Raw genomic sequence first — 57,433 nt, 5'->3', positions numbered from 1 at the left:
GTCGAACAGCGAGTCGGATTCGGCCGCGGTCGAGGTCACCTGGAAGGAGAAGGTGGCGGTGACCACCTTGCCGGTGCGGCGCAGTTGGTGCAGGTGGATCGTCAGCTTGGCGTTCGGGTCGCCGTCAACCTTTGCGGCGATGGTGGCGGAGGCGATCGGTGCGGGCAGGTTGGTCAGGTCGACGCCGGCCTGGGCTGCCGATGACGCCTCGACCGAGGACGGCGCTGTCGCTCCTGCGGACGGCGCGACCGAAGTCTGGCTCGTCGTCGGCGTGGGGTCGCCACCACCGATGGTGCAGCCGACGAGCAGCGGAATCAGAGCGACAACGCTCGTCGCGACACGGGTCGAAATCATGGGCCGACCCTAGCGGCCTTCGGTTCAGCCGGCAGGCCGGCCCGGACCCGCACGATCGCGCTGGGGCCGCCGTTGCAGGTGAACCGGCAGGATGGGTCCATGGCCACCGAATCGAGCACCTCCCCCGCGGTGGGCCGTGCCCTCGACATCCTCAGCTACCTGGCCGAGCGCACCGGCAGTGTGCCGGCGTCCACGATCGCCCGCGATCTGGATCTGCCGCGGTCGTCGATGTACCACATCCTGACCGTGCTGACCGAGCGTGGGTTCACGGTCTACGTGCCTGAGGCTCGTGGTTACGCGCTGGGTGCCTCCGCCTACCGGCTGACTTCGGCGTACACGTTGCACGACCAGTTGGAGCGGTTGTCCCGGCCGGTGCTGCGCAGCGTGGCCGCCGCGGCGGGGATCACCGTGCACCTGGGCATTCTGCGCGGCGCCAGCACGCTGTACCTGCTCAAGGAGCATCCGCCGCGGCAGAGCGAACTCGAACCTCCGCTGGTCACTGCGGTCGGCGTCCTGCTGCCGGCACATCTCACCGCGAACGGACGCGCGATCCTGGCCCAGCTGCCGCCGGCGCAGCTGCGTGCGCTGTATTCGCGTCCGGGCGACTTCGTCTCGCGCACCGGACGCGGCCCCCGGTCGGTCGACGACCTGCAGACCGCGCTCGCCCTGGAACGAGCGCAGGGCTGGTCGGAGGAAGTGGAGTTGATCGCCGCCGGCCTCCGCTCCGCCGGCGCCCCCATCTTCGACCTGCACGACCAGCCCGTCGCGGCACTGAGCTGCACCTGGCGTTCCCGGATCGCCCTGAGGGACCCGTCCGAACTGATCGGCCACCTGGTCGCAGGCGCCAAGGAGATCACCCGCCGCCTGCGGTAGCGCCGACATCGAGATCCCGGATCAAGTCCGGGATGACGGTCAGCCGGTACGGAGGGACGGTTCTTTTCGTCCCAGGCTTGGCACGAAGGGACGGTTCTTTTCGTTCCACAATCGCCCGGCTGTGGCACGAAAAGAACCGTCCCCGCGTACCGGGATCAGGCCAGGGGGCCGGTGACGGACTCGGCGGCTGCGATCAGGGAACCGTCGTGGACCAGGGCGACTACGGCTTCCAGTTCGGGGGCGAGGAAGCGGTCGGGGCCGGGGCCGTCGACGACCTGGCGGATCCGGTCACGGACGGCGGCGGTCGCGGGAGCCGGGTCGGGCTCGCGCAGGTCGAGGGCGCGGGCAGCGCTGACCAGTTCGCCGGCAAGCACTCGGGTGAGGCCGTCGAGGGCTCGGCGCAGCTTGCGGGCACCGGCCCAGCCCATCGAGACGTGGTCCTCTTGCATCGCCGAACTCGGAATGGAGTCCACCGATGCGGGCGTGGCTAGGCGCTTCAGCTCCGACACGATGCCGGCCTGGCTGTACTGCAGGATCATGTGGCCCGAGTCGACGCCGGGATCGCCGGCCAGGAACGGGGGCAGGCCGTGGCTGCGCTTCACGTCGAGCAGCCGGTCGGTGCGGCGCTCGCTCATCGACGCGACATCGGCGACCGGGATGGCCAGGAAGTCGAGCGCGTAGGCCACCGGTGCGCCGTGGAAGTTGCCGTTGGACTCGACCCGTCCGTCGAGGGTGACGACCGGATTGTCGATCGCGGAGGCGAGCTCGTTGTCGGCCACCCAGCAGCAGTGGTTCAGGGTGTCCCGGGCGGCGCCGCTCACCTGGGGCGCGCAACGCAGCGAGTAGGCGTCCTGGACGATCGGGTATTCATGATCGGCATTGTCGGCGTGACTAGCCGCGATACCCGAACCATCGAGCATTGCGGTGATCACCCGAGCACCGATCGCCTGGCCGGGTTGCGGCCGCAACGCCTGCAGGTCGGCGGCGAACACCCGGGGGGTGCCGAGCAGCGCCTCGACGCTCATCGCAGCGGCGATATCGGCGGTCAGCAGCAGCCGCGCCAGGTCATGGGCGGCCAGGATCAACTGGCCCAGCATGCCGTCGGTGCCGTTGATCAGCGCCAACCCCTCCTTCTCGGCGAAGGTGACCGGCTCGATGCCGGCCTCGGCCAACGCCTCCGCGGTCGGACGGCGCTCGCCGGCAGCGTCGCGGACGAAGCCCTCCCCCATCACGGCCAGCGCGCAATGCGCGAGCGGAGCCAGGTCACCGGAGCAACCCAGCGATCCGTACTCGTGCACGATCGGGGTGATGCCGGCGTTCAGCAGCGCGGCGTACGTCTCGGCGACGACCGGACGGACGCCGGTGCGGCCGGTGGCCAGCGTGGACAGCCGCAGCAGCATCATCGCCCGGACGACCTCACGCTCCACCTCCGGCCCGGTGCCGGCGGCGTGCGAGCGGATCAGGCTGCGCTGCAGATCGGCCCGGCGCTCCACCGGAATGTGCCGGGTGGCGAGGGCACCGAAGCCCGTCGAGACCCCGTACACCGGCTGATCGGACGCCGCCAGCGCCTCGATGCGGCTGCGGGTCGCCGCCAGCGCCGTCAACGCGTCCGGAGCAAGCTCCACCTTCGCGTCATGCCGCGCCACCGCCACCACCTCGTCGCGGCGCACCGGACCCATTCCGACCGTGATCGTCCCCTGACTCATTCAGCGCACTCCTTTCCATGGCCACCGTTTCGCGGCAGGGCCTGTCGATCCAGCGGGCAAAGCAGGCAATCTCGGATCCGAGTCATATTGTCGGCACCTGCGCCGAGGTGCGAACCGCAAGAGAAGAGATCCCGGCGTTCGCCGGGATGACGCCATCAGGCAAGCCGACCAAACACACCGTGATGACGCCATCAGCCAAGCCACCGAAGCACGCCCGGGCGACCGACGACCGGCCAGGCCGGGGACGACCCCGGCAACATCGCTCGCCGGGTTAGGCTGAAAGGACACCACCAGGAGGTACCGATGCCCGGATTCGGTCGGCGAAGCAGCCGCTCGTGGGGGGTTGCGGCGCTCGCGACAGCGACGGCGCTCACTCTGGTCGCACCGGCGGCGCCCGCGCAGGCCGCGGGATACGCCAGTGACAAGGACAAACCCGATCTGACCTCGATCCTGGTCGGCTACCGGGAGTTGTGGCGTCCGACCAACACCAAGAAGCTGACCGGCACAGTGCGCGACTCCAGTCAGCTGAGTTGGAATGACCGGGTGGCCAGCTGGGTCAACCAGCACGCCACCAAGGCGCAGCAGTTCCGCGCCCTGCAGGATTCGAGGTACCTGTCCTCCGACGGCTCCGGCTACGACCAGTCGATCACCCTCGGCGACGGCCTCGGGCAACGTCTCGGCGCGCTGTACGTGAAGGGCCGGCTCACCGGCAAGCTGCCGTTGACCTCCAAGCTGCTCAACACCACCGACGGCCTGGTCGGCGACTACGTCACGACCGGTTCGGCCAAGAACGCGTTCGGCTACCCGCGTCCGTTCCTGCGGTCGCGGACGACCTCCAAGCGGGTCAGCGGCGACTCGGCGTCCTGCGCACCCAGCAAGATCAACGCGAAGTCCCTTGCCAAGCTGCGAAAGAAGGGCAAGTCCTGGACGACGTCCAAGAGCAACCTGCGGATCACCCGGGTGCCGGCCACGGTCGACACGACGAAGACGTACGCGTCGAAGAACGTCAGCCTGGACGCCGGCTACGGCAGCAAGAGCATGTGCACCAGCGGTTCGTTCCCCAGCGGCCACACCCGGGCGGCCTACGCGGTCGGCATCACGCTGGCGACCCTGCTGCCGGAACTCGCGCCGTCCATTCTGGCCCGGACGTCGGAGGCGGCGAACAACCGCCTCGTCCTAGGTGTGCACTACCCGCTGGATGTGATCGGTGGACGGATGGCCGGCGAGGCCGCGGTCGCGGCACGCTGGTCGGACAAGGCGTTCCGCGACAAGGTGCTGACGCCGGCCCGCACTGAGCTGGTCAACTACCTGCAGTCGGCCTGCGGTGCCGCCCTGGCGACCTGCATCGCGAACGACACACCCTACGCCAACGACCCGTACAAGGGTGCGAAGATCCCCCGCGGCAGCGCCCAGATCGTGAAGAACCGGACGACGGCCCTGATCGCGTACACCGAGCGGCTCGGCTACGGCTTCAGCGCCACGCAGAAGAAGGGACGCGCGGCGTCCGTGCCCAGCGGAGCGGACAGCCTGCTGCGGACGGCGTTCCCGTCGCTCAGCACGGCGCAGCGCAACGCCGTTGTGGCCCAGACCGAGATCGGCTCCGGGCACGCCCTCGACACCACCGAACTGCACCGGAAGAAGAAGGGTCCGGGCTCCTGGCAGCGGCTGAACCTCGCCGCCGCCATGTCGGCCACCGTCGAGGTGAAGGCGAACGGCGACGTGAAGGTGATCAGCGTCGGCGGTTCGCCCACGGTGATCCGCGGCTGACCTCGTTGGTCGAGCGCTACACCTCGAGCAGCCCGCGGATGTCGTCGGCGGTGAGCGGGGCGGCCAGGTCACCGGCTTCACCGACCACCTTGGCGAACAGGTCGCGCTTGCGTTCCTGCAGTGCGACGACCTTCTCTTCGATGGTGTCGGCGCTGACCATCCGGTAGACCATGACCGGCTTGTCCTGGCCGATCCGGTGGGTGCGGTCGATCGCCTGCAGTTCGGCGGCCGGGTTCCACCACGGGTCGAGGATGAACACGTAGTCGGCCTCGGTGAGGGTGAGCCCGAAGCCGCCGGCTTTCAGGCTGATCAGGAAGACCGGGTCGTCGCCGTCGCGGAATTTCTGGATCCGTGCCGCCCGGTCACGGGTGCGGCCGTCCAGGTAGGCGTAGCCGATGCCCTCGGCGTCCAACCGATTCCGCACCAGCCCCAGGTAGCCGGTGAACTGGCTGAACACCAGCGCCCGGTGTCCCTCGGCGGCCAGCTCTGACACCAGTTCGAGCAGCGTGTCGATCTTGGCCGACACCGCGGACTGGTCCGGCATCACCAGCGCCGGTGACAGGGCAAGCTGCCGCAGGGTGGTGAGTGCGGCCAGGATGGTGATCCGGTTGCGGGTCATGTCGTCGACGAGGCCCAGCACCTTCTTGCGTTCCGCCGCCAGTTGCCGGTCGTAGAGCCGTCGATGCCCCGGCGACAGTTCGATCGACAGCACCTGCTCCTGCTTCTCGGGCAGTTCGGCGGCGACCGTCTCTTTGGTGCGCCGCAGCATCAGCGGCCGGACGCGGCGGTGCAGTCGGCCCAGCGCCTCGGGATCGGATCCGGATTCGATCGGCTTGCGGTACCGCTCGGAGAACCGGTTCGGGTCGGCGAACAGTCCGGGCGCCACGATCGACAGCAGCGACCACAGGTCCATCAGGTTGTTCTCCAGCGGCGTGCCGGTGATGGCGAATTTGGTGCGTGCCGACAGCTTGCGCACCGACTGATGCCCGCGCGCCTGCCGGTTCTTCACGAACTGCGCCTCGTCGAGCAGCACCGACGTCCAGCGTTGCGCGGTGTATTCGTCCTCGTCGAGCCGCAGCAGCGTGTAGGAGGTGACGACCAGGTCGGCACCGTCGGCCAGCTCCTCGATCGAGTTGGCCCGCTTCTTCGCCGTCTGGGTCACGACCCGCACGGTCAGTCCGGGCGCGAACCGGGCCGCTTCGGACGCCCAGGTGCCGAGCACCGAGGTCGGCGCGACCACCAGCAGCGGACGGTCCAGGTCGCCGGATTCCTTCAACGCGCAGGTCAGCGCCAGTGCCTGCATCGTCTTGCCCAGGCCCATGTCGTCGGCGAGGATTCCGCCGAGCCGGGCGGTGTGCAGGAAGTGCAGCCAGCGGAAGCCGTGCTCCTGGTAGGGCCGCAGCGTCGCCTGCAGCCCGGACGGCGCCGCGATCTCGGGCAGCTCGTCGAGGTTGAGCAGCGCCGACACCGAACGTTGCCAGTCGGCGGACTGCTGGGCCACCACGCCGAGGGTGACCAGTTCTTCCCACAACCCGGCGTGCTCGGTGCGCAGCCGCAGCTGCGGGTCACCATCGGGCGCCAACTCCTGGGCTTCGGCGATCAGCGCCCGCAGCTGCTCCAGTTCGGGCCGTTCCAGGCTGAACCAGGTGCCGGACGGCAGGATCAGGTGGGTCTGCCCGGTGGCCAGTGCGGTGAACAGCTCGCGGTATTCGACCGGTTCGCCCTCGATGCTCACCCGGACGTCGAGGTTGAACCAGTCGGCCCCGTCCTCGGGGTCGCTGACCGCCAGCTGCACCTCGGGCGCGTCGGTGGCGAGCCGGTACTCGACCGGCGTTCCGGTGACCTCGACCAGCACGCCGGCTTCGCGCAGCGCCGGCAACCCGAGTTCGGCCAGTTGGGCGGTGCCCGCACCGGTCAGCGTGGCCCGCTCCACCGGACGCCGTTCGGCACCCACAGCCAGCGTCGGCCACGGGCCGTCCGGCAACGAGGCCAGCAGCTCCTGCTCGATCTCGAGGTCCCGCTGCACCGGCTGCGCCCCGGACGCCTCCAGCTCCACATCGAAATCGGCCTCGCCGACGCGATAGCGGAACGCCCAGGCCAGGGTCGCGACGTGGCCGGGCAGGAACTCGACCGCCAGCACCAGCCGCGGCGGCATGGTTTCGGGCAGGTCGATGTCGTCGGCCACTTCGAGCTTCACCAGCCGTCCGAGCGCGGGGCGGAACTGGGCGGCGAAAGAAGGCAGATCGGTCTGCGGAATGTCGAGCCGGGCGTGCTGCAGCAGCAACGCCTGCTGGCCCTTGCTGAGCGGTTCGGCGAACGGCACCAGCAGCAACTCGTGGTCGTGCTCGATGGCGAAGCCGTGCGGCGGGTCGCCCAGCAGGTTCGCGTACGGGACGGCCCGTTCCAGGTCGCCGGTCACCGCGATGGTGTGCAACTGGACGCCGTTGTCGGTGCGGGTCAGCCGGCTGACCAGGTGCGCCGGCTCGCCCAGCCGGACCGGCGGGGTGTCGCGTCCGGGAATGAGTTCCACCCCGGAGGCCACCACTTCGCGCAGCCAGTACCAGGCCGGTGACCCGAGTTCGCTCAGGTCGAGGTCATCGGAACGCCGCGAATAGTAGTAGTTGGAGGTGGAGCGCTGATCGCGGGTGCGACCCAGGCCGGCCATCGCGACACGCTGGGCCTCCACATACGAGCCTGACCAGGGGTATTGCAGGTTGTCCCAGCTGACCCCGGTCTTCACCCAACGCCCGGAACGCCCCCACTGCAGGGGCCGCAGCTGGATCGAGCCGGACGTCCGGGTCACCTGCATGGCCAGCGGCTCGCCCCGTCCGACGGAACTGGTGCCGGCCGTCACCTCGGTCAGCGCCCGTTGCCAGGCCGGGGTGAGTGCGCGCACGTTGACCAGCCGCATGTGCCACACCAGCGCCGCCGCATGCTTGCAGTGCATGCGCACCGGGCAGCTGCACGACGTGCTGATCTCACCGGTCGCCGCGTCATGCCGCACCACGGTCTGGTACACCCGGTACGACGAACCGCGCACCCGGGCCTGCACGACGCTGCCGGTCTCACCGGAACCCACGTTGATGCTGCCGACCCGTCCCTCGTCGGCGTAGCTCTGGCCGCGACTCAGCGTGCTGGCGCCGAACAGGTCGGTCAGGTCACGCTCGCTCAGCTGATGAACCCACGCCGGATACTTCGGTGCCGTCATGCGATGCGCGTCCCTTTCGACAGCACGAGCAGGTGACGGCACAGAGATCGGATGAGGGCCAACGAATGCACGGAGCGTGGCCTCCCTTCGCAGTTGTCGGCATGGCGCCGGGTCGAGTCCAGTCAACCAGTGTGCACCGACAGCTCCTGCGAGCCCTAAACCGATGCTCCCCGGACGCCTCGCGCACCCGGCCCGTCCGGGTCACAATGATCCGATGTTGCTGCCGCCGAAGGTCGCCCAAGGGGTGCGTGAGGGCACGTTGACCCTGGCCTTCCGGCGCTGGCGGCGTCCCGACGTGCGCACCGGCTCGGAGTTCCGTACCTCTGCCGGCGTGGTCCGGGTCGAGTCCGTCGAGGTCATCGATCCGACCCAGATCACCGACGCGGACGCCGCCCGGGCCGGGCACCCGAACGCCGACTCGGTGCGCCGACGACTGGCCGGCGAACCCGGCTGGCCGACCTACCGGATTCGCCTGAGCTGGGCCGGTGAGGATCCGCGCATCGCGCTGAGAAGCGACGATGCTCTCAGCGACGCCGATATCGCCGCCCTCGACGCCAAGCTGGAACGGCTCGACCGGGCCAGCAGCCACGGACCGTGGACGCTGGACACTCTGGCGCTGATCGAGCGCCGTCCGCACACCCGCGCCCCCGACCTGGCCGCCGAGATGGGCCGGGAGCGGGACCCGTTCAAGATCGACGTTCGCAAACTGAAGAACCTGGGCCTGACCATCAGCCACCCGGTCGGCTATGAAATCAGCCCACGCGGCCTCGCCTACCTGGCCCGGACGCCGCGCGCGCGTCGCTGAGTAGGCGGTTCGCTCCAAATCTCCAGCACATCTGGAGCAATCCTTGAGCTTGTCTCAAGGGCGCGCTGAGCATCGCTGGGCAAAGTACCTGCATGCACCGGGACCACCGAGAACTAGGGGGCTCGGAGCCACGCGAGTAAGCGACCGGACGCCGCCAGCCACTTGGCAGGCCGTTCCTTGTTGGTGGGGGTGCCGCAAGGGACAGGGTCTTTCGCCGCGACGGCCAGACACCGGTGCACTGGACGCGCCGGCCGATGTCATTCGACATCGGCCGGCCGTTCGCAATTTCAGCGTTAACCGTCGCCGCTGCCGCCGGCCGGCGATGACCAGCCAGTCTTGAGCAATCTTGAGCCGATCTTGAGGTTGTCTCCAGATGGCCTGCAAACAGCTCGCGCAGCATTGGTCGCACACCCGGGGACTCGTCTGGTTACCGGGGCAGGACGCGAAGGGTCGAAGGAGGGGACTGGCATGGGGGTGACAGTCACATCCTTCGGTGGACGGGGGGCCGCCACCAAGCCCCTTCGCGCCGCCTCCGAGCCGCACGGGGGTGCGTCGTGAGTTGCTTGCCGGCCCGGGAGGACGCCGGCAAGCAACCCGTCGACGCCCCGGGTGTCTCATCTCCCAACGTCGCGTTGGACGATCTACGCGATCAGTTGGATGACGACGCTGCCGTGGAGCGGTTCCGGCAGAACTACCTGGAGCTGCTGGAGCAGCGCATCCAGGAGATCGCCCGAACGATCCGCGAAGGCCGTTCCGACGAGGCGGTCACCCGGCTGCTCACGCTGGAGACGTCCAGTCACATGGTGGGCGCCGACGAACTCAGCCTGCGAGCCGCCGCGTTGCGGCTCGCCGTGGGACATCGCCAGCCCGATGTCGGGGTGCTCTTCGCCGAGCTGGCGCGTGCGGCCAGCGTGACGCGCGAGTTGCTCTCGTAGCGCTGACCGACCCGCGCAACATCCGTTGGTCGAGCTTGTCGAGACACCTGGCAGTTGATTTCGACAAGCTCAATCAACGGTGGCGAGGTCTCGGCCAACGGCGCGCCGGCTCAGCTCAGCTCGGGAGGTTCGGTGAGCGCCGACTCGACCTGAGCGACAAGGTCGGCGACGACGTCCAGCCGTGGCTGCGCGTCGCCGACCAACAGCTCTTCCAGCTCCTCGGCGGCATCTGCCGCGGCCTCATGCCCGAAGGTTCCGGCCGATCCGCGCACGCCGTGCGCCGCGGCCCGCAGCCGCTCGGAGAGTTCGGTCGAGAGCGAGCCCATCCCGCGCCACTGCCCCACCGACTCGGTCATCTCTGCCGCGCGGGCCTGGTTCGACCGCCACGCGCGATCGGCCAGGGCGGCGTACGCGGCGGCCATCGGGTCCTGCGAATCCGTCACGACCAACCCATGATGCGCGATACCTCGGTGCCAAGCTGCATCGGATCGAACGGCTTGCGAATCAACCCCGCGACCGCGCCGCCCGGGTGTTCGCCGTCGATCCGCGCAGTCAGCAGCACAACCGGAATGCTCCTCGTCTCCGGGTAGGACTGGAGTTCCGCCAGGGTCTGCAGGCCGTCCATTCCGGGCATCATCATGTCCAGCAGGATTCCGTCCGGCAGATTCGCACGGGCGGTCATGACCGCTTCGGACCCGCTGATGGCCGTGATCACGCGAAATCCATTTACCACTTCCAATGAAGTGGCCGCCACTTCGCGGATGTCGTCATCGTCGTCAACGACGAGCAAGAGCTTGGAATCCGAATCATCCGGGCTGGGCACGATACCTCCTGGGGGTTGGGGTCATCGTAATGCTGTGTCGCACCGAGGTGAACAGGTGATCGCGACCCGTCGGGGGCGCCCTGTGGCCCCCTAACCTGGCCCCGTCGTGCCGTTGTGACAATCCTTGCCGGGCAGTCGTATACTCCGACCGAGTTCCCCCGTTCTCGAGCGTTACCCCCATTTCGTGCTGCGAGCCCCTCAATGCCTAAAAACCTGCCTTCGCGCCCCTTCGCGGTCGTCTGCATCGCCGGACCACTGCTTTGCTTGCTGTTCGCGGTCACGATCGTCACCACGTCCGACCCCGAGCTCGCCGGGCAGATCACTACGCTCTTCCTGCTCTCCTTCGGCGTGATGGCCGCCTCGACCGCCGCCTGGCGGGTCAACCACAGCAGCGGTCGTCGCCGGCGCGCCTGGCTCAGCCTGTCGATCGGGCTGTGCATCGCGGTCCTGGTCAACGCGATCGGCGTCTTCATCGGCCTCGGCCTTCTCGGCCCGGAGTGGGATCTGATCGTCAATCTGATGCTGATGACCGGCTTGTGCATCTGCATCATCGGACTGGCCCTGTTCCCACCGGTGCGACGGCGCGGCACCGACCTGGCCCGACTGATCATGGACGGCCTGATGGTCGGCGCGTCAGCACTGCTGATCGCCAGCTCAGTGATCTTCCCGACGCTGCTGGCCGGTCAGGACACCTCACTGTTCGGCCAGGCCCAGGTGCTGGCCCTGCCCGTGCTCGATCTGGTGGTCGCCACCATGGCGGTGCTGCTGATCGCCCGCAGCGGGAAGTCGAGCCGGACGCCGCTGCTGCTGGTCGGCGTGGCGTTCATGCTCTACTGCATCTCGGACATGGCCTACGCCGTCAACCTTTCCCTGGGCGGCTACGGGCTCGGCAGCCTGTGGGATCTCGGCTGGCTGGGCGGCTACCTGCTGTTCGCGCTCGCCGCGCTGCACCCCGACGCCCGCGTCCAGTCGACCGAGCCGGAGCTCGAAACATCGTCGGTGCGCAGCACGATCGTGTTCTTCGCCATCTTCCTCGCCGGCACCGGGACGAGCATCATGATGTCGGCGATGAGCGAACTCAATGTGGCCAGCCGGGTCATCTGGGGCGTCCTCATCCTGACCGTCGTGATCCGCCAGATCGTCCTGGTGATGGACAACGAACAACTCCGACGGTCGTTGGAGATCCGGGTATTGGAACGCACCAAAGAACTCCGCGAAATCACCAATCAGCGCGAACTGTTGCTCAGTTCGGTCGCCGACGGCATCTACGGCGTCGACCGCGACGGGCGGATCACCATGGTCAACGGCGCCACCACCAGGCTGCTGAAGCGGTCGGAGAGCGACCTCATCGGCGCCAACGCGCACGACCTGTTCCACGCCCCGCAAAGCGACGGCACCCCTTACCCGATCGAAGGCTGCTACATCACCGAGGCGACCTCCTCGGGCCTGACCGCCGCAGGCGAGGACGACCTCTACGTGCGAGGCGACGGTAAAACGATCGTGATCGAAGCCACCGCCAGCCCGCTGCGGGACGACATCGGCGTGATCAGCGGCGCCGTGGTGGTGTTCCGTGACGTCAGCCAGCGCCGCGAGATGGACCGGATGAAGCAGGAGTTCATCTCGGTCGTCAGCCATGAGCTGCGGACGCCGCTGACCTCGATCCGCGGGGCGCTCGGGTTGATCGCCGGCGGCGCCTTCGGTGAACTCCCGCCGCGCGCCGCGAAGATGATCGACATCGCCACCACCGGCAGCGTCCGACTGGGCCGGCTGGTCAACGACATTCTTGAGATCGAGCGCCTCGACACCGGCATGCTGCCGATGTCCATCAGGACCCATGAGGTGGTGGCCGCCTGCCAGGAGGCGGTCAACGCGACCTCCGGGCTGGCTCAGGCCGCCGGTATAGGCCTACGGCTGGGCCCCGCGGAGGGCCGGGTGATCGCCGACCGGGACCGGCTGGTCCAAGTGCTGATCAACCTGATCGGCAACGCCGTCCGGTTCAGCGACCCGGGCGATTCCGTGCTGGTCGAGGCGCGTGCGGCCGGCGAGCTGATCGAGTTCGCCGTCAGTGACACCGGACGCGGCATCCCCGACGACAAGCTCGAAGAGATCTTCGGCCGGTTCAGCCAGGTCGATGCCAGCGATACCCGCGAGAAGGGCGGCAGCGGCCTCGGCCTGGCGATCTGCCGCGGCCTGATCGAACGGATGGGCGGCCGGATCTGGGTGGAAAGTGTTCTCGGCGCCGGTTCGACCTTCCGGTTCGAACTGCCCGCGAGCACCGCGCCCGCCACCGCGGCCGAGAACGACGAAATGCCCGTAGGCGTGGGCGCAAGCGCGCTCGAGCCGCGCACACAGGAAGGATGAAATCGAGTTGACCGAGCAAGGTTCTCAAGATCTCGCAACGCCAGGAGGTGGCCTGACGATCAGGATCACCGCAGGCAGCGGGAAGGGCCGCACCACGATGGCCGCATTCGATGCGGCGCTCCGATCTGCGGGCGTGGCGGACCACAACCTGATCCGGCTGAGTTCGATCATCCCTCCCGGTTCCGATGTCGTGGTGTGCTCACCCGAGGAGCAGTTGCGCGGCACGTTCGGTGACGCCCTGTACTGCGTGTACGCCGTGGCCTTCGCCACCGAGCGCGGCGACGACGCCTGCTCGGGCATCGGCTGGGCGCTGGCCACGGACGGCTCCGGCCGGGGCCTGTTCGTCGAGCACAACGGTCATGCAGAGGAGCAGGTCAGGACCATGATCACCTCGAGCCTCACCGACATGGCCAACGGGCGCGACGAGACCTTCGCCATCGAGCATCTCGTGCTCAGCTCTGCGCACTGCTCGGGTCAGCCCGCCTGCTCGGTCGTGGTGGCCACCTACAGCACGGCGGGTTGGGCTGCCGAGTGAGCGACGTCACCGAGCGCAACGTCGACGGCCCGTGGGACTTCGGTGACTTCACCATCATCTGCGGCCGGCAGCCACGTCCCGAACTGAAGGACAGCTTCTGGCCGGTCTACGAGGAGTCGTTCGGGCCGCTGCGCGTGCTGGCTGCGGCGCGTCAGGTGCTCACCGAGGACGAGTTCTCGGCCGAACTGGAGGACCCGCGGGTCTGGAAGTACGTGGCGCTCGACACCGACGGCCATGTGGCAGGACTCACCACCGTCGCCGACGACATTTCGACGATGCCCTGGATCAGCCCCGAGTACTACCAGCATCGTTATCCGGACGAATGGGCCCGCGGCGCTTTGTTCTACAGCGGGGTCTCATTGGTCCGGCCCGATATGCGCCGCTACCCGGTGTTCTCACGAATGGTGACTTGTCTGGCGCAACGAGTCGCCGCCGCGCGCGGAATCCTCGCCTACGACATGTGTGGGTATAACGTAGAGAACCGTTCGATGGCTCGGGCGTCCGAGCAGATTCTCAACCGCGTCGCTGATTTCGAGGTGCAGGCCGTCGACGTCCAGACCTACTATGTGGCCCGGACCGTCGGGAATGGGAGTGTGAAAGTACGTGAGTGACACCACGCCTGGCGAACGACATGCAGTGATCATTGAGGACGATCCCGAGATCGCCGACCTGTTGGCGGTCGTCCTCACCCAGGCCGGCTTCCGCACCTACACCGCAGAGGACGGCCTCACCGGCCTGGAGCTGATCCGCGAACACGAGCCGACGCTGACCACCTTGGACGTCAACCTTCCCGGCATCGACGGCTTCGAGGTGGTCCGCCGCATTCGCGAGTTCTCGACCACCTACGTGATCATGCTGTCCGCCCGCCGCGACGAGATCGACACCCTGACCGGCCTCAACTCCGGCGCCGACGACTACCTGGCCAAGCCGTTCCGGCCGCGTGAACTGCGGGCCCGCGTGGAGGCGATGATCCGCCGCCGCGAGCTCGAACAGCACATTCCCGGGGTGACGACGCCGTCCGTCGACGACGAGGCCGGTGACGGTGACTGGCTGGAGCACAACGGGTTGCGGATGCATCCCGAGATGCGGCTGGTCGAGCTGGACGGCCATCCGGTGGAGTTGACCCGGACGGAGTTCGACCTGCTGTCGGCGGTCATGCAACGCAGCCGGCGGGTGATCAGCAAGGACGAGCTGGCCGCTTTCGTCCGCAACGACGTCAACAGCTATGTCGTCGAGGCCGATCGCCGCTCGATCGAGAGCCACATCGCGAACCTGCGTCGCAAGCTCTCCGATTCGGTGACCAACCCGCGCTTCATCGAAACGGTCCGCGGAGTGGGTTACCGGCTCGCCAAAGCCCAGCGCTGACGCCTCATCGCTCCCCGCTGGTCGAGCTTGTCGAGACCCCTCACCGCTCACCGTTGGTCGAGCTTGTCGAGACCCTCACCGCCGGCCGAAAACGCTACTCGTCCTCGGGATTCAACGCGGCAAGCTTGTTCGACAGCACGGTCGCGAACGCGCACCAGGCGGCGTAAGCGCCGAGCCCCAGCGCCGCCCCGGAACTGACGGACGCGGCGCGACTGGCCAGCTTGGCCGACGACGCCGCGAGCGCCGCCGCGCCGGCGGTCGCCACGGGCAGGTTGTGGGCCCGGAAGAACAACCCGGACCAGCCGGCGTTGAGCAGCAGGTTCGACGCCAGCGCACGCCTGAAGCTGGACGCTTCGGCCTCGCGCCCCTGGGCCTCCAGCTGGGTGACGGTCCTCGCAGCGGAGAGCGCGACGATCGCGTAGAGGGACGTCCAGACGATCGGGAAGGCGGCGGCCGGCGGTTGCCAGGACGGCTTCTTCAGCTTCTCGTACCAGCTGCTGCTGGCGTCGGTCAGCAGCGATCCGACGGTTGCGCAGGCGGCCACAGCGGCACCGATCACCGCCAGGTTCCGGCGTCCGCGGGAGCGGCGGGTCGGCTGATGATCGGGCATGGGTTCCTCCTCCATCGGGGTTCACGGGGTTGCTCCCGACGCTACCCGCGGCGACCCAACGCCGTAAGGCTCCCTTGGGGTGCGCCCCACCCCGTTCTCGACTAAGGAAGTGCTGATCATTTACGTCATCCCGGGCTCCGACCCGGGATCTCAGTCGGGAGATCCCGGATCAAGTCCGGGACGACGATGGAGGGCTTTGATCAGCGCATCCTTAAGTCGCGGCGAACAGGCAGAGCAACCCGACAGCGAGCAGAGTCGCTCCGCCGAGCAGGCCGCACCAGAAGCTTCGCGCCGCCCACCGGTCGGGTACGCGGGCGGCGACCACGGCGATCGCCGTGGTGATCACCCCGGTCACCGCGTAGATCGGTTGGGCGAAGACCCAGGCCAGCGGAATGAAGTGAATGCCGACTACTGCGAGGGCCAGCGGGGCGATCAGGTCCGTCCGCTTCCGGCGGGCCGCCCAGATCGCCAGCACGACGATGGCCACGACCTCGACGGCGAAGGTGATCATGTAGGCGACGAAGGGCGGTCCGCCGACGACGATCGCGGTCGGACCGCGCCAGTTGCGGACGGCGAGGGTGACTCCGAAGCCGCCGGCCACGACACCTCCGAGTTGGACGATGACCAGCAGAACCCGCCACAGCCAGTGCTTCGGCGGACGTTCCTGGCCCCAGCCGGCCCAGACGAACGCGGCGATGCCGAAGATCGCGGCGGTCATGAACAGGTCCCTGGGGAATTCGGTGCTGATCATCGTCCTAACCCATCATGCTCGGGGGTCGCCCACCGATACTGGCCGCGTCGACGGACGCTCCCCTGCCTCATCACCCGGATGTCGCCTCGTCGTCGACGACCGTGATCACGCCGCTGGGCGCATCGAGGGCGGCGACGGTGAGTCGGGCGGCGGTGTCGACGTGGACACGCGGTTCGTCGGGCAGGACGTCCGGGTAGAAGGTGCCGGGACCGTAGAACTGCCCGTAGCGCAGCACGACGCCGCCGAACGCCAGCGTGGCGTTCTCCAGGTGTGCGACGGCGTCCGCACCCTTGCCGGGTAGCACGGCCCAGGCGACACTCTGCGCGACGAACCGCCGGCAGCCGCTGGACCCCGCGGCCTCGATCAGGTTGTCGGTGCCCGCGAGGCGCATCCGGGCATTGGCGTCCCGGTTGGCCGGCAGTTCCTCGACGGTGTCGGGCAGGTCGGTGAGTTCGTGCAGCACCAGGTCGGGCGCGAAGGCGGTGACCGCCTGGACGACGCCGTCCCGGTCGTAGGCGTCGCAGACCACGGGTTCGGCACCCAGGGAGCGCAACAGGTCCGACTTGCTGGCCGATCGGGTCATTCCGGCGACAGTGTGACCGGCCGCGACGAGCAGCGGCACGATCCGGGAGCCCAGCACGCCGGTTGCGCCGGCAACGAAAACACGCATGATGCGATTCTCCTTTACGCCGAGTGCGTCCGTCGCCGCATCCGCACCAGCGCGATCGCGCCGAACAGGCCAGGGATCAGCAGCAGCCAGCCGAAGACGGGCGCGAGCCCGATCATGCCGGAGGTGTCCGGTGTGGTCAGCCCGATCAGTGCGATGACAAGGATGAATGCCGAGACGACGGCGTCCAGCCAACGGGCGGCGCCGCGTCCACGGCGGGCGAGCCGGATCGTCACGAACCAGCCGATCAGACCGATCACACCCACGGTGGCCAGGATCACCACATACGCGTGGCTTCGACGCCGTCACGATCGAGGCGGTCGCGGCCGCGGCGGGGGTGTCCCCGTCATCGGTCTACCGGTATTTCGGCACCAAGGAGGGCCTGGTCGTCTTCGACGAGTTCGAAGACATGACTGCCGACGAGGTGCGCGCTATCTTCCTGACCGGCGACCCCATCGACCGACTGGTGAGCAGCGTGCACCGATACGAGGCCCCTCAGGAGAGCGCGACGACCGACTCCGACGCCCCGGACGCGTGGCGCCGGATCCCGTTCTTCTTCGCCGTGCCCTCCGTGCACGCCGCCCTGCTGTCCGCCATGGACCGGGCCAGCAAACGGATAGCGCCAGTGCTCGCCGAAAGCCTCGAACTCACCCCCGCGCACGCTCGCATCGTCAGCCACGCCCTCTGCTACGGCTACGTCGCAGCGCTCGAGCTCTGGTTCGAGGAGGGCCGGACCAAGCCGATCGCCGACCACGTGGAGGACGGCATGCGCCCGCTGCACGCGATCTGGAAGCACCCGGAGAAACGCTGACCAGCTTGCCACCGGGCCGAGATCCTGGCCGTTCAGGTGCAGGCTTCCGTCGTAGGCCAGCGATGCCCATGTTCGCGCTGCGTCAGCCAGCCGAGTCCGCCCGCCCACCACGAGCCGCCTGGATCGCGAGCCTGGTCAGGTCGTTGGTCCGGCAGCCAGGCCAACCATGCAGCACTCGCTGCCAGCTCAGCGGCACCTGCGCGGCACCCCAGATCGCACCGGCGAGCGAGCCGGCGATCGCCGCCACCGTGTCCGTGTCGCCACCACCCCGGACGGCCCGGATCAGCGCATCACGAACTCCAGAGGCGCCCGCCACGGCCGCAAGCGCACCCTGGAACGCCGCCACCACCCAGCCGTTCTTGTCCTTGAAGTCCCGCGGGTGAGCACCAGGCCCCATGGCCTCGTCGATCAACCGCTCCCACCGATCGCGACCACCGCCGGTCGAGCTTGTCGAGACCCCACCACCGCTGGTCGAGCTTGTCGAGACCCCTCCGCCACCCGAGCGCACATGCCCGACCCACTCCAACCCCACCTTCGGATCGAACTCCCCGGTCAGGATCGCGTGCCGAATCGCCAGCGACCACAGCACAACCGCATCCACGTTGTCCTGTTCGTAGTGTGTGAGCTGCGCGATCCGTCCAGCCGCCTCGGCCAGCACCGCCTCAGACCCCTCAGCCAGGAACCCCAGAGCCACCGGACCGGTGCGCATCAGCGACCCATTACCCGCACTGCGCCCGGACCGCTCATGCACCGCCCACGCCGCCTCGCGCACGACCGCCTCCGAGCAGTCGTCGCCCAGCTGTCCGAGCACCGACCGAGTCTGCACCCCAACATCCTTCGCGGTCGCCGACCATTCCCGCCAGCGCGCCACGATCGTTGCCAGGGTTGCCGGATCGAGCAGCGAGTGGCCGTCGGCGAGCGCGTCCAGAATCGGCATCGCCATTGCCGTGTCATCGGTCCACTCCCCCGGCGCATGCCCGAAGACCCCACGCCCGAACTCCGGCGTTTCGGTATCAGAGAGCCCTGGCCCGAACTCGTACGCCGAACCCAGCGCATCACCTGCCGCCGAGGCGACGATCGCGCCGACCGCCCGGTCCAACTGCATGGACGTCAGCGAGGCCATCCGCCTTCCGTAGTCACTCAGTCCCATCTCCGTCGCCCCATTTAGCTCACTATCAGTTCAACTCGTTCAGAGTACGGCGTCGCCTGACTTTTGCGCAACTCTCGCCTAATCTTTGTCCGTGGCCACCACGAACACCTACCGCGACAGCTCCGGCAAGACCCTCGAGGACTACCCGCGCCCGTCCGTGGCCGTGGACACCGCCGCCCTGACCGTGCACGACGGGCGCCTGTGCGTCCTTCTCATTCGCGACGAATCGGGCGACGAGAGGCTGCCCGGAACATTCCTCCACCCTGATGAGACGCTGCGGGAAGCCGCGCTCCGCGCACTCCGTGAGAAGGCCGGCATCCAGGGCCTCAACCCGCGCCAGCTGCAGGTCTTCGACGACCCGAAGCGGGACGACCGCGGCTGGGTGCTCTCGGTTGCTCACCTGGACGCCGTGCGCGCCGACCAGATCCCGCTCACCGAGCGAACCCGCCTCATGCCTGTCGACCAGCTGCCTCCCCTGGCCTACGACCACGCCGCGATCGTGGGGCACGCCGCCACCCAACTCCGGGCGGAGTATCGGCAGGCACCCGACCCTCGGCACCTCCTGCCACCAGACCCTGACGGCTTGGCTATTCGCGATCTGCGCCTTCTACACGAGGCTGTGCTTGGTGAACACTTGATCGCCGACACCTTCCGCCGAGCGATGTTGCCGGGCCTCGAACCAACCGGACAGATCCGTCGGGGAATGCGGGGCAAACCGGCCGAACTCTTTCGGCGGCGGGCAGATTGAGGCGTCCGTGCACGGTCATTCTCCGTGGCAATCACGACGTCAGCAGACAGTTCTCGCGCTGGCTCGACCCTGCATCCTTACCGGCTGAACTCTGCCCATGCCGGAGCTGCTGTGATAGGAACCAGCTGTGGACACCAGCGAGCATCTACGCGACGAGATCATCGCGGCTGTTCTCGATCGCGCCAGCCGCAATGGTGGTTTCGTTACTCGTGACGAGTTGACATCTATGCCGCTGGCCAATGGCTCGCAGCGAGTGATCGACCGAACCCGAGGCATCTGGAATCCAAGAGACATGGACGCCACGCTGAGCGTGCTCAGCTCGCCCGACGGCCCCTATGCGGACCGCGAGGTGGCCGGAGGTCTTTTCCACTACGCCTACCAGGACGGGCCAACCAACGGGGTTAACGCGAAGCTCCGCAAGGCATACGAACTACAGAAGCCGATCATCCTGCTGCGGAAGGTGCGTGACGGAGTCTTCGTACCGATCGCTCCGGTGTACGTCGTGGGCGACCTGATCGAGAAGCGAGAGTTCCTCCTTGCACTCGACGAAAGCGTGCGCTTCCTGGCTGGTGACCCAAGTCCGCTCGAGCGTCGCTACGTAGAGCGCGTAGTGAAACAGCGTCTGCATCAGGCGGAATTCCGAGGGCGCGTCATCGCGGCGTATTCGACACGTTGCGCCGTCTGTCGACTCCGGCACGGCGAGCTTCTGGACGCCGCTCACATCATCGCCGATCGGGACGAGCAGGGCCTGCCCGAGGTGTCGAACGGTCTGTCGCTGTGCAAGATCCATCACGCGGCCTTCGATGGGTACCTGATCGGCATCTCGCCCGACTACCAGGTCAGAGTTGACCGTCAACTACTCGAAGAGACTGACGGCCCGATGCTGCGGTACGGGCTGCAAGGAATGCATGGCATTCGGCTCACGTTGCCTGAACAACGCAAGGATCGGCCTGACGCCGACCGCCTGAACCAGCGGTACGCGGAGTTCCTGCGCCGGACCTCATAGATTTTGCGGCGAGTCAGATCGATCCGCATCTCATGCAGATCGCCACGGTTCGTAGCTGATTCATGACGTCAAGCACATCTTGCTGCCGGAATGGTCGATCGTGAGCTCCCGCCAAGCACTCGATACGCCTGCACCCATCGGCCAGCCTCTCGTCTGAACAATCAGGTTAGCGCGAGAAGCATGAATTCTTGTTGTCGACCGCGCTCGTCGACCCATGACAGGCCGACCTGCAATCGACCTACGCTGGCTGCGACTTCCACAAAGTGAACGCGAATCTCATGCCCTGGTTGAAGGTCGCAAGGAAACATCGAGAGATCGAAATGCGGCATCGACCCGCTGTCCCCGATCCGTATATCGGGTACAAAATTCACGCTCCGAGCCACCGACTGTCCAATGTTCTGCAGTTTGATCGAACCACGATCGACTCCGATCGTCACGCGGGCCGACTGAGCTTCGATCGCCTGTCGCTCCACACGACCACGTTCAATGTCGACCATTTCAGCTGAAGCAATAGCCTGTCGTCTCGACTGCCACCAGGCCAAACCGGCGAAGAAAGCTGACAGTACCGACACCACGATTGCAAGTCCACTGGCCCACTCCACGTCGATAGCTTAGGACAATATCGCCGCCTGTCAGACAAGGACGTCGCAAGCGGGCCTGAGAGCTCGTGCTGCGCTTAAATCCAATACCCGGCCCGCGGCCGACGGGCGCCAACCTGCAATGACGCCGTCAAGGCCATAGCATGCGGACGTCAGCGAACCACTGGGAGCACGTAAGGACGGCCCACCACATGGCAGCACGAGGCACAAGAACCACCGCGCTCGGACTGGAGGACGCCCTCTGGGAGGCCGCGAACCGGCTGCGGTCATCCATGGACGCCGCCGAATATAAGCATGTCGTCCTCGGCCTGCTGTTCCTGAAGTACGTCTCAGACAAGTTCGAGGCCCGGCACGCTCGGCTGGCCGACCTGGTCAAGGACGAGGGCAGCGACTACTACATGCCCACCGACGAGGCGCGGCAGGCGGTGCTGGAAGACCGCGACGAGTACACCGCCGAGGGCGTGTTCTGGGTTCCGGCTGGGCACCGCTGGACTGACCTGCGCAAGGCGGCGAAGCAGACCGACATCGGCCAGCGCATCGACGCGGCCATGGAGGCCATCGAGCGGGAGAACCCCTCCCTGAAGGGTGTGCTTCCGAAGACCTACGCACGCCGGGAATTGACCCCCGCGACGCTCGGCGGACTAATCGACACCTTCTCCCGCGACGATCTCGCCGCAGCCGAACGCGAGGGGATGGACGTACTGGGGCGCGTGTACGAGTACTTCCTCGCGCAGTTCGCCTCTAACGAGGGCAAGAACGGCGGCGAGTTCTACACCCCACGCTCCGTCGTCTCGCTTCTGGTGGAGATGCTGCAGCCATACAACGGTCGGGTTTTCGACCCGTGCTGCGGCTCCGGCGGCATGTTCGTGCAGGCCGAGCACTTCGTGGAGTCGCACGGCGGCTCCCGCAACGACCTCTCCGTGTTCGGGCAGGAGCGGAACCCCACGACCTGGCGGCTAGCGAAGATGAACCTCGCCATTCGGGGTATCGAGGCGCACCTCGGGCCGGAGTGGGGCGACTCCTTTCACAACGACCTGCACCCGGACCTGCGGGCCGACTTCATCATGGCCAACCCCCCGTTCAACATCTCCGACTGGGGCGGAGAGCGCCTGGCCGACGATCCACGATGGAGGTTCGGGACCCCGCCGCCAGGCAACGCGAACTATGCCTGGCTCCAGCACATGCTCTACCACCTGTCCCCCACCGGGACGATGGGCGTGGTCCTGGCCAACGGATCGCTCACCGTGAACTCCTCCGGCCAAGGGGACATTCGACAGCGGATGGTCGATGACGACGTGGTGGAGTGCATCGTCGCTCTGCCCTCCCAGTTGTTCTACTCGGTGCAGATTCCCGTGTCCCTCTGGTTCTGCACGAAGGACAAGACCGCGCACAAGGTGAAGTCCGAGCGGTCCCAACGCGACCGCAGAGGCGAGGTACTGTTCATCGACGCCCGCGAGAGCGGCTACATGGAGAACCGCACACACCGCAACCTCTCGCCCGAGGACGTGACCAGGATCGCGGACACCTACAATGCCTGGCGCGGCGACGCTGACCTTCCACCGTACGAGGATGTGCTCGGCTTCTGCGCATCGGTCGCCCTCAGCCAGGTCGCGGACGCGGGCTACGCGCTCAGCCCCGGACGCTACGTCGGCACCGAGGCGGCCGAAGACGACGGCGAACCAGTGGACGAGAAGATCACACGGCTCGCCGACGAGATTCGTGAGGGGTTTGTGAGGCGCTCCCGCCTTCAAGTCGAGATAGAGGCTGCACTCGACACTTTGCAGGTGTCGCCGTGACCAATCTTGGTGATGTCGCAGTGATCACGGACTGCGAACACAAGACAGCAACGGCATGTGCGCCGAACGAGCGTTATGCATGGTCGGTTGGCACGAAGGCAATCCGCAGTGGTCGCATCGTGTATGACCAGAGCCGTGCGGTTGACGTCTCGACCTACGAGCAGTTCACCGCTCGCCGCGTGCCAGCACACGGAGACCTCATCCTTGCACGAGAAGCACCCGTGGGAGATTGTGTCATCGTCCCGAAGGATCAACGGGTCTGCCTGGGCCAGCGCACAGTGTTGCTGAGCGCTGATGCGGCGCTGCTGAACCACCGATACCTCTACTTCCTCCTTCATGCTCCACAGGCTCAGGCTTGGATGGAGCTGCACTCGGCCGGAAGCACGGTGAAACACCTTAATGTCAAGGACATTTATCAGATCCCGCTTGGTATTCTTCCGCCGCTGGAGGAGCAGGAGCGGATCGTGGGCGTGCTCGGGGCGTTCGATGACCTCATCGAGACAAACCGGCGACTGGCCGCGGATATTCTTGAGTTGACCAGGGATGTCTACGCCCGCGCCGTTGCCCGAGCGACCGCTCGCATCCCCTTAGGGACTGTCGCAGTTGCAAACCCGGAGAAGCGCACTCCGGGCGATCCTGGCGCTACCCTCCGATATCTGGACATCGGAACTATGACTGACGGCTCAGTAGGCGAGCCGACATCAACGACATGGAGCGAAGCACCTTCTAGAGCCAGACGCGGTGCCGCACTTGGTGACGTTCTGTGGGCGACAGTGCGTCCGAACCGGCGCGCTCACGGACTGCTCACTCGCGATATAGAGAACCTGGTCGTAAGTACCGGAGTTGCGGTCCTCCGTCCGACTCGCCTGCCGATGAGTCTGATATTCGCACACACTGATAGCCAACGGTTCGTGGAGGCGCTGGTGGGACGAGTCGACGGCAGCGCCTACCCCGCAGTCAAGGCAGCCGACTTCCTAGCAGTTCACGTTCCCGATGTGTCGAAGGAGGACATCGACACGTTCCGCCATGTGATTGATCCGCTCTGGCTTGCCGCCGGGCAACTCGAAGAGGAAGCCATATCGCTTACTCGACAGCGTGACGAACTGTTGCCGCTGCTGATGTCGGGCAGGGTGCGTGTGCGGGATCTGGAGGCGGTGGCCTGATCGTGAGCGTGGCGGAGTCGGAGTTCGAGTCGTGGGTGCTGGAGATGCTGGCCGAGCAAGGCTGGCAGACCGTCCACGGCCCGGAGATCGCGCCTGGTATGCCCGATGCCGAACGTTCCGACTACCGCGAAGTCGTTCTTGTCAGACGCCTCCGCGAAGCGATCTATCGCCTGAACCTCGCGCTTCCCGACGAGGCCGTCGAGGAGGCCGTCAAGGCGGCGCTGCGGCCCGAGTCTGCGGTGGTGCAGTCGGAGAACTGGCGGGCCTACCAACTGCTGACCCAGGGCGTGCCGGTCGAGTATCGCGATGCCGAGGGCGTCCTGCGCAATGTCCGGGCGCGGTTGATCGACTGGACCGACCCGAGTGCGAACGACCTCCTCGCGGTGAACCAGTTCACGATCCAGGGGGCGAAGAAAGAGCGCCGCCCGGACGTGGTGCTGTTCGTCAACGGGCTGCCGCTGGGGCTGCTGGAGTTGAAGAAGCCGGGGGCGGCGAACGCCACCATCGCCAGCGCGTACGCGCAGATTCAGACGTACAAGGCGCAGGTGCCGGACCTGTTCACTTGGAACCAGGGTGTGGTGCTCTCCGATGGCTTCCTGGCGCGGATGGGCACGCTGACCGCGCAGGCGAACCACTTCCAAGCGTGGAAGACCGTCGATGGCAGGAGTCTGACGACGAAGTACCGTCCCGAGATCGAGGTCATGGTCGCTGGCTTCCTGCGTCCCGAGGTGTTCCTGGACTGGTCGCGGAACTTCGTTGCGTTCGCCGGCGACGGGCAGAGGATGACCAAGATCGGCGCGAAGTACCACCAGTACTGGGCGGTGCGGAAGGCCGTCACGGAGACTATCGAGGCGGTTGAGAACGATGGCCGCGCCGGGATCGTGTGGCACACCCAGGGGTCGGGGAAGTCGTTCGAGATGGCGTGGTACTCCGGGTCGCTGATGCGGCACCCGGCGATGGACAACCCCACGCTGCTGGTGCTCACCGACCGCAACGACCTCGACAACCAGTTGTTTGAGGACACCTTCGCCGCGACCAAGATCGGGGCACCACTGCCCGAGGCCCCCGTGCAGGCGGACTCGCGGGCGGAGTTGAAGACGCTGCTGTCGGGTCGGCAGTCCGGCGGCATCGTCTTCACGACGATCCAGAAGTTCGGGTTGTCCAAGGACGAGCGGGAGGCCGGGATCGGCTTCCCCACCCTGTCGGAGCGGCTGAACATCGTGGTGATGGTGGACGAGGCACACCGCTCCAACTACGACTTCATCGACGGTTTCGCCCGCCACCTGCGCGACGGGCTCCCCAACGCGACGTTCATCGGGTTCACCGGCACCCCGATTGAGGCGAAGGACCGCTCCACGACGGCAGTCTTCGGAGACGTGATCGACACCTACGACCTCACCCAGGCCGTCGAGGACGGCGCGACCGTCAAGGTGCTCTACGAAGCCCGGCTGGCGAAGGTGCGGCTGCCCGACGACGCCCTCAGCGACATCGACGATGCCTTCGCAGACGCCGTGTCCGGCAGCGAGGAGGACGCCCAGGAACGGCTGAAGACCCGCTGGTCGCGTGTCGAGGCCGTCGTCGGCGCGGAGGATCGCCTGGAGGAGTTGGCCCGCGACATCGTGGCGCACTGGGAGAAGCGCAAGGAGGTCATGCCCGACGCCAAGTGCATGATCGTCACGATGTCGCGGCGGATCGCCGTCGATCTGCACGACAAGATCAAGGCACTGCGCCCCGGCTGGCACGCCGCCGACGACGAGCGCGGACGGATGAAGGTCGTCATGACCGGCTCCGCCACCGACCCCGAAGGTTGGCAGGAGCACATCCGCAACAAGGCGCAGATGCGTGTGCTGAAGGCTCGTGCCTCAGACCCGAGCGATCCGCTGGACGTGGTGATCGTCCGCGACATGTGGCTGACCGGATTCGACTCTCCGGCCATGACCACGATGTACGTGGATAAGCCCATGCGCGGGGTCTCGCTGATGCAGGCGATCACCCGCGTCAACCGGACCTTCCGCGACAAGCCCGCCGGGCTGATCGTGGACTACATCGGCATCGCAGAAGACCTGAAGACCGCGCTCGGTGACTACACCCAGCGCGACCGCGACAACGCTCAGGTCGGCGCCGACATCGAGACGACCGCCATCCCCGAGATGAACAACGAGCACGACATCGCGTGCTCCATCCTCGCCCCGTTCGACTGGCGACCGCTCGTCGCTGAGAAGACCCCCAAGGCGTACATCAACGCCGTGATGGCCACCGTCGAGTGGCTCCTCGAACAAGACTACGTAGAAGATGCCTTCGAGGGCGTCGGAGACCAGGCCCAGGACGGCAAGCCGAAGGAACTCACCGTCAAGCAGCGCTTCGTCGTACACGTCCAGCGGCTCCGGTCGTTCTTCTCCCTCGTCCCGGCCAGCGACGCTGCCGGCCGGATCAGGGACGACGTGGCGTTCTTTGACGCAGTGCGCACAGCCATCGCCAAGATCGAGAATGCCGGACGCGGCGCGACCGATGCCGGAGCCGAGTTGGACACCGCGATCCGGCAGATCGTCTCGGAGAACATGACTGGCACCGGGGTGGTCGACGTCTACGCTGAAGCCGGAATCGCCAACCCCGACATCTCCCTCATAGACGAGGCGTTCGTCAAGAAGGTCACCGACTCCGACCGGCCCAACATCCAGATGGAGGCCCTGAAGCGGCTGCTGAACTCCGAGATCAGGGCTATTGCGAAGCGCAACCTCGTCAAGGGCCGAGAGTTCTCCGAGATGCTCAACGCTTCGCTCCTGCGATACCAGAACCGCAGTCTCGACACCGCCGCAGTCGTGGCCGAACTCGTCCAACTCGCGCAGGCGCTGAGGGCCGAGCAGGACCGGGGCAGGCAGACCGGCCTCACCGACAACGAACTCGCGTTCTACGACGCTCTGCGCACCAACGAGTCGGCCCGTGAAGCCATGCAGGACGACGTGATGAAGAAGATCGCCCACGACCTAACCGACATCGTGCGTCGCGATGCGAAGACCGACTGGAACATCAAGGAGCAAGTCCGCGCCAAGTTGCGAACCACAATTAAACGCCTACTACTTAGGCACGGCTATCCACCGGACAAAGCACCCGCGGCGACCGAATTGATCCTCAAACAAGCAGAAACCCTTAGCCATGGCTGACGCAGCCACTCACGAACATCGCACGAGCGACTCATTCGGATCAGACCACCTGGCCAGTTTCATCTAGCGAATTCCCCAGCCTGACTTTCACACCTCGCACTAATTTTCGAGGTTTCGCCGGCCATCATGCCTTGTCACAGGGGTTCTGGCGGCGAGTTCGGGGCACTAATCGGCGGTAGAATCACGGGTATTGCCCTCTTCGGCCGTGCGCTCAGGACCCGTTCGGGTGCGCTCAGAGGCGCCAATCGTTGCGACAGCCTCGCGACCAGCGACGGATGCCTGGACACCCGGGGATGGCGCGAACGGGCAGAGTCGGTGGATCCTGGCCCAAATGGGCGCAAAGGCGGCCAATCCAGCTCGATCTCAGCCATGAAGGGCGCCGCAGGGCCGGCGTCGCCCCGACACTGTCGCCCGCCTGCAAGCGTCAACTCGACTTCCAGCGGGCAAATCGACCCCGAACTCTCTCCGACGCGCGGGCGCCTAGGGCACTAAAGGTGTGAAAGTCAGGCCCAACAAGGTTCTTCCGACACAAGACGCCTAGCAACCCGCACTACCAGAGATCTAGCAACCCGCCCCACCAGCCGTTCACCAGTACGGTCAACACCCGCCAGCCGCGTACAGATCAGGAGGCAGTCGTGGCAAACCCTTGCGGATTGAAACTTGCGCGAAATTCTGCTGAAGAAAGGTTGAATATGGCGGCAGCAGTCGGCCGATTCGCCGATATCCCGGCCAGATAACCAGCGACGTGCCAAGTCTAGTCGGGACCACCATCTCAGATGTCCAATCCTTCAATGCGACATCGTACTCGACGCAGTCCTCGGTCAACAGGTTCACCGTCAAGTAGAGTTCTCTAGAGGGTTTCCACGCACCCTTGGCCCGATTCCTAGACTCCTTAGAATCTCGCGGAGAACGCTTCGCCGTAAGCGTGGTGAACCGCCATTTGTCATCACGCGAAGTCAGGTCACACTCCGGGGTCAGGAGAATCCTGATAGCTTCGAAAGGCTCGGATGCATCCGCTGGAACAAATAGGTCTCCTGTGCTCACTTCCGAGGCGGCCAGCGAACTGTCGGGCACCACCGCGCTGTAATGGAGTACGCGCCGTAGTGCGGTAGCATCCGCGAGAGCGCCGTTCGTTGCAGCTTCGTCAAGCACCACGTCCAGCGGACCAACTCGATTCAGGATGTTGGCCGCAATGAGGTCCCGAAGCATGACTCCCACTTCAGCAGTGTCCGCACTCGCTGCTCTCTGGATTGACGCTACCCAATCATGTTGTGCGCGTGAAAACTGATGGAAGACGCTGATCTCAGCGGCAATGTAGGACCGCCGCCACGTTTCAAGGACCCTGAGCGCCGGCCTCGAAGAGAGCCAATCGCCAATCGTCTGAAACAAATTGGGCTTAAGCTCCCGCTTGCTGAAGACATGAACCCGCTCCGCGTAGTCAGGGAAGGCTTCACAGAAGGCGTCCGACAAATCCGAGTTGACACGATCAACATCCTCGTTCGTTGCCACAAATACCGGAAGTGCAGTTTCGTCGAGCAAGGCCCTTATGAACGCAATGTTCCGCTCAACAACTTCCTCCGACAATACCGAAGGTACCGTTACGCCTCCTGGGATCTCAATGTCGGAAGCATCGCCCAAGTCAATGAGAGCCCAATCCATAACGATGAGCGCAAACTGTTTCCAATGAACCAGCGCCTCAACCGGTGGAAGCTGCTTCAGCTCCACCGTTGGAATCGATGCATCTCGCAGCTGTCTCATCAGGTCATTGACGTCAGTTTCCTGACCCATTCGGTCATCAATCACCACGGCAGCACCACGCACAACGTCCAGAGCACCTCCCTTCATGGCTTGGTCCTCAGCCTGAACTGGGCAGGGACCCGGTCTCGCCTTGTTGTCGACCCCTCCTGAACGAGATCCAGTTCAAATCCGTCGCGGGCGGCCACTTGACCCGCTATGTATAAGCCAAGCCCTCGACCCTCGTCACCCTTAGTGGAGAAGAATGGTTCGAAAATGAATGGAACATCAAGCTTGCTAATGCCGACCCCATTGTCTTCGAAGACAGCCATTCCTTCAGCTGCATCTATATGAACCTTGATAATCGGCGACTCAATGCTAGACTTATTCAGCCAAAATACAGCATTGTCGACCAGGTTAAGGAAGATCTGCAGCAGCGTTGCTTCATGCGCCTTAACCACGAACGAGCTATCGCCGGTCAAAATGAACTGAATTTCTGAGCTTCTCAGAGTGCGAGAGTAGATGGATTCAATCTTCTTAATATATTGCACCACATCAAGTTGCCTGGCCCTCCTTCTGCTCGAGACAAAGAGGCCCTGCACATCCTGGAGACGCGAAACAATGAATGAGATCGATTCCGAGAGACGGTCAGCGCGCGACGTGATCTCATGATCCACACCGAACTCAGCGACCAGTTGCTGCATTAGCAATGCCATGTCCTGGTAGGCCTGATTGGACGATGCGATGACGTCATGCGACGCCGTCTCTACTGACAACCCCACTCCCGCCAGATCCTCAGAGCGGGTTACGCGCGACTGCATGAAGGCACGTTCTATCCGGTACACCTTCTCGAAATCGGCGAACGCGCGTTGAGCAGCGCTATCGCCCTTCACGGCCTTCCTCACTGCAGCAATACGCCGATCGATTGTACCGATAGCGCGCCGCGAAGTGGCTTCGACCCTCCGATTACTGCCGGCCAAATAGCGACTGAAGTCATGTGCGCGCAAATAACTTATAACCAACTGCAGCAAACCAATGAAGTCACGGTAAGCAACGCCAGAATCAATGAGTCCCTCGCGGCTCGTCTTATCTCGAAGGCCCGAATTACCTTCCTGGGTAATATAGACAAAACCGATCGTTTGATCGTTGCTCAGCAGGCGGTCGGCCTTCACCGTCCCGCGAATAGCATCCAGTTGAAGCCAGTCATCGTCAGGATCGCCGTACGGCAAGACACGGACGCCGTCTCGGTAAAGGTATATGCGATGCCCTTTTACCAATTCGACATCTTGAGGGTTGAGATGATATCGTGCGTCCGCAACCGGTCTAAGATCGAATACGAGCAATTCAAACGAGAAGTCGCCACAATTGAATTGACGGCCGGCTTTCCCGCCAGTCGCTCGTTCATAGAGCTTCAGAGCCAGAATATCGGTGGAGTCCAGCGGGACAGATCGATCTTCGTTATTGATCGTCAATTTGAAGCTATTGCTGGCACTTAGATACTCACCAACAACCTGGAGGACTGCATGTTCGGCAGCATTCTCCAAAAGTTCATCCGGGTCATCGAGCCCCGAGGGCCGTTCCCCGTTGACTAAATACTCAATGTCGAAACTGAGGGGATCCGCGCCCGCCTGACCGGTAAGCAACTGCCTTAGTGGTCGAAGCCGGAGCAGCGCCTGATGAAGATCTTTCAGGCTCTGTTCCGTCCAATTACTTCGCAGCCCCGTAATAGAAAGCTGGGTGCCTTCAGTCGAACTACCGTCGCGGCCAGTAAAGACTTCCGGCGAACGTGTAGCAACTTCTAGCTCCAACTCATCCAAGAACTGAATTTCGGACTCGTCGCCTGCCCCTTCGTCAAGAAAGGCGATGTCGACGCTTGTTGTTACTTCCCGCGCATCGCCGGCCGCGCGGGTTACGAGGTGTACTTCTGATCCAAGTTTAAACATTGCGAAGCGACCGATACCCTTTTCGCCTTGGATAATTCTACCGCCCGGCGTTTTCGCCCCGTCCTTCTTTCTCTTTTGGCGAGCCTTGACGTCCGTCGCCGGATTCAACCAATGGTCTCGCACGACATCTAGAGTCATACCTACGCCATTGTCGGTAATAGTAATTCGCGAGTTTCCGTCATTCTTCCAGCCTGGGCCGAAGTCCTCGAAGCGTATCTCAACCCTGGTAGCGTCGGCATCGTAGGAATTCTTCACGAGCTCGGCCAGGGCAACCCGATCATTCTTAATCAGCTGCTCGCCCAGCATCGTCAACAAGCGAGCGTAGGGTCGCACCCGTAGCGTGTGCGATGACGAGACGGCCATTACGAAGCCTTCACGCCTGTGATCACGTATTCATGCTTCATTCGTCTAGATAACTTTTCCCCGGCCCTCGACACAGGCAGGTACCGAAGTGTCGCAGGAATCTCTCTGGTTCTGACAGATTCTATCGAAAGGCCCTTGTCCGTGAGCGCCGCCCTAACGATCTCACCCGTCGGAATCCGCTCTTCCCTCAAGACAGAGTCGGCAACTACTAGAACGATGCGCCCCCCATCCGTCAGGCAGCGGTGTATGTTGCCGGCCAACTCAAGCATGTCGTGAGCATATCTGAGAACCAGGCGCCGAACACGAGTATCTGTGATGTTGTGGTGGCTGGTTACTCGATCAAAGAGATCCTCGTTTGCCTCCGTTGGATCCTGTCGGCGCGCAGCCTCTGAGCCAATCGAAACACTCCGTATCGCCCGAAGCTCTGAAAGCGTGTAACCGAACCAGATCAGCGCCAGGCGGTGTCCCCGGAGATAGTCAATCGCGTTGAGATAGGGCGGCGATGTCACGACGAGGTCGAAGGCATTGGCCGTGAACAGACTTGTGTCCCGCGCATCGCCCATCTGGATGCGCGCAGTGCCGGCCAATTGTCGCGCATCGAGTGCCGCTACTATCGAGGCAACCGATGCGCGAAACCCTTCGTAGACGTTGTAGTCAGACTGATCAAGGACGCGATGAGGGCGACTATGCGCGGTGTCCGCGGCCAACGATGCAACCGGTGACTTGGTCACGATTAGGCGGCTGAGGCTCAGCTGGAGCGCGTTCCTCTCTGGGCCGGGTTCGAGTTTGTTGATTGCGCTAGACAGTCGCACTAGCTGGTTTCGCTGAGGAGTGCCAAACCAGTACCTAGCGAACTCACGGGTCTCGTTGTCCGACCAGCGGGCATCAGTGGCCCGAGCACGTCGAGCCACTGCCAGGCAGGCGGTAGCTAGACGTCTCACCTCATTGATCCTGACTTGCTGCGTTGCCACCTTAGCCATGAGGATTGCGAGGGGGTCTAGGTCGTACCCTGTGACCTGGTGGCCGTGAAGCACCCCGAGAGCCAAAGCTGTGCCCGAGCCGCACATCGGGTCGAGCACGCGAAGAGGACGCGTTGAATCGCCGACGACCGCCAGCGCCACCTCGGGCGCCATGCGTGCCGGAAATGGGTGGATCGCCCGGGCCAAGGTGCCCTCCTGCTCGTGCGGACATGGATGCAGGCAACACTATTGGATGTTGGCGACGGCCTTGTGTATTGCGTGATCGTTTCCTGGATTCCGCTCCCGCGCTTTCGAGCCTTTCCCTGAAACCTCCCCGGATCAACGATCCGCCCAGCTCGACAGCCGCCCAGCCAAGCGGGTGCTGCCTACCTCACGTCTGCCCCCCTCGCTTCACCACCAACGCGATCAACTCCCGGCTGCACCCAATTGCCGCCGCCAGCGCCCCATAGCTCCACCGCTGCGGATCCTCTTCCCGCAGCCGGCGGATCAGCGCGTCCCGCTCGGCCCGCTGCCGGGCCGCCAACTCGTCCGCTTCGACAGCCTTCCGATGCAACTCCCGCGCCCGCGCGGCCCGGGCGTCCGACACTCCCCCGCCTCGCGACGCGCGAGAGGCGGCACCCCTGGCAGGGGTACCGCCTCCTTTCAGCGCATCAGCCACGGGCGAACTCCGTGATCAGGTTCGGCACGGCCGCGTCGAACCCGGCGATGTCAAGCATGCCGGCGTCGTCCGGGTCAGCGATGCTGAAACCGGTCGCCGTCATGCCGACCACCACGAGCTTGGCCGGAATCCCGGTCTTCTCGCGGTACGCCCGCAGCGCCTGGTGCGGATGCACCTCACCGGCCCAGGTCTCGTTGTCGGTGTAGACCACGAACACATCGACCTCAAGACCCTGCTCCGCCGCGTACAGCATCGGCAACGCACAATCCGTCGGGCCGAACGGCATCGCGTCCACCACCCGCAGAGCGTCGTCGAGCCGCTGCCGCGGCGAGATCGCCAACGGCTTCAGCTCGGTGTGGCTTCCGGGGCCGAACGAACCCGAGAAGCCGACCGCGCTCGACTCCGGCTCGGTCGCCAGCTGCACCAGCGCCAGCGCCGCGGACGCCTCACGGGCCGTGACCGACATGCCGGAGATCGGCACACCCATCGAGCCGGACACGTCCACCGCCAGCAGCATCCGCTTGCCGGACGGCTCGACCGCACCGAACGCCGCGTAGAAGGCCGCGTCCAGGGCATCGACGATCCGCCGGGTCGGCTTCCACGCCCCCGAACCGCGGGCCGATCGGCCCGAGGCGTAGGTGCGTTGGGCGACCAGCACATTCATCGGGTGCACCCGGGCCCGCTTGAGCCGCTCGGCGTCCGCCAGCTGCGCGGCCACCTCACGGGTCCGGCCACCCAGCAACGGCAGCATGCCCAGACCGGTCAGTCGCGGCAGCTGACGCATCAGCGCCGTCTGCGGCATTCCGGCGTCCAGCAGTGCGTCCCACACCGCGCGCTCGGTGAGCGCCCGGTCGGGCAGCATCTCCCAGCTGAGGCCGTACTCGCGCACCAGCCGCGCCCAGGTCGCCGCATCGGACGCCTGCTGCGCCGCCGCGAAACCCGTGACCAGAGCCGGAACCTCGGCGCCGACGTTGCCACGGACCACCCACTCGAAGGTGTCCCGCAACGCCGGCACGGACGTCGCCGGGTGCGCCAGCCGCAGCAGGTCACGATGCGACCAGCCCTCACGCTGGCGGTACTTGACCACCTGGTAGGCGAGCCGATCGGCGTCCTTCGACGTGTACCAGCCGGCCACCGCACGCCGCAGGCCACGTCCCCAGCCACGGAACTGCTCGACGTAGCCGGCGAACAGGAACAGGTGGGTACCGGTTCGGGCCACCTGCGGCAGCGCGGCCAGCGCCGCCGGAGCCGCCTCGGGCACCGACGCCGCGTAGGCCAGCGCGAACAGCGCCGGGTTCTGCTTCGGCGCCGCACCACGGGTCGAGACGTCCACGATGGTGGAGACCAGGCCCTCGGGGTCGGACGCCGCCATCCGGGTCAGCACCGCGGCGTTCTCGATCGCCAGGGCACGGTCGGAGGCGTAGTAGGTGCCGCCGTCCACACCGAGGGTGAGGAACCGGCGCAGCCGCGCGGCGTCGTCCAACTCGAAGACGTAGCCACCTGCCGAGTTCACGACCTGCTTGGGGTCGGCGGCCTCGCTCTGTGGGGTCCGGCGCAGGTTCAGCATGCGCAGGATGTCCATTCTCAGTTCCTCCTTTCGGTGTGCGGGCGGGGACGGGCGTATTGTGCGGACCGGCCGGACCCGGTTTTTCTGCCGGGTTGGTCCACTCCTGGACCATCCGTAAAAGGGAGATAACCGATCTGCTCCGGCCCGTCCCCGCGTCGCGGTTTCGGGGACAGCGGGCGTGTTCGACGAGTTGGTCTCGACCTCGACCGGCGAGGGGCGTGGTCTCGACAAGCTCGACCGACGGAGATCCTCTTACCGCTGTCATGACGAGGCCGGGAGGACGTGGTGTGATCACCGGAAGCTGCTCTGCCGATTGAGCTACGTCACGAATGACGGCGGGACTCGAACCCGCAACCTGCCCATTATCAGTGGTAACCGATGATCTTCGGCCCGCCCGACCTCGCGTAATTCTGTTGTGGGTGCCGGGTGGTCATGGTGGTGGCCGCCGGAGATTGTTGCTCTACCAACTGAGCTACTGGCTTTCACCAGCGAGGAATCGAACCTCGGACACACAATTCCGGAGTTAACCGACGACCTTCGGCCCACCCGGCACGAGGACTAGTGTGTAGGGGTCTACACACCAGTGTCAAGCTGAGTTCTCGTGGGAGGCGCTGACCAATCACGTCATCCCGGGCGCCAACCCGGGATCTCAGGCGGGGAGAGATCCCGGAGCAAGTCCGGGATGACGATGGAAGGGCTTTGATCAGCGCATCCCTTGGCGTTCATGAAGACCGCTCCGCGGCCGTGGGTGCTAGCTCTGGGGACGCACCCTGGCGAGTGCGGGCAGGCTGCGGTTCGCGACCGTCATCATCGCGTCGATCAGTGCACGCGGTTCGGCGTATCCGGCGGCACCGGTGGCCCGAGCCGCTGGTACACGGCTCGCAACCCACAGCAGTCCCGCGGTCAGAGTCGCGGGCACCTTGCCGACGACGGCATGCATGGCCGGGATGATCTCGTTGCCGAGTTCGCGGACGAGGGCGAACGCCTCGTCCTTCGCTGCGGCCAGCTCCCGCGCCCGCGACCAGGAGATTCCCCGTTGTGCGCGGTGTGCCTCGGCGACCGTGATCATGAACGGTGCGGCGAAGGCCGCGTGGCTGCGCAGCCAGCTCTCCATGTCGGACGTGGTGACCGCCGGGATGCCGGCCGCGGTGAACACCTCCGCCCACTGCGCATCGGTGACGGTGGTGAGCACGCCCCGGCTCTGAATGCTGGCGCGCAGCACGCCGTCCGCGTCGATCTGCGCGGCGATCGCGGGGAAGCCGAACGCGAACCGGTCCCCTACCGCGTCCTGCAGGGTGGAGAGCGAGTCGAACGTGTTGAACATGAACATCACGGTGCGTCCGCGGCTCGCTGTGATCCGAGGCAGCAGCGGCGTCACCTGGTGGGCGAGCACTGTCACGAGGATCAGGTCGAAGTCGACATCGGTGGGCAGTTCGCCTGCCACGGTGGTGGCGACGACACCGTCTGCCGTCCGGATTCCACCGTCGCGGCTGACCTGTTCGAGGCGGCGATTGCGGGCGATGACGGTGACGTCGTGGCCGGCGTCGGCGAGTTGGGCGGCGAAGGTCGAACCGATGCCACCGACGCCCAGGACTGCGATCTTCACTCCAACAACGTACCCAACGCCACACGCGGTTCCGGCTGGGTGAGTTCGAGGTCACCGGCGGGGCCCGACGGTCTCCGCATGGACGGGATCGGCTGAGTGAGCCCGGATGTCGAAATCGTCGATCGTGCGCAGTTCCTCGTTCATCGCCAGGTTCAGTTCACGCAGCAGCAACCGGATCCGCTCGTCATCCCATTGCATGGCGGCGATCTCGGCGCCGCCGGTGAGGATGGGCAGGGTGAGCCGATCGCGGACCGTTTCGTAGCACCCGAACGCCTCGACCTCGGACGCCTCCCCCGCCAGCACCCGGACGGCCGCGCGAGCCAGCAGCTCGGCGTCCCGGAGCGCGTCGGTCAAACCATGGGCGCTGATCGGGTCCTTCCACGAGCCGGCGTCGCCGACCAGCGCCCAGCCCGGACCCCAAGCCCTGCGCAGATAGCCCGGCTGGCCGACAAAGGTGCGGACGGGCGATACCGGCGCTGCCGCACCCAGCCGCGCCGCGAGTGGTGGGGACGCGTCCGCCAACGCCGCCTCCAGACCGGTGCGACCACGTCCGAGTCGATCGGGACGCTGCGCGACGAAGACGCAGGTCAGACCGTCATTGGTCGGGATCAACCCGGCCATGCCCGCCGTCCGGTACGCCCACTCATAGCCGCAGCCGGGCAGGTCACGGCAATACCCGTACGCGCAGGCGGTGGTGTGGGTGGCGAGCCGGGTGATCGGGGCCGCCACCAGGCGGGCCAGGGTCGAGTGACGTCCGTCGGCACCGATGACGAGCCTCGCCTCGATGGCGGTGACACGACCGTCGTGGTGACGCACGTCGACCCCCGCGATCCGGCCGTCTCGTTCGCGCAGACCGACGAGCGTCACCCGGTATCGGACGTCGGCACCCGCCTCGCGTGCGGCGGCGGCCAGCAGCGGGTCGAGCACGGTGCGGCGCGGCGCGTAGAGCGCATCGACGCCGCCGCCGGGCTTGATCGGCACCACAACCGACTCCGTGGCGTAGTGGAAGGTGGTTTCCCGGATCGGCGGCGTCCCCGTACGAATCAGGCCGTCCAGCACGCCCCATCGCCGCAACTGCACGACAGCGCCGCGCATCAGTGCGTGCGTCGACAGGGTGTCGGCGTCCGGACGATCCCGGTCCACCACGACCACCGACAGCCCCGCCCGGGCCAGCAGCAACGCGGTAGCGGCGCCGGCGGCCCGGGCACCGACGACCACGACGTCCGCAGCTGTGCCGGTCATGACGCCCCCTCCTCCGGTCGACGCTGCTCAGCCGGCGTCGACCGCGAAGGTCACCGGGATGCCGTTGGTCATCACGTCCAGCACCGCTGAGCGTGCCACCGACTGGTCGAACACCCGGCGCAGCGCCTCGGGATCGTCGCCCCGCAGCCGGAACGAGACCCGGACGCCTTCGAAGCCGTTGCGCACCGCAGGGTCCAGGCCCAGCAGGCCGAGCAGGTTGATGTCGCCCTCAACCGTCGAACTCACCTCGGTGAGCCGGACGCCGCGGGCGGCGGCGATGTTGGCCAGGCCGGCCGTCAGGCAGGCGGCGAGGGCATGCAGCAGGAACTCGACGGGTGTCGAGCCGCGGTCCCTTCCGGTCAACACGGCCGGATGATCGGCGTCGTAGCTGCGCGGCTCGACATGAGTCAGCTCCTGCATGGCGCCGTAGAACGAGTGGATGGTGGTGCGACTGTTCGTGCCACTGATCCAGTCATTGCTGGCCCGGAACTGGAAGGCCGCGATCTGCGGGTTGGTCTTCACGGCGTCGATCGTGGCGAACAGCGTCTCGACGTCGACGCCGTTGTTCGTGGGCTGGTCGGTGATGGTCATCGTGGGTTCCTCCTGGACAGTGGATGGTGTCTCCTACTGTCAGCGGCGGCGTACGGAACCGCATCCGGGGGTGGTACGGAAGTTGGTGCTCCGTGGAAACCACGGAGAGGGACGCGGAGATCCCGGCGTCCGCCGGGATGACGACTCAGTGAGTCTGACCGGCAGACACACCGCTGGTTGAGCTTGTCGAAACCATGGCGAGTTGGGGCCAGCACAGGGGTCTCGACAAGCTCGACCAACGGTGGGCGGGGTCTCGACAAGCTCGACCGACGGAGGTCAGGCGAGGAAGGACTCCACCTCGTCCAGGAACTGCGCGAAGGCGATGTCGCGCTGCAGCAGCACATGGTTGCGGCTGTTCAGTGCGACGAATCGGGCGTTCGGGATCAGTCCGGCGAGGAATCGTCCCTCTTCGAACGGCACACCCCGGTCACCGGTGGCGTGTAGTACGAGGGTCGGGACTGCCACGGTGCGGGCCACTTCGCTCACGTCGAGATTGTGGAACGCACTCTCCAGCAGCGGCGCATTCTCGGGTGTCGTGGTGCTTCGCAGCTGGTCGTTGAACCAGGCGATCTCGTCAGGCCCGGCGTCCGGCACGAAGGCACGTCCGAAGTTCTCCCGGAACTCCGCACTCTCCATCTGCCAGCCGATCCGGGCCATGCCCACCTTGACGTCCGATTCGGCCAACTGCACCGGGTCGTTGCGCCGGCGCATGCCGCGCGCGTAGGTGCCGTAGAGCACCAGCCGGCGCACCCGCTCGGGGTAGCGGGCCGCGAAGGTCAGCGCCACCGGGCCGCCCTGGGACAAGCCGAGCAACGCCACCTGCTCGTCGCTGGTCGAATCGACGACACGTCGCAGATCGTCGACCCACAGCTCGAGATCGGTGAGGTCGCAGCCGGCGAGATCGCGATCCGAAAGCCCGCAGCCCCGCGGGTCGTAACGCACGTAGCGGTAGCGGGCACCGAGTTCGCGCACCCAGTGGCCCCAGATCGGGCTGGCCTCGGTGTCCTTGTCGACCTGGGTCAGCCAGGTCGCCGTCTTCACCAGCGTTCGTTCGCGGGTGCCGCTCTCCGCGACCGCCAGCCGGACGCCGCCGGCGACCTCGACGAACCGGATTCGTGAGCCCGCTGCTGGAGGCGGGCCAGACTCGGGACCGCTCTGCCCAGCGGTGGTCCGGCCCAGGGCACGCCGATCGCTGACACCGAGCTTGCGCAACAAGGCCGAGACGTGACTCTCCACCGTGCGTACCGAGACGACCAGTTCCGCGGCGATCTCCGCGTTGGTCCAGCGTCGCCGCACGAGTTCGAGCACGGTCCGCTCGCGTGGCGTGAGCGCGTCCCCCATGCGGTGAGTCTGCCACCCGTGCCCCGCGTGCTCTATGCCTCGGCGCACGGGGCCGGGTTTCGAGCCCGGCCTGCGGAGATTTGCTACTCGACCTCGTCGATCAACTCGCGCATGGCGCGCACCTCGGCGCGCAGCCGCTCGCCCAGTTCGGCTTCGGAGGGGTCGGCCCGGGTCATCGCCGACATCACCGCGGTGACCACGATGCCGAAGACGACTCGGGCCCCGTGGGTGCCTTCGGTGCGCTGCTGGATGAGTGCCAGGAACGGCTTCAACCGGTGCATGTTCTGCTGCCAGAAACCCATGGCCAGCTCGGGATGGCCGCGGAGCATCTCCTTGATCCGGCCGAAGTCGCTCGGCAGAGCCACGTTCCGGCCGACCAGTTCGCACGCGTCGGCGACCACCGGGGAGCCGCCGGCGAGGAAGCGCTCGGCGTCCTCGTCGGACACCTGAACCAGCTGCAGGTCGAACGCGGCGGCGAGCTTGGTCGGGAAGTAGTTGAAGAAGGTCCGCGGCGAGACACCCACCTCGTCGCAGATCTCCTCCACCGTGACGTCGTCGGGTCCGCGTTCGGAGACCAGACGCAGGGCGACGGCGTGCAGCGCCTCGCGGGTGGCCCGCTTCTTCCGCTCACGCAGTCCGAGGCAGGCCCGCTCCGCGGTCGCCTCGCTCATCACTGACCCCTCTGCTCCGTCGCCTGGTCGGACTCATTCTCGCCCGACTCAGCCTCTTCCCGCAGCGATTCCGGCTGCTCCGGCGATTCCTCGCCCTCCCCGGAGCCAGCGGCGGCAGCAGCAGCGGCCGTCCGCTCCTCCAGCGCCGAGCGCAGCCGCAGCGGCGGCACCCGGAAGAACCAGGTGATCACGAAGGCGAGCAGCATCACGCCTAGCCCGACCCAGTAGATGGTGATCACCGAGGTGTTGAAGCCCTGCAGGAACGGCTTGGTCAGCCGCGGATCGGCACCGCTCAGGAAGGAGGTGTCGCTGGCACTGGTGTCGGTCTTCACGTCACCGGTGTCGCCGTTGTTGATGGCATCGGACAGCTCGGGAGCGATCTGGTCGATGATCGCCTGGCGCTGCACCGGATCGCTGTAGTCGACCGCCAGCCGTCCGTCGATCACACTGAAGTGCTTCTCTTCGGCGACCTTCTTCAGCGCCTTCTTCTCAGCCTCGGGCACCAGCTCGGCGACCTTCTGGTTGATCAGCTTCTCGATCTTCGACAGCTGCCGCGCACCCGTGCTCAGCTTCGCGGTACCGGTGGCTGCGGCCTTCGTCCCGGTGGTCAGCTGACCACCCTTGTCGGCCGCGGTGGTCACGCCGTCGGCGAGCTTCCCGGTGCCGGAGGCCAGCTGATGCAGGCCGGACGCCAGCTGCTTCGAACCGGACGCCGCCGACGACAGGCCATCGGCCAGGCCGGGCTTGCCGCCACCGCCATTGAGGTAGCCGTTGGTGGTGTTGACGCTGATCGCCAGCGCAGTCATCGCCTTGGTGACGTTGTCCTGATCGGCCGACAGCTTGTCGCAGGCGGTGTCATCGCCGTCGGTGCAGGCCTTCTGATCGGTACCCAGGGTGGTCATCGCCGCCTTGAGTTGGTTGAAGTCGGACGTCGCCTTCTTCGCCTGCCCGGCCGCGACCTTCTCGGCCGCGCCGAGCTTCGTCAGCCCGCCGGCCAGGCCGTCCATGCCGGTGGCCAGCTTGTCGGTGCCGGTGGCCAACTGGTGCGCCGCCGTCCCGATCTGGCCGACACCGCCGACGAACGCACCGGTGCCGGTGCTCAGCTTGTCCAGCCCGAGGGCGACCTGGGAGACGCCGTCGGCCAGCTTGCCGGCACCCTTCGCAGCGTTCTTGTGGACGGCGTCCGCGACCTTCTCACGGACGGTAGCTTTCACCTTGTCCTTGACCTCTTTGGTGGCGTCGGAGAGCTTGTCGTCGATCTCGGACTTGATCTTGTCCGTGATCGGGTTCCACATCTTCTCCATGATCGCCTGGTTGTTCGGCGCGGACGCCACCGCCGGGTCGAGCGCGGCGTCCAAGGCGTCGGTGACCGTCTGCTTGTCGGCCAGCGAGTTGACGATGTTGCCCGGCAGCAGGCTGAACAGCAGCGACAACATGATCGCGGTGCCGAGGGTGCCGCCGATCTGCCGGAAGAACGTCGACGAGCTGGTCGCCACACCGATGTCACGCGGCTCAGCGGCCGCCTGGACGGCCAATGTCAGCGTCTGCATCAGCTGGCCCAGCCCCAGGCCGACCACGAACATCGCGATCATCAGGAACCACAGCGGCTTGTCCGGGGTGAGGAAGGTCAGGATCAGGAAGCCGACGGCAGTGGTGCCGGTGCCGGTGATCGGGAAGATGCCGTACTTGCCGGTGCGGGAGATGACCTGGCCCGAACCGATCGAGGCGATCATCAACCCGGCCATCATCGGCAGCGTCGCGAAGCCCGATTGGGTGGGGTTCAGCCCGGTGACGATCTGCAGGTAGAGCGGAATGGTCAGCATCGCGCCGAACATGCCGAAGCCGACCAGGATGCTGAGCACCGTGGTGATCGAGAACGCGGACTTCTGGAACAGCCGCAGCGGAATGATCGCGTCGGTCCCCATCGCCCGCTCGACCAGGATGAAGGCGAGCAGGCCGACCGCACCGATCACGTAGCAGGTGATCGACGCCGCCGAAGTCCAGCCCCATTCGCGGCCCTGTTCGGCGACCAGCAGCAGCGGCGCCAGGGTGCCGACGACGAGGGTGGCGCCCCACCAGTCGATCCGCGGGTTGCCGTGCCGCTCGTGCGGCACGTGCAGGAAGGCGATCACCATCAGCAGCGCGATCACGCCGACCGGCACGTTGACCAGGAACACCCAGCGCCAGCCGGTGATCCACAGGATCTGGTCGGCACCGGCGAACAGGCCACCGACCAGGGGGCCGATCACGGACGCCAACCCGAACGTGGCCAGGAAGAAGCCCTGGTACCGGGCGCGCTCACGGGGCGCGAGGATGTCGCCGAGAATCGCCAGCGGCAGCGACATCAGGCCGCCGGCGCCGAGGCCCTGGAAAGCCCGGAAGGCCGCCAGGCCGACCATCGAGGTCGCGAAGCTCGACAGCAGTGAGCCGAGAATGAAGATGCCGATGCTGGTGATGAACAGCGGACGGCGTCCGAACTGGTCGGACAGCTTGCCGTACAGCGGCGTCGTGACGGTGGCGGCGATCAGGTACGCCGTGGTGACCCAGGCCTGCTGATCGAGGCCCTGCAGGTCGTCGCCGATGGTCCGGATCGCGGTACCGACGATGGTCTGGTCGAGCGCGCTGAGGAACATGCCGGCCATCAAGCCGTAGATCACCAACATGATCTGGCGATGGCTCATCAGTGGTTCGGACGCCTGCTCTGCCGGGACCGGGCGTTCGATGGTGGCTGTAGCCACGGGATCCTCCTACACATGCGAAACGCCACCGTCTTTGCGGCAGCGCAAAGTTACGGTAGCGCATTTTTGCAGGAATGCAATACGTGAACGATGCGCGGCTCGCATCACGCCGACCGGCGCCGGAAGACGTCCGAGGATCACCCTGGCCAACGGGCGAAGAACGTGAACCGAAAGGGCGTGGACGCGGCACTAGGGTGCTGGCCGTGGCTGATCTCGATCTACGCCGACTTCGCTACTTCGTGGCGGTCGCCGATTCGCTGAGCTTTGTCCGGGCCGCCGCGGCCGTGCACATGACCCAACCCGCCCTGAGCCGTCAGATCGCCGCATTGGAGCACTCGCTGGGCACCAGGCTGTTCGAGCGGTCACGCCAGGGCACCACGCTCACCGCTGCCGGCCAAGAAATCCTGGAGCCGGCGCGCGAGTTGCTGGCGGCGTCCGCGGCGCTGGAACGGACGGCTCGCACGACCGGCCGGACCGCGAGCCGGTTCACCATCGGTTTCATGCCGGGCACGGACGCCGCGTCGATCATCACCGCCTTCCAGGATCAGCACCCCGACCTCCAGGTCAACGCGGTGTTCACGAGTCTCGCCGACCAGGTGGACTTCGTCACCGACGGGCGGGTCGACATCGCCTTCACCCGATTGCCGATCGGCGCCAGCGGCCTGCAGGTCGTCCCGTTGTTCGATGAAGCATTGATGGCAGCAGTCCCGCGAGATCATCCGCTTTCCGACCGGCGCACGGTCCGCCTGGCCGAACTGGGCCGGCCGTACGACCTGGTGACAGCCTCGGTGGGCCCGGGGGCACCGTCGGTTGACGACGTGCTGCTGACCGTAATGACAAGGGGACGGCCTGCCCTGATCCCTGCGGGCCTCGCGGCGTACCACAGCGAACCGGGGATCGCCTATCTCGCCGTCGCCGACGGGCCTTGCGTCGAGGTGGCCCTCGCCTACGACCGGCGACGCACTCTTCCTCACCTCGGAGCATTCGTCGCAGTGTGTCGCGACCAGCTGGGTCCGGTGATCGCGGGCCTTCCCGCGGTTCTGGCCGAGACTCGCCCAGAGGGGCTCGACGCCTAATGCCGATGCGGCATCACGGGTAGCCAAATCGGCATTGGCGGGGCTCTGAAGTCCTCGGCCACGATGTGAGTACCCGGAGCCCGACATCCTCTGGCGGGCACAGAACAGTCAGCGCGCAGGCTGCATCAGCCCAACCAGCCGGGCTCATCTCCCTTGGCTGAAAGGACCTGACCATGCGACGACTACTCCGCAACTGGCTGGTGGTGACCGCGGCGACACTCACGCTGATGGCCACCACCGCCGTCGATGCAGGCGCGACCGGCAGCGCTGCCCACCCCGCACCCGCCAAACCGACCATCGTGTTGGTGCACGGAGCCTTCGCCGACTCCTCGAGTTGGAGCAGTGAGATCCGCCAGCTTCAGAAACGCGGCTACGAGGTGGTCGCGGTTGCGAACCCGCTACGAAGCGTCGCCTCCGATACGGCGTACCTGAAGAGCGTGCTGGCAACCATCCCCGGCCCAATCGTGCTGGCCGGTCATTCATATGCTGGATTCCTGATCAGCGCCGCGGCTGCCGATGATCCGGACGTGAAGGCATTGGTCTACGTCGCTGCCTACATTCCGCGAGCCGGGGAGTCGCCGGCGGACCTGACCTACAAGGACGCGGGCTCGTTGCTGACCGGGGACAACCTCGTCGCGCGGCCCGAGCCGACCGGCGGCACCGACCTCTACGTCAACCCGGCCACCTTCAGGAAGGTCTACGCGGGTGGGCTCACCCGGTCCCAGGCAGCCCTGGCCGCCGTCACCCAGCGGCCCATCGCCGCGTCCGCCCTGGGTGAAGCCACCACCGTGGATCCACCGGCCAATACGCCGAAGTGGGCCATCGTCGCGTTGGAGGACAACGCCATCCCCACGGTCACCCAGAGGTTCATGGCGCAACGGGCACACGCCCGCATCTCCACCACGCACTCGGGCCACGACGTGCCGGCCGCCAGTCCGAAGCTCGTGACCGACGTCATCATCGCCGCCGCCCACTCCGTCCGCTGACCGGCGAGCGATCTTTCCTCAACCCACGCACCTCCACCTCGAAGAAGGGATCCTCGCGATGACCGAAACAACGACAACCATGCCGCGACCACTGGGACCGCTCGGCTCGCTGGCAGCATCGATCGGCAAGCTCTGGTGGGCGTTGCTCATCGTCGGCATCGCCTGGATCGTGGTCGGATTCGCTCTCCTCCGATTCGATCAATCCACTCCGACGGTGCTCGCCGTCGTCTTCGGGGTGGTGGTGCTGCTCGCCGCGCTCGGAGAGGCATTTCGCGCCGTTGTGACCGCCGGCGGATGGCGGGCCTGGCACATCATCGCGGCACTCATTCTGCTCACCGGCGCCATCACCGCTTTCATCAAGCCGAATGAGTCGTTCGCCGGACTGGTCGTCGTCACCGGCCTGTACTACGTGCTCGCCGGGACCTTCGACGTGATCTCCAGCCTGTTCACCGCCGGAATGGTTCCCGGCTGGTGGCTGCAACTCATCTCAGGAGTGCTCGAGATCGTGCTCGGATTCATCGCCTCATCGTCGTTCGAGGCGAGTGCCGTGCTGCTGGTCACCTGGGTGAGCATCGCTGCCCTCTTCCGAGGCGTCTCCGAGATCGCCGCGGCCTTCACCCTCCGTGCGCTTACCTCACCATGACAACGCGACCCGGGTGCTGGTGACCGATGAACACCTCACGGTTGGTCGAGCTCGTCGAAGCCCCTTGTCAGCAACGGCTTTGACGAGTTCGACCAGCGGTGATGGGTTGACCGCGAGCAGTGATTGCTCAGGCGGACAGCCGGGTCGATCCCGGACGCCGGCGACGACGTCCGGAGCCCTGCCGGGAGAGCTGCACCACGGCGTCACTGCGGCCGCCGGTGGACGGGCCGGACGTGCGAGCCTGTCCCCCGGCGCGCTGGCCGGAACCCGAACCCGAGCTGCGACGGTTCGACCGGCCGCCTCCGGAGCGACCACCGCGGCCGTTGCCGCCGGAGCGCTGGTCGACGGGGACGATCTGGGCGGCCTCGCTGGGGATCTGCCCTGCCGCAACAGGCTCGGCGGCCTCACCGGACACGGCGACGACCTGCCGGTCACCCGCACGCACCGGGGTCGGCTGCACGCTGATCTTGGCGGCCCGCGCCAGCGACGCGAAGTCCCGGCGCTGCTCGGGCAGCACCAGGGTGACGACGTCGCCGTCGTTGCCGGCGCGCGCGGTGCGTCCGGAGCGGTGCAGGTATGCCTTGTGCTCGGCCGGCGGATCGACGTGCACCACCAGATCGACCTCGTCGACGTGAATGCCGCGGGCCGCGATGTCGGTCGCCACCATGACGCGGACCCGGCCGTCGGCGAAGGCCTTCAGGCCGCGCTCGCGGGCGTTCTGCGACAGGTTGCCGTGCAGTTCGACGGCCGGGACGCCATCCGCGGTCAGCTCGCGGGCCAGCCGCCGAGCCTGGTGCTTGGTGCGGGTGAACAGCAGCCGGCGTGACGCACCGCCGGCCAGTTCACGGACGATGGCTCGCTTCTGGGTGGCGTCCGGCACCAGGAAGACGTGATGGGTCATCGCGGTGACCGGCGACTCGGCGCCGTCCACACTGTGCACCAGCGGACGCACCAGGAAGCGCTTCACCAGCTTGTCGATGCCGTTGTCGAGGGTGGCCGAGAACAGCAGCCGCTGTCCCCCGCTCGGGGTCGCGGTGAGAATGCGGGTGACGGCGGGCAGGAAGCCCAGATCGGCCATGTGGTCAGCCTCGTCCAGCACGGTGACGGCGACTGCGTCGAGCCGGGCGTGGCCCTGACCGATCAGGTCTTCGAGACGGCCCGGCGTGGCCACCACGATGTCGGCACCGGCCCGCAGTTGCTGCACCTGGCGGGCCTGTCCGACACCGCCGAAGATGGTCATCACCCGTAGCCCGGCGGCCTTCGCCAGCGGTTCGAGGGTTTCCAGGATCTGGTTGGCCAGCTCACGGGTGGGCGCCAGCACCAGACCCCGCGGGGCACCCGGACGGGTCCGCGGTGCGATGCCGGAGGCAGAGGGCACCAGCCGGGCCAGCCGAGCCACCAGCGGCAGCGCGAAGGCCAGGGTCTTGCCGGAGCCGGTGCGGCCGCGGCCGAGGACGTCCCGGCCGGCCAGGGTGTCGGGCAGGGTGGCCTGCTGGATCGGGAAGGGTTCGGTGATACCGCGGCCGCTCAGCGGAGCGACCAGCGCGGAAGGGACGCCCAGCGACGCGAAGGTCGGGGCGGATTCATGTCGTGACACGAAAAGGACTGCTTTCGAAGAAGGTTCACCACGGTCCAAGGTCCGCTCGCGTTCGTCAGCGATGCGCCGGCGCGGTGCGGAAAGTGGTGCGATGCTGGGCTGCGACTGTCGCGCCCTGCACACCATCATCGCACAGCCACCCGCCCGGGTGGGAATCGGGCCCCGTCAGGAGTGATAGGCTTAGGGAAGGCGTGAACGTATTCGCGCAGATCGGCACCCCGATCCCACAGCACTCCAGAAGCGCTGCTGGTCGGTGAGCCTGACCGCCCGGTCAACCGGCTTACCGGAACACCACGACTATCCGATGCGGCCCTCCAGCCGCCCACCACGATTTCCCACCCCGGCGCCGTCGGAGTGGTCAATAGGACCGCAAATCGCGGCCCGCGCAACAAAGAAGGAAATACCGACATGGCCACTGGCACTGTCAAATGGTTCAACTCCGAGAAGGGCTTTGGCTTCATCGCCCCGGACGACGGCTCCGCTGACGTCTTTGCTCATTTCACCGCGATCGAGGGCCGCGGCCGCCGCGACCTGTTCGAAGGCCAGCAGGTCGAGTTCGACACCGAGCGTGGTCAGAAGGGCATGCAGGCCGCCAACATTCGGGCGCTCTGAACCCTGAGCTGACAATGGGGACGGGCTTTCGCCCGTCCCCATTTCCATGCCCTCACGGACCCAGATTCATGTCATCGGGCCACCCACGTCATCCCGGCTACCCACGTCATCCCGGCGAACGCCGGGATCTCCGGACGTCCACACGACCGCGGCTAAGATCCCGGGTCGGAGCCCGGGATGACGCACTACCCCACGTCCGCGTCAGCCGCGGCCCATGCTCGCCGCGGCCGGGCAGCTGAAGCTGTGCCGGGCGGCCCAGCCGACGTCGTTGATGTAGCGGACCACGATGGTCAGCGCCGCTCCGAGATTGTTCTCCACATACGGGACGCCGTGCGCCCGGCAATGCTCACGCACCAGAACCCGCGCCCGCGATAGATGCGGCCGGGGCATCCCCGGGAACAGATGATGCTCGATCTGGTAGTTGAGCCCGCCCATCAGCGCGGTCGCCCACCAGCCTCCTGAAACGTTGCGTGAGGTGAGCACCTGCTTGTCCAGGAAGTCGAGTTTCGCGCCGTGCGGCACGATCGGCATGCCGATGTGGTTCGGCGCGAAGCTGATGCCCATGTAGAGGCCGAACACACCCAGCTGCACGGCCAGGAACGCGAATGCCATGCCGAGCGGCATCACCCAGAAGACCAGCCCGAGGTAGAGCGCGAACCGGGTACCGATCAGCGCCAGCTCGGTGGCGCGGCCGTCGAGCTTGCCGGGACGGAACAGCCGGCGGATCGACGCCTGATGCAGGTCGAGACCGAGCAGCAGCATCAGCGGGTAGAACAACCACCCTTGTCGGCGGGTGATCCAAGCCCGGAATCCGGTGGCGAACACGGCGTCCTCGTCGGTGAACGACACCCAGCCGGGAGCGATGTCGGGGTCGCGTCCGATCTGGTTCGGGTTGCCGTGGTGCCGGGTGTGCTTGGTCATCCACCAGGCGTAGCTGATACCGACGAAGACGGTCGCCAGCAGCCGTCCGAAGCGATCGTTGGCCGGACCGGAGGCGAACACCTGACGGTGCGACGCCTCGTGGCCGAGGAACGCGAACTGGGTGAACACGATGCCCAGCGCAGCCGCGATCAGCAGTTGGAACCAGGAGTCGCCGAGCAGCACCATGCCGGCCACGCAGGCGGCCAGTGCGGCGACCAGGCCGCCGAACAACACCAGGTAGAAGCCCGGCCTCCGGGCGTTGAGGTCGGCGGCGCGGACCTGCTGGGCGAGTTGGGTGAAGCTGTTGGTGCGACGCTCCCACTCGGCACGGGCCGCGATTCCGCGGTTCGAGCGAACGGGCGCAGGGGCATCAGTGGCCGACATGCGGTCTCTTTCTGTGACGGTTCGACGGTGACCGTTCAATCAGAGACCCGGGCGGCGCTCGAGAACAGCTGAGGCCTAGCCTACGGCAACGTAGGTAGCGATGGATACAAATCCGCCGCACCCCGTCCGCTGGATGGGATCGGGTGCCGGCAGACAGCGATCAGCGCAGCAGTGCGGCGCAGAAGATCTGACCCAGCCAGGCCGTGATCTCCTCGCTCGTCCACCCCCGGTCCTGCAACAGCCAGCGCGGTTCGTTGGCGTTCAGCACCCAGAGGATGTCGGCCGCGCGGTCGACATCCAGGTCCTCCCGCAGCCAGCCCGCCGAGTGCCAGCGTTCCGCCCAGAACCCGCTGCCCACTCTGCGCTCGCCATCGATCGTGCGGGCGAACTCCGACAGGGTCGGGTCGGCGTCACGAGAGCCGAGCACGACCCGCAGCAGCGGATCGATGCGTGCCGCGATGATTCCCGCCAGCCGGGCGTAGGCAGTGAGCGACTCGGCGGGATCCGTCGCCTCAACCACGGCGATCGCCTCGGGCCGCTGCGCCAGCGGAACCGCCTCGTCGTCGCCGACCAGCGCGGTGTCGTAGACCGCCTTCAGCAGGCCAGCTTTGCCGCCGAAGGCCTTGTAGATCGTCTCTTGCGACACCCCAGCCGCCTCCGCCACACCCCGGATCGTGGTGCCGGAGAAGCCGCTGTCGAGGAAGGACGTCCGCGCGGCGTCCAGCACGCGAAGTCGGGTCGCGCGCGCCGCAGCGGCACGGGACGAGTTGTCGTACGCCACCGAATCTCCGAAGGCCGAAGGGTTGTCTTCCTGTTTGATACAGCCTACTGTATTGATTCGTTCCAGTTAACTGTATTGAAAGGTATGGGATTCATGACCAGCACACTTCACCACTCCGTCCAGGCCCGGGTCGCCGAGCGCGCGATCCACCACACGCTGGGCGGCTCGATCGCCGACCTGGCCACCGTCGTCCACCCGGACGCGTTCAACCGGATGTCGGTCACCGAACCACCGGCCACCCGCGGCAAGGGGCCCGCCGCCTTCCACGCCACCGGCGAGTGGCTGCGGGCAGCGCTCAGCGACCTGGTCTGGCGCACCGAGACCGAGGTCGTCCAGGACGATGTCGTTGTCACTTACGGCACCCTGTCGGGACGCCACACCGGCGACTTCGTGGTCTGGACGCCGACAGGCACCGTCGAACGGGCGTTCGCGCCGACCGACCGAACCTTCACCGTGCAACAGGCGCACTTCCAGCGGCTCGACAACGACTTCGTGATCGAACACTGGGCGGTCCGCGACGACCAGGGCATGGGCCTGCAGCTCGGCTGGATCCCGCCCACTCCCGGCTTCCTGTTCCGCTGCTTCCTGGCCACCCAGCGGGCCCGGAACGCTGCCCAGGCGCACGGGTGACCTGGATTGACGGTGTCGATCCAGGTCGGCTGCCGGTCGCGTCGCCAGGCGCTCCGGCCCGCGGAGCACCACCGGTCGCAGCGACGGTTCAGCCCAGCAGCACCAGCAGCTGGGCGAGCAGGATCTTGCCGACCATGGCGGCCGGGTAAACCAACGCGTAGCCCAGCGAGACCCGGTTGTCGAAGCCGGAGCGGGTGTTCGCGAACGCAAGGAGCGCCGGCTGGGTCTGCGCGCCACCCAGTTGGCCGGCGAGCTGTACCCAGTCGGTGCGCTGCAGCCGTCCGGCCAGCAGCAATCCCGCGGCAGCGACGATGGTGACCACGAAGCCGAGCAGCGCCACCTTCCAGCCCAGGTTGGACGACACCGCCTCGGCGAACAGCAGTCCCGCCTTGGTGCCGGCGTAGGCGAGGAAGACCAGCATGCCGAGCGCGGACAGCGCGTGCGCGGCAGCGGTCGGCATCGAGATCGGGACGCGGCCGACCCGTCCGATCCTGGCGAAGACCAGGCCGGCCAGCAACGTTCCCGCCGCCGATCCAAGGGTGAAAGTCCCGGTGGGTAGCGGAATCGGGATCATTCCGATTCCGATTCCGACGGTCAGCCCGAGCGCCAGGCCGAGCGGGTTGATGTCGGAGAAGCCGCGCTCGGAGTCACCCAGGTAGCCGCGCAACGGACGCATCTGGTCGCGCGGGGCGACGACCCGCAGCCGGTCCCCCAGTTGCAGCACGAAGTCGGGGGTGGGAATCATGTCGACATCGCCACGACGGACGCGGGAGACATGTGCACCGAAGCGGGCGCCCAGGCCCAACTCGTCCAGTCGGTGACCGGCGAACGCTGCCGACGACAGGGTCACCCGGTTCGAGTCGAGGTCGGTCCGGTCGCCGATGATGTCCACCGACGAGATGTGGCCGAGTTCGGCGGCGACCGAGGCCAGTTCGTCGGCCGGGCCGATCACGCTGATCAGGTCACCCTGGTCGAGCGGCTCGTCGGGCGAGGCCACCATCATCGGCCCGGTGGCGTGCTTGACCCGGGTCACGGTCACCGCGCCCGCATGGTTCTCGAGTAGCTGACCTACCGTGGGGCCGCCGGCCCGGTCGACCCGGACGGTGCGCTGCTCGAGCCGCGGGGCCGCCGAAGTGTTGTCGCGGGCACCGCGGCGCAAGGCCCAGGCGGTGGCCAGCATCATGCCGATCACTCCCCACAGGTAGCTGATCGAATAGCCGACCGCGGGCAGCTGCGCCTCCCCCGCCGCCTGGCTGGCCGCGGCCAGCGCCGGCGTGTTGGTCAACGCACCCGCGTAGGTGCCGGCGATCACCGGGTTGGGCAGGCCAAGAGCCTTGCCGCCGAGCGCCGCCACGATCGCGGCGATCGCGACGCAGGCCACCGTGGTGAGCATCACCGGCCAGCCGCGGCGCAGCGAGCCGAAGAAGTTGGGTCCGGAGATGATGCCGACCGTGTAGGTGAACAGGATCAGGCCGAACGTGCCCAGCACCTCGGGGACGGTCAGTTCGACGCCTTGCGTGATGCCCCAGGCGGTCATGCCGAGCGCGACGAACAGCACCGCCGCCGGACCGAGCGTGGCACCCGCAACCCGGATCTGGCCCAGGACGGCGCCGAGGACCAGGAGCAGGGCGAAGAAGAGCATCGGGAACTGCGCGAGCAGCGCGAACATCGGGGTCGTCCTCAGCTGGAAAGGTGGTGGAGTGCCGCCGGCGGGGACTCGGCGTGGGTTCTCACCACGCTCACGATCCGAGTCCGGGTTCCGGATCCCGGTGCCTCGAACCGGTTCTCCAGCCGGTGCATTGTCAGCCTATCGACGGGCTTGGACGGGCGTGGGAAGACTGGGAAATCAGCCTCGGAACCTCGGCTCGGCATGCAACTTCAGTTGCTGCCCAGCCGCGACGCCGGGCCTGACCGAACCGGCTGCCGTGGCAAGCTCCGCAGCGAGACAGGAGGAACCGGAATAGTCTATTCCGCTTAGCGCTATGGTGAGTGAGTGCCCATCGCCTCCCCTAAGCCACCCCGGAAGCCTCGCGCGGACGCCGAACGCAACCGTCGCAGCGTCCTCGACGCCGCGTCGGTCGTGTTCGCCTCCAGGGGTCCGGCCGCCACCCTGGAGGAGGTGGCGCAGGCCGCCGGGGTCGGGGTCGGCACGATCTACCGAAAGTTCTGCGACAAGCAGGCCCTGCTGGACGCACTCTTCGACGACAAGGCAGCATCGTTTCGGAGACCAGCACTCGAGGCCGTCCGGATCGCCGATCCCGGAGACGCGTTCCGCAGCTACCTGTCCGGCTTGATGGAGCTGCTCGCCTCTGATCAGAGCCTGATGACCGTCTTGTTCGGACCAGGCCGCCACGCGCGATTCCCGTCGGATCTCGGCGAGGAGACCGCGTCCACCGTTGACGGGCTGATCGGGGCCGCCATCGCCGCGGGTGAGCTGCACGAGGGCTTCACGCGGCAAGACGCCGTCGTGCTCGGCGCCATGGTCGGACGCGTGGCCGGCGCAACGAGGGAGGAGCACCCCGAGTTGTGGCGGCGCTACGCACAGTTGATCGTCGACGGCACCCGTACCAGCGGCCATGAACCGCTCAGACAGGGTGCCTTGCCGTTCCCTGACACCGTCCGGGCAATGGGTCACATGCTCTAGCCGAGCTTTCGAGGCATCACCAAAGAAGACAGAAAGGGGTCCAGCCATGGCACTATCCCCGAGCAGCACCACACCGCCCGGCACAGGTTTGACATCGCTGTTCAGCGGCTTGCACGCCACCGGAACGGTTCCGCTGCCGTTCATGGCGGGCGTTGACCTGCGGTCCTTCGTGCTCGAGACGCGAGACGGAGTGGTCATCGTCTACAACACGCCGGGCATCGACGCCGCAGCCACCGAGATCGAGGCGCTCGGGCATCCGACCCGGCTGCTGATCAACCACTACCACGAGGAAATGTACGGCCAGCCGTCCCTCGATGTGCCGGTCTACGTGCACCAGCGCGACCGGGCGGGCATCGAGAACTCGATGCGCGTGGCCGGCGTCTTCACCGACCGCGAGAGGCTCGGGGATGACCTGGAAGTGATTCCCAGCCTCTCCCACACCCCAGGGACCACCTTCTACCTGTGGGACAGCGGCGAACACCGCTTCCTGTTCTCCGGCGACGCCATCTGGGTGGTGGACGGGGTGTGGCGCGCGGTGATCCTCGACGAAAGCGATCGACAGGCCTTCCTCGACACCGTGGCGCTGCTGCGCGATCTCGACTTCGACGTGCTGGTGCCCTGGCCCGCTCAGCACGGGCAACTCCCCTACGACGTCGTCTCCCCCGAGCAGAAGCACACGCAGCTCGACGGTCTTGCGGCACGCATTCTGGCCGGCGTATCCGGACCTCGCGTCTGAACGGAACCGCTCACAGCAACCCGTCGGACGCTGCCGATTCCCGGTCACACAGATGGCCACCAACCTCAGCGGGAGGGTTTGGTCGGGAACAACTGGAGCGGATGGCCAGGGAGTCAGCAATCCTGGCATATCCGGATGTCGTGGCCGTCCGACAGAAGCCGCAGATTCCCGGGTCCGAGGTGAGCACGACCCGCGAGCCTGGCGAAGATCGCGGCGACCTCATCGACTGGGCCGTGCTCGGCGTCCATCCGGGCCAGGGCGTCGTCCAGCGCGTCACGTTCCAAGTCGTGGCGATTCGCCGGCAGCACGGACGGTAGAGTGAGCACGCGCTGCGGCGCGGGCCTATAGCTCAATTGGCAGAGCAGCGGACTTTTAATCCGCGGGTTCTGGGTTCGATTCCCAGTGGGCCCACCTGACAAGGTCTTCGCTCGCTGATCGAGCAGAGCCCGGCGGCCACGACGCCCGGGCACACTGGCCCCATGGACTGGTGGGGCATCGCGTTGATCCTCGTCGCCGGGATCGCTGTGGTGATCTACGGCGCTTTGGACGACCGCCGCAAGACCCGTGAGCGCGATGCCGCCATGGCCGCTCCGCCGAATCGGGACATTCCGCGCTTCGAGCCCACCGCCGAACCGCCGCAGTACCTGAGCGAACTCGAAGCCCGGACGCGTCCGACCGGCTTGCCGGGGTCCGACCTTTCCGATCAGCGACGCGCCGATCTCAAGGCCGCCGTGAACTCGTCGCCCAATATCAAGGCCGGCGTCCCCGATGACCGCTTCGTCACGGACGCCGCCAGCGGCTGGGCAGTGGCGCCCGATCCCGTGGTGGCATTGTGCGCCGAGCCCCTGGCCACGATCCGGGAAGCGCTCCCACTACTGGAGAAGGCACAACGGGCGGGGCGTCCGCTTGCCCTCGCCGCACCCGGCTTCGAGGCGGAAGTGATCGACACGTTGGCCGCGAATACAGTGCGTGGCAAGGTGCAATGCATACCGGTGACGGTCACGGCCGATCAGGCCGCGCAACTCACCGAGTACACACTGGCCACTCCCCTGGCACGCGCCGATCTGCAAGCAGGGTGGGTGCCGGATGAGTCACTCGGCACCGCTGAGACATGGGTGTCGAGCCGAAGCCGTTCCTGGATGATCCAGTCGGAGTGAGGCGGGCCTACCAGGGTCTCCACAGGCTCGACCAGCGGTACGGCTGAACCGGGTCTCGACAAGCTCGACCAACGGGACGGCGGCTATCTCTCAACCTGCACTCAAGGTGTCTTCAGGATTCACTAGATCCGTGCAGCAGAGGGCACAACCAACTCTCAGGCGTAGCCCAGTTCATCGAGATGGTCGTCGTCGATGCCGAAGTAGTGGGCCACCTCGTGCCACACGGTGATTCGGACCTCTTCGACCACTTCATCCTCGTCGGCGCAGACGTCGAGGATGGCGTCCCGGAAGATGACGATCCTGTCGGGCAGCACGCCCGAGTACCAGGAATCACGCTCTGACAACGGGATTCCGTCGTAGTAGCCGAGTAGGTCGGCGTCCGGTTCGGGTGCACGATCTTCGATCACGACGACACAGTTCTGCACCATCGAGGCCAGCCGCTCGGGGATCAGGTCGAGCGCGGCGTCCACCAGTTCGCCGAACCGCTCCTCGCTCATCTCCACCGGCATGAGCCCACTGTAGAGACGCCGAATCGGCCGGGACTCGATCCCTAACTATTCGCCAAACATCGGCGCGTCGATTTGTAGAGCACCACTCAGTTCGTCTGTCAGCTGTCCGATCGGGGCCCGGTCTGGCTAGAGTCCTGCGAAATCTCAGGCAACTGACGACGCAACGACCTGCGCCGCTCGACCCGCTGCGGGATCCCCGACCGTCAAGCGAGAGGACGCCATGGCTTCCCGGACCAACACCGCCGTACGAGTTGCGGTGGCCGCGATGACCGGCCTCACGCTCACCTTGGGCGGGCTCGTCTTCTCCCCGAACGCGGCCGCGGCAACGGCCTATGTGACCACCGGTGCGGTCAATGTCCGCTCCGGACCCGGCACCTCGTACCCGGTCCTCGGCGTCCTCGCCGCCGGGGACGCCGTCAGCGGCGCCACGGCATCCGGCGGCTGGGTGAAGGTCGACTACCGCGGCAAGACGGCCTACGTGTCGGCCAGCTACCTGAGTGTGACCACCGGCCCGACCCCCGATGACGAGACCGGCGCCGCGATGGTGACCACCGCCGACCTCAACCTTCGCACCGAGCCCAGTCTCGATTCGGCAGTCGTCAAGGTGCTGCCCAAGGGCACCAAGGTGGCCACGACCGGCCGCACCTCGGAACGGTTTGTCGAGGTCATCCTGGACGGCGCGAAGAACTGGCTCTCGGGCAACTACCTTGCCCCGGCGTCCGACCCCGACCCGCGGCCCGACCCGGATCCGGAGCCCACCATCGCCTACCGGGTCAAGACGACCGCCGTCCTGGCCATGCGGACGGCCGCCAAGATCGACGCGAAGTCGGTGGGCAACCTGAAGTCAGGCACCGAAGTCTCGCTCACCGGCACCCATTCGGGCAGCTATTCACAGATCGTTCGCAAGGACGGCAACTACTGGGTGCTCACCGGCTATCTGGCGACGATCGGAAAGGGTGCACCCACGTTGCCGAAGGCCACCGGCAAGCGTTACGTCAATGTCGACGAGGTCAATATTCGTGCCACCTCGGCCGCCGACGGCAAAGTGGTGGGCACCGCGACGCAGGGCATGGTGCTGTCGATCACCGGCAAGACTGCGAAGAGCCGCACGCAGGTGATCTTCGACGGCGCGGCACGCTGGGCGTACACGAGCTATCTGACGAAGACCAAGCCCGGTTCCACCGACGAGGGTGGCAGCCTGGGCAGCGAGAGTCTCGACCGCACCCACGCCCATGTGAAGGCGATCGTCCGGCTGATCCGCGCCGAGTTTCCCGCGATCAAGACCATGTACGGCTGGCGGATGTCGAGCAGTTACTCCTCAGACCATCCCAACGGGGTGGCCCTCGACATCATGATTCCCAAGTACTCCTCCCCGTCCGGCAAAGCGCTCGGCGACAAGATCGCCCGCTACCTGCAGGAGAACTACAAGAAGCTGCATGTGCATTACCTGATCTGGCGGCAGCGCAACTGGAATGTCGAACGAAATCTCGACTTCACCAAGGGCTGGCGAAAGATGGAGGACCGGGGCGGCGTCACCGCCAACCACTACGACCACGTGCACGTCTCGGTCTACGCGAACTAACCCAGCTCGGGCCGGGGAGTGCCACGGGCGAGCGACGTCGGCCAACTGAATAACACTTACCGTTATATAGTTGCCGCATGGACGCTCTCGCTGTCTTGGCTGAACCGGCTCGCCGCCGCATCGTGGAGTGCCTCGCTGGTAGCGAGGTGTCCGCTGGTGAGCTTGTCGATGTGATGGCTGCGGAGTTCGGACTCGTTCAGCCAGCCACCTCGCGCCACCTGCGGCGGCTGCGTGAGGCGGGCCTCGTCCACTCCCGCGCCGACGGCACACGACGCCTCTACTCACTCGACCCCGGAGCCCTGCGCGAGATCGATGTGTGGCTCGATCAGTTCCGAGGGTTGTGGAGCAGCGCCCTGTCCGCTCTCGACGCCGAAATCCGCCGAGGAAAGTCGTCAGCAGGAAATGAGAGCACATGAGTGTCGCCGACGAGATCAACAAGGTGATCCGCAAGATCACGACCAGCGGCGAGGCGCATCAGGTCGTCCTGGAGCGGGTCTTCGACACCGACGCCGCCGATCTGTGGAGCGCGTGCACGACGGCAGAGCGG

General features: G+C 66.4%; 53 protein-coding genes and 1 tRNA gene (2 of these 54 only partly in view). 26 read left to right on the top strand and 28 right to left on the bottom strand.

Annotated elements, in window-relative coordinates; all coding sequences use genetic code 11:
* Positions 1-354 carry the 5' portion of a hypothetical protein gene (locus QM624_RS03720; RefSeq protein ID WP_415088850.1) on the bottom strand. It extends 234 nt beyond the left edge of the window, so 354 of the gene's 588 nt are visible here — the first part of the coding sequence; its start codon is at positions 352-354; its stop codon lies off the left edge, out of view.
* A 99-nt stretch (positions 355-453) separates the two neighbouring features.
* Between QM624_RS03720 and QM624_RS03715 the strand changes: the two genes are divergently transcribed.
* Positions 454-1,227, top strand: coding sequence for an IclR family transcriptional regulator (locus QM624_RS03715; protein ID WP_415088848.1), 774 nt, complete (start codon positions 454-456; stop codon positions 1,225-1,227).
* Positions 1,228-1,382: 155 nt separating this feature from the next.
* On the opposite strand, the gene hutH is transcribed toward QM624_RS03715, so the two are convergent.
* Positions 1,383-2,933, bottom strand: coding sequence for a histidine ammonia-lyase (gene hutH, locus QM624_RS03710; protein ID WP_415088846.1), 1,551 nt, complete (start codon positions 2,931-2,933; stop codon positions 1,383-1,385).
* 303 nt (positions 2,934-3,236) lie between these two features.
* On the opposite strand from hutH, the gene QM624_RS03705 reads away from it, so the two are divergent.
* Positions 3,237-4,700, top strand: a complete 1,464-nt coding sequence (locus QM624_RS03705) for a phosphatase PAP2 family protein (RefSeq protein WP_415088844.1) — start codon at positions 3,237-3,239, stop codon at positions 4,698-4,700.
* A gap of 16 nt (positions 4,701-4,716) precedes the next feature.
* Here QM624_RS03705 and QM624_RS03700 read toward each other — a convergent pair whose 3' ends face one another.
* Entirely contained in the window at positions 4,717-7,908 is a 3,192-nt protein-coding gene (locus QM624_RS03700; RefSeq protein WP_415088842.1) for an SNF2-related protein, read from the bottom strand.
* A 214-nt stretch (positions 7,909-8,122) separates the two neighbouring features.
* Here QM624_RS03700 and QM624_RS03695 point away from each other — a divergent pair, with 214 nt between their 5' ends.
* Together QM624_RS03695 and QM624_RS03690 are read left to right on the top strand one after the other, a co-directional pair.
* A complete protein-coding gene (locus QM624_RS03695) occupies positions 8,123-8,713 on the top strand; it encodes a hypothetical protein (protein ID WP_415088840.1) in 591 nt (196 codons plus the stop codon).
* 554 nt (positions 8,714-9,267) lie between these two features.
* Positions 9,268-9,648, top strand: coding sequence for a hypothetical protein (locus tag QM624_RS03690; RefSeq protein ID WP_415088838.1), 381 nt, complete (start codon positions 9,268-9,270; stop codon positions 9,646-9,648).
* Between the two features lie 110 nt (positions 9,649-9,758).
* Here QM624_RS03690 and QM624_RS03685 read toward each other — a convergent pair whose 3' ends face one another.
* Together QM624_RS03685 and QM624_RS03680 are read right to left on the bottom strand one after the other, a co-directional pair.
* Positions 9,759-10,091: an Hpt domain-containing protein gene (locus tag QM624_RS03685; protein ID WP_415088836.1), complete on the bottom strand. Its 333-nt coding sequence runs from the start codon at positions 10,089-10,091 to the stop codon at positions 9,759-9,761.
* On the bottom strand, positions 10,088-10,471 hold the full coding sequence (locus tag QM624_RS03680; protein WP_415088834.1) for a response regulator: 384 nt from the start codon (positions 10,469-10,471) through the stop codon (positions 10,088-10,090). Before QM624_RS03680 ends, QM624_RS03685 begins: the two co-directional genes overlap by 4 nt.
* A 264-nt stretch (positions 10,472-10,735) precedes the next feature.
* Between QM624_RS03680 and QM624_RS03675 the strand changes: the two genes are divergently transcribed.
* Genes QM624_RS03675 through QM624_RS03660 form a run of 4 tightly spaced genes read left to right on the top strand, consistent with a single transcriptional unit; the run spans position 10,736 to position 14,732 of the window.
* Positions 10,736-12,832 (top strand): sensor histidine kinase, encoded by a 2,097-nt coding sequence (locus QM624_RS03675; RefSeq protein WP_415088832.1) that lies wholly within the window; start codon positions 10,736-10,738, stop codon positions 12,830-12,832.
* Between the two features lie 7 nt (positions 12,833-12,839).
* Positions 12,840-13,367 (top strand): pyruvoyl-dependent arginine decarboxylase, encoded by a 528-nt coding sequence (locus QM624_RS03670; RefSeq protein WP_415088830.1) that lies wholly within the window; start codon positions 12,840-12,842, stop codon positions 13,365-13,367.
* Complete coding sequence (locus QM624_RS03665) at positions 13,364-13,978, top strand: hypothetical protein (RefSeq protein WP_415088828.1); 615 nt, start codon at positions 13,364-13,366, stop codon at positions 13,976-13,978. Before QM624_RS03670 ends, QM624_RS03665 begins: the two co-directional genes overlap by 4 nt.
* Entirely contained in the window at positions 13,971-14,732 is a 762-nt protein-coding gene (locus QM624_RS03660; protein WP_415088826.1) for a response regulator transcription factor, read from the top strand. Before QM624_RS03665 ends, QM624_RS03660 begins: the two co-directional genes overlap by 8 nt.
* A 94-nt stretch (positions 14,733-14,826) precedes the next feature.
* Here the strand turns inward: QM624_RS03660 and QM624_RS03655 are convergent, their stop codons facing one another.
* The 4 genes from QM624_RS03655 to QM624_RS03640 form a co-directional block, all read right to left on the bottom strand.
* The gene (locus tag QM624_RS03655; protein ID WP_415088824.1) at positions 14,827-15,342 is read right to left on the bottom strand and encodes a TspO/MBR family protein; all 516 of its coding nucleotides are present in this window, start codon (positions 15,340-15,342) and stop codon (positions 14,827-14,829) included.
* A gap of 211 nt (positions 15,343-15,553) precedes the next feature.
* A complete protein-coding gene (locus tag QM624_RS03650; protein WP_415088822.1) occupies positions 15,554-16,093 on the bottom strand; it encodes a hypothetical protein in 540 nt (179 codons plus the stop codon).
* Between the two features lie 70 nt (positions 16,094-16,163).
* On the bottom strand, positions 16,164-16,763 hold the full coding sequence (locus QM624_RS03645) for an NAD-dependent epimerase/dehydratase family protein (protein ID WP_415088820.1): 600 nt from the start codon (positions 16,761-16,763) through the stop codon (positions 16,164-16,166).
* A 14-nt stretch (positions 16,764-16,777) separates the two neighbouring features.
* On the bottom strand, positions 16,778-17,041 hold the full coding sequence (locus tag QM624_RS03640) for a hypothetical protein (protein ID WP_415088897.1): 264 nt from the start codon (positions 17,039-17,041) through the stop codon (positions 16,778-16,780).
* On the opposite strand from QM624_RS03640, the gene QM624_RS03635 reads away from it, so the two are divergent.
* Positions 16,930-17,571 carry a TetR/AcrR family transcriptional regulator gene (locus QM624_RS03635; RefSeq protein ID WP_415088818.1) on the top strand — a complete coding sequence of 214 codons (642 nt, stop codon included), beginning with the start codon at positions 16,930-16,932 and terminating at the stop codon, positions 17,569-17,571. The two genes, QM624_RS03640 and QM624_RS03635, sit on opposite strands and share 112 nt — an antisense overlap.
* An 82-nt stretch (positions 17,572-17,653) precedes the next feature.
* Here QM624_RS03635 and QM624_RS03630 read toward each other — a convergent pair whose 3' ends face one another.
* On the bottom strand, positions 17,654-18,694 hold the full coding sequence (locus QM624_RS03630) for an ADP-ribosylglycohydrolase family protein (RefSeq protein WP_415088816.1): 1,041 nt from the start codon (positions 18,692-18,694) through the stop codon (positions 17,654-17,656).
* A 118-nt stretch (positions 18,695-18,812) separates the two neighbouring features.
* On the opposite strand from QM624_RS03630, the gene QM624_RS03625 reads away from it, so the two are divergent.
* Positions 18,813-19,469, top strand: a complete 657-nt coding sequence (locus QM624_RS03625) for an NUDIX hydrolase (RefSeq protein ID WP_415088814.1) — start codon at positions 18,813-18,815, stop codon at positions 19,467-19,469.
* Between the two features lie 127 nt (positions 19,470-19,596).
* Positions 19,597-20,475, top strand: coding sequence for an HNH endonuclease (locus tag QM624_RS03620; RefSeq protein WP_415088812.1), 879 nt, complete (start codon positions 19,597-19,599; stop codon positions 20,473-20,475).
* Between the two features lie 161 nt (positions 20,476-20,636).
* Here QM624_RS03620 and QM624_RS03615 read toward each other — a convergent pair whose 3' ends face one another.
* A complete protein-coding gene (locus QM624_RS03615; protein WP_415088810.1) occupies positions 20,637-21,077 on the bottom strand; it encodes a hypothetical protein in 441 nt (146 codons plus the stop codon).
* Between the two features lie 188 nt (positions 21,078-21,265).
* On the opposite strand from QM624_RS03615, the gene QM624_RS03610 reads away from it, so the two are divergent.
* From QM624_RS03610 to QM624_RS03600, 3 genes are read left to right on the top strand one after another with little or no spacing between them, the layout of a single operon-like run.
* Entirely contained in the window at positions 21,266-22,870 is a 1,605-nt protein-coding gene (locus QM624_RS03610; RefSeq protein WP_415088808.1) for a type I restriction-modification system subunit M, read from the top strand.
* Positions 22,867-24,033, top strand: coding sequence for a restriction endonuclease subunit S (locus QM624_RS03605; protein ID WP_415088806.1), 1,167 nt, complete (start codon positions 22,867-22,869; stop codon positions 24,031-24,033). Before QM624_RS03610 ends, QM624_RS03605 begins: the two co-directional genes overlap by 4 nt.
* A 2-nt stretch (positions 24,034-24,035) precedes the next feature.
* Positions 24,036-27,194 (top strand): type I restriction endonuclease subunit R, encoded by a 3,159-nt coding sequence (locus QM624_RS03600; protein WP_415088804.1) that lies wholly within the window; start codon positions 24,036-24,038, stop codon positions 27,192-27,194.
* A gap of 597 nt (positions 27,195-27,791) precedes the next feature.
* Here QM624_RS03600 and QM624_RS03595 read toward each other — a convergent pair.
* The 11 genes from QM624_RS03595 to QM624_RS03545 form a co-directional block, all read right to left on the bottom strand.
* A complete protein-coding gene (locus QM624_RS03595) occupies positions 27,792-29,039 on the bottom strand; it encodes a hypothetical protein (protein WP_415088802.1) in 1,248 nt (415 codons plus the stop codon).
* Complete coding sequence (locus tag QM624_RS03590; RefSeq protein WP_415088895.1) at positions 29,036-31,177, bottom strand: ATP-binding protein; 2,142 nt, start codon at positions 31,175-31,177, stop codon at positions 29,036-29,038. Before QM624_RS03590 ends, QM624_RS03595 begins: the two co-directional genes overlap by 4 nt.
* A gap of 56 nt (positions 31,178-31,233) precedes the next feature.
* Entirely contained in the window at positions 31,234-32,367 is a 1,134-nt protein-coding gene (locus QM624_RS03585) for a hypothetical protein (RefSeq protein ID WP_415088800.1), read from the bottom strand.
* Between the two features lie 217 nt (positions 32,368-32,584).
* Positions 32,585-32,800, bottom strand: coding sequence for a hypothetical protein (locus tag QM624_RS03580; protein ID WP_415088798.1), 216 nt, complete (start codon positions 32,798-32,800; stop codon positions 32,585-32,587).
* A 64-nt stretch (positions 32,801-32,864) separates the two neighbouring features.
* Complete coding sequence (locus tag QM624_RS03575; RefSeq protein ID WP_415088795.1) at positions 32,865-34,454, bottom strand: TROVE domain-containing protein; 1,590 nt, start codon at positions 34,452-34,454, stop codon at positions 32,865-32,867.
* Positions 34,455-35,190: 736 nt separating this feature from the next.
* Positions 35,191-36,045: a ketopantoate reductase family protein gene (locus tag QM624_RS03570; RefSeq protein WP_415088793.1), complete on the bottom strand. Its 855-nt coding sequence runs from the start codon at positions 36,043-36,045 to the stop codon at positions 35,191-35,193.
* 51 nt (positions 36,046-36,096) lie between these two features.
* On the bottom strand, positions 36,097-37,287 hold the full coding sequence (locus QM624_RS03565) for an NAD(P)/FAD-dependent oxidoreductase (protein WP_415088791.1): 1,191 nt from the start codon (positions 37,285-37,287) through the stop codon (positions 36,097-36,099).
* 27 nt (positions 37,288-37,314) lie between these two features.
* Positions 37,315-37,878 (bottom strand): OsmC family protein, encoded by a 564-nt coding sequence (locus QM624_RS03560; RefSeq protein WP_415088789.1) that lies wholly within the window; start codon positions 37,876-37,878, stop codon positions 37,315-37,317.
* 276 nt (positions 37,879-38,154) lie between these two features.
* Positions 38,155-39,219, bottom strand: coding sequence for an alpha/beta fold hydrolase (locus QM624_RS03555; RefSeq protein ID WP_415088787.1), 1,065 nt, complete (start codon positions 39,217-39,219; stop codon positions 38,155-38,157).
* 83 nt (positions 39,220-39,302) lie between these two features.
* The gene (locus QM624_RS03550) at positions 39,303-39,890 is read right to left on the bottom strand and encodes a TetR/AcrR family transcriptional regulator (protein ID WP_415088785.1); all 588 of its coding nucleotides are present in this window, start codon (positions 39,888-39,890) and stop codon (positions 39,303-39,305) included.
* Positions 39,890-42,628, bottom strand: a complete 2,739-nt coding sequence (locus QM624_RS03545; protein WP_415088783.1) for a DHA2 family efflux MFS transporter permease subunit — start codon at positions 42,626-42,628, stop codon at positions 39,890-39,892. The genes QM624_RS03550 and QM624_RS03545 overlap by 1 nt, the downstream gene beginning before the upstream one ends.
* Positions 42,629-42,831: 203 nt before the next feature.
* Here QM624_RS03545 and QM624_RS03540 point away from each other — a divergent pair, with 203 nt between their 5' ends.
* The 3 genes from QM624_RS03540 (at position 42,832) to QM624_RS03530 (ending at position 45,333) form a co-directional block, all read left to right on the top strand.
* Positions 42,832-43,704 (top strand): LysR family transcriptional regulator, encoded by an 873-nt coding sequence (locus tag QM624_RS03540; protein WP_415088781.1) that lies wholly within the window; start codon positions 42,832-42,834, stop codon positions 43,702-43,704.
* Between the two features lie 173 nt (positions 43,705-43,877).
* Complete coding sequence (locus QM624_RS03535; protein WP_415088779.1) at positions 43,878-44,690, top strand: alpha/beta fold hydrolase; 813 nt, start codon at positions 43,878-43,880, stop codon at positions 44,688-44,690.
* Between the two features lie 58 nt (positions 44,691-44,748).
* On the top strand, positions 44,749-45,333 hold the full coding sequence (locus tag QM624_RS03530; protein ID WP_415088777.1) for an HdeD family acid-resistance protein: 585 nt from the start codon (positions 44,749-44,751) through the stop codon (positions 45,331-45,333).
* A gap of 127 nt (positions 45,334-45,460) precedes the next feature.
* Here the strand turns inward: QM624_RS03530 and QM624_RS03525 are convergent, their stop codons facing one another.
* Positions 45,461-46,930, bottom strand: coding sequence for a DEAD/DEAH box helicase (locus QM624_RS03525; RefSeq protein WP_415088775.1), 1,470 nt, complete (start codon positions 46,928-46,930; stop codon positions 45,461-45,463).
* Positions 46,931-47,338: 408 nt separating this feature from the next.
* Here QM624_RS03525 and QM624_RS03520 point away from each other — a divergent pair, with 408 nt between their 5' ends.
* Positions 47,339-47,542, top strand: a complete 204-nt coding sequence (locus QM624_RS03520) for a cold-shock protein (protein ID WP_298130278.1) — start codon at positions 47,339-47,341, stop codon at positions 47,540-47,542.
* Between the two features lie 201 nt (positions 47,543-47,743).
* On the opposite strand, the gene QM624_RS03515 is transcribed toward QM624_RS03520, so the two are convergent.
* Both QM624_RS03515 and QM624_RS03510 read right to left on the bottom strand, forming a co-directional pair.
* The gene (locus tag QM624_RS03515; protein ID WP_415088773.1) at positions 47,744-48,847 is read right to left on the bottom strand and encodes a fatty acid desaturase family protein; all 1,104 of its coding nucleotides are present in this window, start codon (positions 48,845-48,847) and stop codon (positions 47,744-47,746) included.
* A gap of 160 nt (positions 48,848-49,007) precedes the next feature.
* A complete protein-coding gene (locus tag QM624_RS03510; protein WP_415088771.1) occupies positions 49,008-49,628 on the bottom strand; it encodes a TetR/AcrR family transcriptional regulator in 621 nt (206 codons plus the stop codon).
* A gap of 93 nt (positions 49,629-49,721) precedes the next feature.
* Between QM624_RS03510 and QM624_RS03505 the strand changes: the two genes are divergently transcribed.
* Complete coding sequence (locus QM624_RS03505) at positions 49,722-50,258, top strand: ester cyclase (protein ID WP_415088769.1); 537 nt, start codon at positions 49,722-49,724, stop codon at positions 50,256-50,258.
* 88 nt (positions 50,259-50,346) lie between these two features.
* On the opposite strand, the gene QM624_RS03500 is transcribed toward QM624_RS03505, so the two are convergent.
* Positions 50,347-51,927: an aspartate:alanine exchanger family transporter gene (locus QM624_RS03500; protein ID WP_415088767.1), complete on the bottom strand. Its 1,581-nt coding sequence runs from the start codon at positions 51,925-51,927 to the stop codon at positions 50,347-50,349.
* 324 nt (positions 51,928-52,251) lie between these two features.
* On the opposite strand from QM624_RS03500, the gene QM624_RS03495 reads away from it, so the two are divergent.
* Complete coding sequence (locus QM624_RS03495; protein WP_415088765.1) at positions 52,252-52,902, top strand: TetR/AcrR family transcriptional regulator; 651 nt, start codon at positions 52,252-52,254, stop codon at positions 52,900-52,902.
* 46 nt (positions 52,903-52,948) lie between these two features.
* Positions 52,949-53,638 carry an MBL fold metallo-hydrolase gene (locus QM624_RS03490; protein ID WP_415088763.1) on the top strand — a complete coding sequence of 230 codons (690 nt, stop codon included), beginning with the start codon at positions 52,949-52,951 and terminating at the stop codon, positions 53,636-53,638.
* Positions 53,639-53,751: 113 nt separating this feature from the next.
* Here the strand turns inward: QM624_RS03490 and QM624_RS03485 are convergent, their stop codons facing one another.
* A complete protein-coding gene (locus QM624_RS03485; protein WP_415088761.1) occupies positions 53,752-53,946 on the bottom strand; it encodes a hypothetical protein in 195 nt (64 codons plus the stop codon).
* 30 nt (positions 53,947-53,976) lie between these two features.
* On the opposite strand from QM624_RS03485, the gene QM624_RS03480 reads away from it, so the two are divergent.
* Both QM624_RS03480 and QM624_RS03475 read left to right on the top strand, forming a co-directional pair.
* Positions 53,977-54,049: transfer RNA gene (locus QM624_RS03480), tRNA-Lys, on the top strand.
* 68 nt (positions 54,050-54,117) lie between these two features.
* Entirely contained in the window at positions 54,118-54,795 is a 678-nt protein-coding gene (locus QM624_RS03475) for a hypothetical protein (RefSeq protein WP_415088759.1), read from the top strand.
* A gap of 155 nt (positions 54,796-54,950) precedes the next feature.
* On the opposite strand, the gene QM624_RS03470 is transcribed toward QM624_RS03475, so the two are convergent.
* Complete coding sequence (locus QM624_RS03470) at positions 54,951-55,304, bottom strand: metallopeptidase family protein (RefSeq protein ID WP_415088757.1); 354 nt, start codon at positions 55,302-55,304, stop codon at positions 54,951-54,953.
* A gap of 220 nt (positions 55,305-55,524) precedes the next feature.
* On the opposite strand from QM624_RS03470, the gene QM624_RS03465 reads away from it, so the two are divergent.
* The 3 genes from QM624_RS03465 to QM624_RS03455 all read left to right on the top strand — a co-directional run.
* Positions 55,525-56,886 carry an SH3 domain-containing protein gene (locus QM624_RS03465; RefSeq protein ID WP_415088755.1) on the top strand — a complete coding sequence of 454 codons (1,362 nt, stop codon included), beginning with the start codon at positions 55,525-55,527 and terminating at the stop codon, positions 56,884-56,886.
* Between the two features lie 77 nt (positions 56,887-56,963).
* Positions 56,964-57,302, top strand: coding sequence for an ArsR/SmtB family transcription factor (locus QM624_RS03460; protein ID WP_415088753.1), 339 nt, complete (start codon positions 56,964-56,966; stop codon positions 57,300-57,302).
* A protein-coding gene (locus tag QM624_RS03455) for an SRPBCC family protein (RefSeq protein ID WP_415088751.1) crosses the window boundary here: on the top strand, positions 57,299-57,433 show its 5' end (the start). The gene runs 504 nt beyond the window's last position; the window shows 135 of its 639 coding nt (coding positions 1-135); it begins with the start codon at positions 57,299-57,301; its stop codon lies beyond the right edge, outside the window. The genes QM624_RS03460 and QM624_RS03455 overlap by 4 nt, the downstream gene beginning before the upstream one ends.

The organism is Micropruina sp., from assembly GCF_047606365.1.
Lineage (GTDB): Bacteria > Actinomycetota > Actinomycetes > Propionibacteriales > Propionibacteriaceae > Micropruina.
Note: the sequence above shows the minus strand (reverse complement) of the source record. Positions and strands in the feature narration are given on the sequence as shown.

Bases quoted from the DNA above. Each gene is read 5' to 3' on its own strand.
- QM624_RS03555 (WP_415088787.1), bottom strand. From the start codon at position 39,219: ATGGGGGACGCGCTCACGCCACGCGAGCGGACCGTGCTCGAACTCGTG.
- QM624_RS03490 (WP_415088763.1), top strand. From the start codon at position 52,949: ATGGCACTATCCCCGAGCAGCACCACACCGCCCGGCACAGGTTTGACA.
- QM624_RS03705 (WP_415088844.1), top strand. From the start codon at position 3,237: ATGCCCGGATTCGGTCGGCGAAGCAGCCGCTCGTGGGGGGTTGCGGCG.
- QM624_RS03470 (WP_415088757.1), bottom strand. From the start codon at position 55,304: ATGCCGGTGGAGATGAGCGAGGAGCGGTTCGGCGAACTGGTGGACGCC.
- QM624_RS03505 (WP_415088769.1), top strand. From the start codon at position 49,722: ATGACCAGCACACTTCACCACTCCGTCCAGGCCCGGGTCGCCGAGCGC.
- QM624_RS03650 (WP_415088822.1), bottom strand. From the start codon at position 16,093: ATGATCAGCACCGAATTCCCCAGGGACCTGTTCATGACCGCCGCGATC.
- QM624_RS03610 (WP_415088808.1), top strand. From the start codon at position 21,266: ATGGCAGCACGAGGCACAAGAACCACCGCGCTCGGACTGGAGGACGCC.
- QM624_RS03460 (WP_415088753.1), top strand. From the start codon at position 56,964: ATGGACGCTCTCGCTGTCTTGGCTGAACCGGCTCGCCGCCGCATCGTG.
- QM624_RS03655 (WP_415088824.1), bottom strand. From the start codon at position 15,342: ATGCCCGATCATCAGCCGACCCGCCGCTCCCGCGGACGCCGGAACCTG.
- QM624_RS03630 (WP_415088816.1), bottom strand. From the start codon at position 18,694: ATGGCCTCGCTGACGTCCATGCAGTTGGACCGGGCGGTCGGCGCGATC.
- QM624_RS03575 (WP_415088795.1), bottom strand. From the start codon at position 34,454: ATGGACATCCTGCGCATGCTGAACCTGCGCCGGACCCCACAGAGCGAG.
- QM624_RS03535 (WP_415088779.1), top strand. From the start codon at position 43,878: ATGCGACGACTACTCCGCAACTGGCTGGTGGTGACCGCGGCGACACTC.
- QM624_RS03585 (WP_415088800.1), bottom strand. From the start codon at position 32,367: ATGGCGCCCGAGGTGGCGCTGGCGGTCGTCGGCGATTCAACGCGTCCT.
- QM624_RS03700 (WP_415088842.1), bottom strand. From the start codon at position 7,908: ATGACGGCACCGAAGTATCCGGCGTGGGTTCATCAGCTGAGCGAGCGT.
- QM624_RS03645 (WP_415088820.1), bottom strand. From the start codon at position 16,763: ATGCGTGTTTTCGTTGCCGGCGCAACCGGCGTGCTGGGCTCCCGGATC.
- QM624_RS03530 (WP_415088777.1), top strand. From the start codon at position 44,749: ATGACCGAAACAACGACAACCATGCCGCGACCACTGGGACCGCTCGGC.
- QM624_RS03465 (WP_415088755.1), top strand. From the start codon at position 55,525: ATGGCTTCCCGGACCAACACCGCCGTACGAGTTGCGGTGGCCGCGATG.
- hutH (WP_415088846.1), bottom strand. From the start codon at position 2,933: ATGAGTCAGGGGACGATCACGGTCGGAATGGGTCCGGTGCGCCGCGAC.
- QM624_RS03560 (WP_415088789.1), bottom strand. From the start codon at position 37,878: ATGACCATCACCGACCAGCCCACGAACAACGGCGTCGACGTCGAGACG.
- QM624_RS03550 (WP_415088785.1), bottom strand. From the start codon at position 39,890: ATGAGCGAGGCGACCGCGGAGCGGGCCTGCCTCGGACTGCGTGAGCGG.
- QM624_RS03565 (WP_415088791.1), bottom strand. From the start codon at position 37,287: ATGACCGGCACAGCTGCGGACGTCGTGGTCGTCGGTGCCCGGGCCGCC.
- QM624_RS03515 (WP_415088773.1), bottom strand. From the start codon at position 48,847: ATGTCGGCCACTGATGCCCCTGCGCCCGTTCGCTCGAACCGCGGAATC.
- QM624_RS03500 (WP_415088767.1), bottom strand. From the start codon at position 51,927: ATGTTCGCGCTGCTCGCGCAGTTCCCGATGCTCTTCTTCGCCCTGCTC.
- QM624_RS03635 (WP_415088818.1), top strand. From the start codon at position 16,930: ATGCCGAGACGACGGCGTCCAGCCAACGGGCGGCGCCGCGTCCACGGC.
- QM624_RS03520 (WP_298130278.1), top strand. From the start codon at position 47,339: ATGGCCACTGGCACTGTCAAATGGTTCAACTCCGAGAAGGGCTTTGGC.
- QM624_RS03695 (WP_415088840.1), top strand. From the start codon at position 8,123: ATGTTGCTGCCGCCGAAGGTCGCCCAAGGGGTGCGTGAGGGCACGTTG.
- QM624_RS03595 (WP_415088802.1), bottom strand. From the start codon at position 29,039: ATGAAGGGAGGTGCTCTGGACGTTGTGCGTGGTGCTGCCGTGGTGATT.
- QM624_RS03715 (WP_415088848.1), top strand. From the start codon at position 454: ATGGCCACCGAATCGAGCACCTCCCCCGCGGTGGGCCGTGCCCTCGAC.
- QM624_RS03475 (WP_415088759.1), top strand. From the start codon at position 54,118: ATGGACTGGTGGGGCATCGCGTTGATCCTCGTCGCCGGGATCGCTGTG.
- QM624_RS03590 (WP_415088895.1), bottom strand. From the start codon at position 31,177: ATGCTGGGCGAGCAGCTGATTAAGAATGATCGGGTTGCCCTGGCCGAG.